Below are 54,430 nucleotides of genomic sequence, written 5' to 3'. Positions count from 1 at the left end.
GGCCGAGGTGGCACCGCGGTGCCACCTCGGCCGACCGGAGTGACGCTTCGACCTGCGTACCTGACGCCTCGGCCGACGCGGGTGACGCTTCGGCCGCCGGGGTCAGACGATCTTGCGCATCCAGCCGAAGGTGTCCTCGGCGCGACCGAACTGGATGTCGACGAGCTGCTTGCGGATGGTCTTCCAGACCTCGCCCTCGCCGGCGGAGGCGATGGAGCCGCCGCTGTGGACGAGCTCACCGACCGGGGTGACGACCGCGGCGGTGCCGCAGGCGAAGACCTCGGTGATCTCGCCGGACTCGACGCCGGCCTTCCACTCGTCGATGGCGAACTTGCGCTCCTCGACGGTGTAGCCGAGCTTGCCGGCGAGCTCGATGATGGAGGCGCGGGTGATCCCCTCGAGGATCGTGCCGGTCTCGGGGGTGACGATCCGGCCGTCGGCGTGGACGAAGTAGAGGTTCATGCCGCCGAGCTCCTCGACGTACTTGCCCTCCTGAGCGTCCAGGAACACCACCTGGTCGCAGCCCTTGGCCGAGGCCTCGGCCTGGGCGACCAGGGAGGAGGCGTAGTTGCCGCCGGTCTTGGCCGCGCCCATGCCCCCGCGGCCGGCGCGGGTGTAGTCCTCGGTGAGCCAGATCCGCACGGGCTTCACGCCGCCCTTGAAGTAGGAGCCGGCGGGCGAGGCGATGACCATGTACGTCACGTGCTGGGCCGGGCGCACGCCGAGGAACGACTCCGAGGCGAACATGAAGGGCCGCAGGTAGAGGCTCTTCTCATCGCTCTCGGATGCCTCCGGCACCCAGCGCTGATCGACCTTGACCAGGTCGAAGACGGTCTGCACGAAGTCCTCGATCTCGAGGACCGGCAGCGCGAGCCGCTCGCTGGAGCGGGCCATCCGGGCGGCGTTGGCCTCGGGCCGGAACGACCAGATCGAGCCGTCGGCGTGCCGGTAGGCCTTCATCCCCTCGAAGATCTCCTGGGCGTAGTGCAGCACGGCTGCCGACGGGTCCAGGCTGAGCGGTGCGTACGCCTCGATGCGACCGTTGTGCCAGCCCTGTTCGGGCGTCCACTCGACGGTGAGCATGTGATCGGTGAAATGGTTGCCGAAGCCTGGGTTCGCCAGGACCTCCGCGAGCTGCTTGTCGGTGGCCGGTTGGGTCGACAATGTGGTGCTGATCTCCATGACCATGAGATTAGTCCTGTTCTGCGAGTGCCGTACTAATGCGGGCGGGGTAAGTGATGAGGACAGACGAAGGGCCGGGCGCAGAATCTCTGCGCCCGGCCCCTTCGGGGTTGAGCGTCTAGCCGGCTACGCGGGCGGCGATCGCGTCGCCGACCTCGGAGGTCGTACGTGGCTGCGAACCGCGCTCGGAGAGGTCGGCGAGCACGGCGGCGTCGATGACGGCGGCAGCCTCGGGGTGGCCGAGGTGCTCGAGCAGAAGGGCCCCGGACAGGATGGCCGCGGTGGGGTCCGCCTTCTGCTGGCCGGCGATGTCGGGGGCGGAGCCGTGGACGGGCTCGAACATCGAGGGGAACTCGCGAGAGGAGTTGATGTTGCCGGAGGCGGCCAGGCCGATGCCGCCGGTGATGGCGGCGGCGAGGTCGGTGATGATGTCGCCGAAGATGTTGTCGGTGACGATCACGTCGAAACGCGACGGGTCGGTGGCGAGGAAGATCATCACCGCGTCGATGTGGAGGTAGTCCACGGTGACGTCGGGGAACTCCTCGGCGACCTGCTGGGTGATCCGCCACCACAGCGAGCCGGCGTTGACGAGCACGTTGGTCTTGTGGACCAGCGTCAGCTTCTTGCGCGGACGCGCCTGCGCACGGGCGAAGGCGTCGCGAACGACCCGCTCCACGCCGTAGGCGGTGTTGACCGAGGTCTCGGTGGCGACCTCGTGCGGGGTTCCGACCCGCATCGCGCCACCGTTGCCGGTGTAGAGGCCCTCGGTGCCCTCGCGCACGACCACGAAGTCGATCTCGCCCTTGCCCAGCACGTCGGCCGACAGCGGGGAGGTCGCCCCCGGGAAGAGCCGCGACGGGCGCAGGTTGACGTAGTGGTCGAGCTCGAAACGCAGCTTGAGCAGCAGCCCGCGCTCGAGGATGCCCGGAGGCAGGTTCGGGTCGTTGGGCTTGCCGCCGACCGCGCCGAGCAGGATCGCGTCCTGCTCCTTGATCTCGGCGAGAACGGACTCCGGAAGCACCTCACCGGTGGCGAGGTAGCGCTCGGCGCCGAGGTCGTATCGGGTCTGCTCGAACTTCACCGGAGAGACGATCTCGAGCACCTTGAGGGCCTCGGCGGTCACCTCCGGTCCGATGCCGTCGCCGGGGATCACTGCGAGGTTGGTCGTAGACATACGGCGAGACTAGTTGTCGTCGGGCAGCTGGCCGCCGTTGTCCCGCAGGTCGAGCGCCTGCTGGACCGCGGCGATGGTGTTCTCGACGCTGTGCGGGTTGTCGGGGTCGTGGCTCGCCGGGCCCCACTCACGGCCCCACTTGTTGAAATCGGCGGGGCTCTCGGGGTACATCGCGTACATGGCTTCTTCCTTCACACATCAGGGAAACAGAGGGTGTGGGAGAGAAGCCGGGGTCTTTAGAAGACGGAAGCCACCGCGACGAGGTGGCTTCTCCTGCGGTCGTTACCGCCGGGCCCCGTCGCGGCACTCGAGTACGAGAAAAATGCTCCGCATGGTGAACTGACGGTAACCCGAGATGTCCCTCACGTCATCGAATCTGGACCAAAGGTCCGACATCCGAGACACAGATGCGGGTATGTCGCCCGGACATCGGGAACACTGGTCCTGTGAGCGCACCTCCAGAGCTGCCAGACATCGTGACCCGCGCCTTCGACGTCTCCCGTCGCGCGGGCTATGTGTCGTTCTGCCGCAACGAGACCGGACGGCTGCTGGCGACCCTGGCTGCGACCCGAAGCGGCACCATGGCCGAGTTCGGCACCGGATGCGGGGTCGGCACCGCCTGGCTGCGCAGCGGCGTACGCGGCGACGCCGCCCACATCGTCTCCGCCGAGCTCGACGAGCATCTCGCCAAGGAGGCGGCCGAGATCTTCGCCGACGACGGGCAGGTCGAGGTGATCGCCGCCGACTGGGGCACCCTCCGCGACCGCGGCCCGTTCGCGCTGCTCTTCCTGGACGCCGAGACCCCCGGCGGGGTCTCCCCCGACCAGCTCTCCGACCTCGTCGAGGAGGGCGGCATCGTCGTCATCGACGACCTCATCCCCACCGACCTGTGGCCGCCGATCGTCTACGGCCGCGTCGACAGTCTGCGCGAGTCCTGGCTCACCGACGAGCGCTTCACCACCGTCGAGGTCATGGTCGCCCCCGACACCAGCGTCCTGCTCGCCACCAAGCGCTGAGCCTGCCGGGATGTTCGTCTAGGTATGCAGGTCAACCTGCACTTCCCGTGCGGAGCTCCACTAGGGAAGTGAGGGTTCGGCTGCATACCTAGACGAACATGCACCCGTACGTCAGCCGAAGAGCTCCTGCGCCAGGAAGTGCCCCGACTTCGGCGCGCGCGGGACGGCGAAGATCGCCGACCCGACGTGGGCGATGTACTCGTTGAGCAGATCGACGCGGCCGAGCTTGCGCTGCAGCTCGACGAAGGTCGCGGGGTCCTTCATGAAGGCGATGAAGAAGAGCCCTGCGTCGAGCTGACCGAGCGAGTTGAGCCCGTCGGTGAAGTTGTAGCCGCGGCGGAGGATCTTGGCTCCCCCGTTGTTCTCCGAGGCCGCCAGCGCAACGTGGGAGGTGGGGTCGATGACCGGCTTGCCGTCGCGTACGGCCTCGAAGTCCGGGGTGTCGAACTCCTTCGTGCCGCCCAGCGGCGCACCCTCGGCCTTGTCGCGGCCGATGGTGACGTGCTGGGTGTCGATGGTCGTGCCGTCCCACACCTCGATGTCCATGTTGATCTTGCGGGTGACCAGATAGCTGCCACCCCGCATCCACGCCGGCTCGTCCGCATCGGCGACCCAGACGAACTCGTCGAGCTCCTCCTCAGACTTGATGTTGCGGGTGCCGTCCTTGAGGCCCATCAGGTTGCGCGGCGTCTTCTGGCCCTTGCCCGCGGAGGCGCGACCGAAGCCGAGCACCGTCCAGCGGGTGGTGACCAGGCCGCGTCCGATCCGGATCAGGTCACGGATGGCGTGGTAGGCCACCTGCGGGTCGTCGGCGCAGGCCTGCAGGGCGAGATCGCCACCGCACAGCTCGGGATCGAGTTCGTCCGAGGGCAGCCGCGGGATCTCGGCGAGCAGCTTCGGGCCACGTCCGGCCAGCCCGAAGCGGTCGTCGAAGAGGCCGGGCCCGAGCCCGAGGGTGATGGTCAGCGAGGCCGGCGAGAGGTCGTACGCCTCCCCCGTGTCCTGCGGTACGCCGTTGCTGCGCGTCGGCTCGACGGAGCCGACCGGGTTGCCCTTCATCATCGTCGCCATGGCCGCCGACCAGCGCGCGAAGAGCACCTTCAGCTCCTCGGCGGTGGTGCCCTCGACGACGTCGAGGGACATGAAGACCAGGTGCCGCTGCGGCGGCGTGGCGATGCCGACCTGGTGGTCGCCGGTGTAGAAGTCGTACGCCTTGGAGAGGTCGAGCCCGTCGGAGGCCGAGGCCTCGGCGGGCGAGACGGCGCGGCCGCCGAGGAAGCCGACCGCCGCCCCGGCCGCGGCTCCTCCCCCGGCGCCGGCGAGGAGCCGGCGCCGAGAGAGGCCCTTGCCCTCGGTGGCCATCAGGCCGTCGCTGCCTTCTCCGCCAGCCGGCCGAGCACGTCCTGCAGGGACTGCACGGTCGCCGACAGCTTCTTGCCGTCGGAGGCCTTCAGCTCGGCGGTGTAGGCCCGGTAGCCGCCCAGGGCCTTCGGGTCCTGGTAGCCCGCGAGGTCGTCGGTCACCGCGGTGAAGCGGTCGTCGATCGTCTTGACCAGCTCGGCGTCGATCTTCTCCAGGCCCGGGCGCAGCGCGGCGTAGGCCTGCTGGGCGCCCTCGACGTTGTTGGCGAAGTCGACCAGGTCGATGTGGCTGTAGGCCTCCTCCTCGCCGGTGATCTTGCCCGACTGGACCTCCTCCAGCAGCGCGGCGGCACCGTTGGCGAGGTCCTCGGGCTTGAACTCCAGGGTCTTGCCGACCTCGGCGAGCTTGGTGACGTTGGTGACCAGGTCGGCGGCGTACTTCTTGGTCTGGTCGGTGATCTTCTTCGCCTCGAACAGGTCGCGCTCGACGGCGTGGAAGCCGCTCCAGCCGACCGCCTCGTCGAGGTTGGAGGCGCGCATGTCGATCAGGTAGTCGAGGTTGCCCTTGTTGTCGGTGGGGTCGAAGCCCTGCATCACGAAGCCCTCGACGTCGGACTCGATCTTCTCGTAAAAGGGACGGGCGTCGGCGTAGGCCTTCTGCGCGGCGGCGACGTCGCCGGAGTCGACGGCCTTCTGCAGCTCCTGGACACCGACGACCATCGCGTCGATCTGGGTGCGCACGTAGGTGGTGTAGTCCTCGGCCCCGGAGGCGAGCAGCTCGGCGGCGTCGCCCGTCGGCTCGGCCGCGGCCTCTCCGGTGACCTCGAAGGGAACCCGCTCCTCGGAGGCACCCGGGCAGTAGATCTCGTAGTCGCCACCACCGAGGGTGAGCGTGAAGGAGGCGCCGGGCAGGCCCGGGGCGAGGTTCTCCTTCTCGCCGAGGATCTTCTGGCCGTCCATCAGCTCGACCTCGGTGACCCCGGCGGCCGACTCGTTGGTGACCGTGAAGGTCACCGGCCCCGCTGCGGCGGTGTCGGTGTCGAGCTCGCAGACATCACCGTCGGAGCCACTGACCAGCTTCACCGCGACCTGGCTCGCGCCCTTCTTCGTCGGCACCGCCGAGTCGTCGGTTTCGCTGCCACAGGCAGCGAGGCCGGTCAGGGCCAGCGCGGTGAGTGCTGCAACGGAGATCGCCTTACGCGACATGGGTCGGACCTTTCACTGATGGCTCCTGGCGCCCTTCGCGGCCGGAGTCGTTGACGGCACGCGGCTCGGTGGCGCGGCCGGGTCTGCGCAGGGCCTGCCACAGCAGCAGCCCGGCGAGGACGATGAGGGCGACCGGCACCCAGTGCTTCCACAGCAGCCGGTCGTGGGCGGCGCGGTCCGCCTCGGCGATCTCCGCGGACAGGTTCTTCGCGTAGGTCTCCTCGACCTGCGGCGCGGCGCCGTCGACGGTGAACGTGCGCGGCGAGGTCAGCCCGCCGCCTTCGATCGTGAGCAGGAGCCTGCCGGTGGTGCGTACGTCGACCAGACCGCCGTCACGGCTCAGCACCGTGTGACGGGTGGTGTCGGTCCAGCGCGCCTGGTACGGGCCCGGAGCGGTGGCGAGGTTGAGGCCGACCGGGACCCGGTTGTCGGTGTGGGTCAGCAGCTCCTGCGCGGTGAGGGTGGCCGGCAGGTCGCCGGAGCCCTCCGCGTGCCAGGCGGTGTCGGCGTTGCCGGTGTGGCCGGTGGGGTTGCCGAGCTCGATCTTCTCGCTGTCCGCGGTCAAGGTCGCGCGGTCGCCGGAGACGGCCAGCGCCGCCGTACGTCCGTCCGCCAGCGGTGCCTCGCGAGGCACCTCGACGCTCGGCAGCGGGACGAGGACGAAGAGCGCGGCGGCGCCGGCCACGGCCGCGACGGCGCCGCCGATCCGCAGCCGACGCGCGAGCACGGTGCCCGGACGCAGGCGGGCGGGCAGGAGGAGCATCGCGAGCATCGGCACCAGGTAGGCGAGCCAGCCGAACACCTCGATCACCCTCGGGTCGGCGGGGACACCGAGGATCCCGGTGATCACCGCCGAGCGCACCGAGCCGTTGGGGATCAGCCAGGACAGGTCGACGGTGCGGCCCTGGCCGACCGTGACCCAGCCCGCCTCGTGTCCGGTGCGCAGCGCGAACATCACCAGACCGGCCGCGACGAAGACCAGGAACACACCCGTGACCTGGAAGAACATCTTCAGGTTGAGGCGTAGGCCACCGGCGTAGATCCCCCAGCCGAGCCCGATCGCGATGGCCAGCCCGAGCAGGGCGCCGAGGATCGCGGCGGGCGCACTGGTGGCGTTCTGGATCGTGGCGAGCAGGAACACCGAGGTCTCGAAGCCCTCACGCAGCACTGCCAGGAAGCCCATCAGCGCCATTGCGGTCATCGTGCCCGCGCCCAGCGCCGCGGCGGCCGCCTGCTCGAGCTCGCCCTTCAGCGTGCGGGCGTGAGAGTGCATCCAGCGGATCATCCCCGTCACGAAGACGATGGCGATCACGCCGATCACGCACTCGAGCATCTCCTGCTGCCGCTGCGGCAGCGCCTGCTCGAGGAGCCGCAGCGCGACCCCGACGGCGATGCTGAGCCCGATGCCGGCTCCGACACCGACCCACAGCCCGCGCAGCGGGGCGCCGTTGCGGCGCAGGAAGGTGGCGATGATCGACACGATCAGCGCGGCCTCGAGTCCCTCGCGCAGGCCGATGACGAACGTTGGCAGCATGATCGCAGCGTAACGTTAGGCAAGCCTCACCTTGTACCCCGGGACCGAGATTTGTCTCGGGTCAGATCGCGCAGCCGTCCGGACCGCAGGCGTCGCCGTTGCCGTCGCCGAGGAGCGTGAGCGCGGGCTTGGTCTCGGCGTGCACCTTCTCCAGGAGCTGGCTGAACAGGTCGGCCGGCTGGGCGCCGGAGACGCCGTACTTTCCTTCCACGACGTAGAACGGCACCCCGGTCGCGCCGTAGGCGCGGGCCTGGTCGATGTCGGCCTGTACGTCGCCGGCGAACTCGTCGCTCGCGAGCACCTCGTCCACCCGGCCGGCGTCGAGACCGACGTTCACCGCGGCCTGCTTCAGGACGGCGTGGTCGCCCATCGACTCACCACGGGTGAAGTACGCCGCGAGCAGCTCCTCCTTGAGCACCGCCTGCTTGCCCTCGGCCTTGGCCAGGTGGAGCAGCCGGTGGGCGTCGATGGTGCGCGCGTGCGGGGTGTCCTCGTGACGGAACTCGAGCCCGGCCGCGGCGGCAGGCACGTTGGCCTGCTTCATCAGCTCGCGGGCCTGGTCGACGGAGGCGCCGAACTTCTTCGCCAGAGCCTCGACCGTGGTCTCGACCGGCACCTGCGGCGCGCTCGGGTCGAGCTCGAAGGAGTGGTAGACGATCTCGACGTCGTCGCTGTGCTCGAAGCGCTCCAGGGCTTCCTCGAGATGGCGCTTGCCGATGTAGCACCAGGGGCAGACAACGTCGGACCAGACATCAATACGCATGCCATCGGAACGTTTGGTTCGGTACGAAACATTCCGCAACGGACCGATCTACCCCGAGATGGTCTCAGGGGAGATCAGGGGAAGCGCCAGGAACCCACCAGGGATCTTCCAGGGGTCTGCCGGACGCGCGCGGGGGCCGTCTCGGGCGAGGCTCGGAGCATGATCCAGATCGATGCCCTCTCCAAGAGGTACGGCAGGTTCACGGCCGTCGACAACGTGACCTTCACCGCCGAGCCCGGCCGGGTGACCGGCTTCCTCGGCCCCAACGGCGCCGGTAAATCCACGACCATGCGGATCCTGGTCGGACTCACCGATCCGTCCTCCGGCAGCGCGCACCTCCTCGGCCGCCACTTCTCCCAGCTGCCCAACCCCGGTCGCGAGGTCGGGGTGCTGCTGGACGCCTCCGCCCAGCACGGTGGGCGCACCGGCCGCGAGATCCTCACCCTGGCCGCCCGCACCATGGGGCTGCCGAAGGCCAGCGTCGCCGAGACCCTCGATCGGGTCAGCCTGACCGAGGAGGAGGCCGGGCGTCGCGTACGCAACTACTCCCTCGGGATGCGGCAGCGGCTCGGGATCGCGACGGCTCTGATCGGGGACCCCGAGGTGCTGATCCTCGACGAGCCGGCCAACGGCCTCGACCCGGCCGGCATCCGCTGGATGCGCGACCTGCTGCGCGGCTTCGCCGACGACGGCGGCACCGTGCTGCTCTCCTCGCACCTGCTGCACGAGATCGAGGTGATCGCCGACGACATCGTGGTCATCGGCAACGGCCGCATCGTGGCGCAGGGCACCAAGCAGGAGCTGCTCAACAGCGGCGAGACGTACGCCCGTTCCAGCGATCCCACCTCGCTCGGCCGGGCGCTCCAGCGGGCCGGCCACACCGCCGAGATCACCACCGAGGGCGCCGTCCGTAGCGATGCCGACCTCACCACCGTCGGCCAGATCGCCTTCGACGCCGGGCTGGTGCTGAGCGAGCTCCGCACCGCCGACGGCGCCGGCCTGGAGGAGATGTTCCTCCAGCTCACCGCCGAGACCCAGCGCGACCACCTCCAGACCCCGGAAAGAGAAGCAGCATGACCACCACGACCATCGCCCCGGAGCCGGTCAACCCGGCTGCCGTACGCCGCCGCGAACGGGCCGTGCCCGCTCCGATCCCCTTCGGCCGGATCGCCGGCATCGAGCTGCGCAAGATGTTCGACACCCGCTCGGGGTTCTGGCTGATGGCCAGCCTGGTCGTGCTCTCCCTGGCCGCGACCGCGGTGACGATCATCTTCGTCGACTCCGACAACCTCGACTACGAGGGCTTCGCCAGTGCCTGGGGTATGCCGATGTCGGTGGTCCTGCCGATGATCGCGGTGCTCGCGGTCACCAGCGAGTGGAGCGCCCGCAGCGCCCTGACCACCTTCACCCTGGTCCCCGGCCGCGGCCGCGTCATCGCCGCGAAGGCGCTGGTCACCGCCGTCGTGGGCGTGGTCGCCATCGCGGTCGCGGCGGCCGTCGGAGCGCTCGGCTACCTCGGCGTGGCAGCGGTCATGGATCTCGACCCGGTGTGGAACATCTCCTTCACCGAGCTCGCCCAGGTGACCCTGGCCAGCGAGATCGGCATGTTCATGGGCTTCATGCTCGGAACGGTCTTCCGCAGCTCGCCGGCCGCGATCGTGGCGTACTTCGTCTACGCCCTCGTCCTCCCCGGCGTCTCCTCGGCGCTCGCCTCGACGAACACCTGGTGGGCCGAGCACGCCACCTGGTTCGACCTCAACTGGGCGACCATGAACCTCTACTCCGAGATGACCGACAAGATGTGGGCCCAGCTGGCCGTCGCCGGCCTGATCTGGCTGGTCGTCCCGATGCTGATCGGCCTCCGCCTGGTCCTCAAGTCCGAGGTCAAGTAACCCGCCGAGTCGGCGCAAAAAACCAGAAATCCCGCCGAGTCGGCGCGTTATAACGCGCCGACTCGGCGGGATTTTCCGTCAGTTCGCGCCGACTCGGCACAAACCGAGGGGATCAGCGGGCGGCGCTGCCCGAGCGACCCTTCGGGCCGCTGGGTCGCTTGCTCGGCGAACGAGCCAACGCTCGCTGGCGCTCGCGAGCTCGTTACCTCGCTGCGCTCCCCTCGGTGTAGTCGTCGTCGGACTGGCTCCACGAGAAGTGGGCGCGCAGGGCCTTGCCGGTGGCCTCGATCGGGTGACCGGCCTCCTCCTCGCGCAGCTTCTGGAACTCGGCGGCACCGTTGTCCTGGTCGGCGATGAAGCGGGCGGCGAAGGAGCCGTCCTGGATCTCGGCGAGCACCTGCTGCATGGTCTCCTTGACCTGCGGGCCGATGACGCGCGGGCCGGAGACGTAGTCGCCGTACTCAGCGGTGTCGGAGATCGACCAGCGCTGCTTGGCGATGCCGCCCTCCCACATCAGGTCCACGATGAGCTTGAGCTCGTGGAGCACCTCGAAGTAGGCGATCTCGGGCTGGTAGCCGGCCTCGGTCAGCGTCTCGAACCCGGCCTGGACCAGGTGGGACACGCCGCCGCAGAGCACGGCCTGCTCGCCGAAGAGATCGGTCTCGGTCTCCTCGGTGAAGGTCGTCTTGATGACACCGGCGCGGGTGCCACCGATGCCCTTGGCGTACGACTTCGCGAGGTCCCACGCGGAGCCGGAGGCGTCCTGCTCGACGGCGATGATGTCCGGGATGCCGCGGCCGGCGACGTACTCACGACGCACCGTGTGGCCCGGGGCCTTCGGGGCGACCAGGATCACGTCGACGCCCTCGGGCGCCTTGATGTAGCCGAAGCGCACGTTGAAGCCGTGGCCGAAGACGAGGGTCTTGCCGGCGGTCACGTGGGGCGCGAGCTGGTCGTTGTAGAGACCGCGCTGGTGCTGGTCGGGGGCGAGGATGACGATCACGTCGGCCTCGGCGGCGGCGTCGGCCGGCGCGAGGACCTTGAAGCCCTCCTCCTCGGCCTTCGGGGTCGACTTCGAGCCGGGCTGCAGGCCGATGCGCACGTCCACACCGGAGTCACGCAGGTTGAGCGCGTGGGCGTGGCCCTGGCTGCCGTAGCCGATGACGGCAACCTTCTTCGCCTGGATCAGCGCGAGGTCGGCGTCGTCGTCGTAGAAAATCTCAGCCACGAGGGCTTCTCCTTTAGTTGTGTTTGATAGGGGTTCAGACCGCGGAAGGCGGAGCGGGCACAGCCACGGATCGCAGGCTGCGCTCGGAGATCGACCGGGAACCGCGACCCATGCCGACCATGCCGGACTGGGAGAGCTCACGGATGCCGAAGGGCTCGATGACCCGGAGGAAGTCGTTGAGCTTGCCGGTGTTGCCGGCGAGCTGGACGATGACGGTGTCGGTGGACACGTCGACGACCTTGGCACGGAAGAGCTGGATGGTGTCGAGCACCTGGCTGCGGGTCTCCGTGGTGGCGGCGATCTTGACCAGCATGAGGGCGCGCTGGACGCGCGACTCAGGCTCGAGCTCGACGATCTTGATCACCTCGACCAGCTTGTTGAGCTGCTTGGTGACCTGCTCGAGGGGGGTGTTCTCGAGATTGACCACGACCGTCATGCGGGAGACCTCGTCGTGCTCGGTCGGTCCCACCGCGAGGGATTCGATGTTGAAGCCACGGCGCGAGAAGAGCGCGGCCACGCGGGCCAGGACGCCGGGCTTGTTCTCGACCAGGACGCTCAGCGTGTGCTTGCCGCCGGTCTTCACGGGCTGGATGCTCATCAGAGGTCGTCCTCGTCGAACTCGGGCGCGAGGTCGCGCGCGTACTGGATGTCATCGTTGGAGGAGCCCGAGGGGACCATCGGCCACACCATGGCGTCCTTGTTGACCCGGAAGTCGACGACGACGGGCATGTCGTTGATCTCCATGGCCTTCTCGATGGTGGCATCGACGTCGTCGGCGGAGTCGCAGGCCAGGCCGACGCAGCCCATCGCCTCGGCCAGCTTCGGGAAGTCGGGGATCCGCTTGGGCTGGCCGTGGGACTGCAGATTGGTGTTGGAGTAGCGCTCGCCGTAGAAGAGCGTCTGCCACTGGCGCACCATGCCGAGGTTGTCGTTGTTGATGATCGCGACCTTGATCGGGATGCCCTCGATCGCGCAGGTGGCGAGCTCCTGGTTGGTCATCTGGAAGCAGCCGTCGCCGTCGATCGACCACACGGTGGAGTCCGGGCAGCCGACCTTCGCGCCCATCGCGGCCGGGACGGAGTACCCCATCGTGCCGAGGCCACCGGAGTTGATCCAGGTGTTGGGGTGCTCGTAGCCGATGAACTGCGCGGCCCACATCTGGTGCTGGCCGACGCCGGCGGTGAAGATCGTGTCCTCGCCGGAGATCTTGCCGAGCCGCTCGATGACGTATTGCGGCGAGAGGCCCTCGGCAGGAAGGTCGTACCCGAGCGGGTACTTCTTCTTGATCCCGGCCACGAAGGCGATCCAGCCTTCGTAGTCGCCCTCCTTGCCGGCCTCCTTCTCCGCGGTGAGCACCGCGATCAGGTCGGTGAGGACCTCACGCACGTCGCCCACGATCGGGACGTCGGCGTAGCGGTTCTTGCCGATTTCGGCCGGGTCGATGTCGGCGTGGATCACCTTCGCCCCCGGGGCGAAGGAGTCCAGGTTGCCGGTGACGCGGTCGTCGAAGCGGGCACCGAGGCTGATGAGCAGGTCGGACTTCTGCAGGCCGGCGTTCGCGGCGACGGTGCCGTGCATGCCCGGCATCCCCAGGTGCTGCGGGTGGGAGTCGGGGAAGGCGCCGCGCGCCATCAGGGTGGTCACGACCGGGATCCCGGTGAGCGTGGCCAGCTGCAGGAGCTCGCGGTGGGCACCGGAGCGGATCGTGCCGCCACCGACGTACAGGACAGGCTTCTTGGCCTCCAGCATCAGGCGCGCCGCCTCGCGGATCTGCTTGGCGTGCGGCCTGGTCACCGGGCGGTAGCCCGGCAGGTGGAGCTCGGTCGGCCACCGGTAGGTGGTGGTGGCCTGCAACGCCGACTTGGTGACGTCGACGAGGACCGGACCCGGCCTTCCGGAGGAGGCGAGGTGGAAGGCCTCAGCGACCCGCAGCGGGATCTCCGCCGGGTCGGTGATGAGGAAGCTGTGCTTGGTGACCGGCATCGTGATGCCGCGGATGTCCGCCTCCTGGAAGGCGTCGGTGCCGATCATCGCCGCGCCGACCTGGCCGGTGATGGCCACCATCGGCACGGAGTCCATGTTGGCGTCGGCGAGCGGGGTGACCAGGTTGGTCGCGCCCGGGCCGCTGGTCGCCATGCAGACCCCGACCTTGCCGGTCGCGGCGGCGTAGCCCTGGGCGGCGTGGCCGGCGCCCTGCTCGTGACGTACGAGGATGTGGCGGATCTTCGAGTCCATCAGCGGGTCGTACGCCGGGAGGATCGCTCCTCCCGGAATGCCGAAGATGTTCTCGGCCCCCGCTGCTTCCAGCGACTTGATCAGGCTCTGCGCGCCTGTCATCTGCTCGCTCATGTCCGCCGTCCTACTCATCAGAGCTGTCTACTCATGGGTGTCTCGTACATCTGGTTGTGCAACAAAAAACCCTCCGGCCCGGCGGGCAACGGAGGGAGACGCGTCGTCTGGGGCCAGTGGCTCCTAGGCGACGCGCCTGATAAGTACGAGAATGCTGTTCAGCATGCACACACGTTAACCCCAGGTGTCGCGCCGTGTCACCTCACCCTATCGCGCGTCCCATGATCTGAGATCACCGTCCCAGTATCTGTCAGTCGTTCGGCTGCGTCGGATCTCAGGGTTCTCACCGAGGCGACCGGACCTGGCGGATCGCTAGCCTGGACGTACCTGTGGATCTCGGGTCTCTCTGCCCTGTGGAGGCAACGATGTCGACCGACGAGAAGCACGGATCCGCGTGGCTGCCGCCGCGCTGGTTCATCCGCGCCGCGTGGTGGTTCCACCGCCGGCTGTACGCCGCGGGCGGAGCGCGCTTCCTGCGCCGCCCCCGCCCGGACCGCGCCGGCATGCTCCGGCTGACCACGGTCGGGCGCCGCACCGGACAGGAACGCTCGGTGATCCTGTCCTACGTCCCCGACGGGTCGGCCTACGTGACCCTGGCGATGAACGGCTGGGCCGACCCGCCGCCCGCCTGGTGGCTCAACCTGAAGGCCCGGCCCGAAGCCCTGGCCGAGACCGTCGACGGGCCACGCCAGGTGCGGGCCCGCGAGGCCACCGGGCCCGAGCGCGAGCGGCTGTGGGCGCTGCTCGCGGCCGCCGACGACGGCTGGGGCGAGCTCGACGACTTCGCCGCCCGGCGCTCGCACCAGACTCCCGTGGTGGTCCTGGAGGTCACCGAGCCGTCGTCGTGACCTCGGCGGGCTACCCCTGACCGAGGCCGAGGCGCTCGCGCAGGAAGGTCCAGGCGAACGCGGAGAGATGGGCCGACTGGGCGTTGTTGGCCGCACCGCCGTGGCCACCCTCGATGTTCTCGTAGTAGGTGACGTCCTTGCCGGTGGCTGCCAGGAGCGCGGCCATCTTGCGGGCGTGGCCGGGGTGGACGCGGTCGTCCTTGGTGGAGGTGGTCAGCAGGACCGGCGGGTAGGTCCTGGAGCCGTCGAGCAGGTGGTAGGGCGAGAAGGTCCGGATGAACTCCCACTCCTCCGGCACGTCCGGGTCGCCGTACTCGGCCATCCAGCTCGCACCGGCGAGGAGGTGGGAGTAGCGCTTCATGTCCAGCAGCGGCACCTGGATCACGACGGCACCGAACAGCTCGGGGTAGAGGGTGAGCATGTTGCCCGTCAGCAGCCCGCCGTTGGAGCCGCCCTGGATCCCGAGGTGGGCCGCGTCGGTCACGCCGGTCTCGACGAGGTGGCGGGCGACGGCGGCGAAGTCCTCGTAGGCCTTGTGCCGGTTCTCCTTCAGCGCCGCCTGGTGCCAGGCCGGGCCGTACTCCCCTCCCCCGCGGATGTTGGCGACGACGTAGACGCCGCCCTCGCTGAGCCAGGACCGGCCGACACCGGCGGAGTAGCCCGGCGTCATCGGGATCTCGAAACCGCCGTAGCCGTAGAGCAGGGTCGGTGCCGCGCTGCTGCCGTCGAGGGCGGCGTCGGAGCCGACGATGAAGTAGGGGATCCGGGTGCCGTCGGCGGAGGTGGCGAAGCGCTGCTCGGCGCGGAGCCCCGCGGTGTCGAACCAGGCCGGCGCCGACTTGAGCGGCTCGATCGTCTCGGCGCCGATGGTGGTCAGGCCGTACGTCGTCGGGGTGAGGTAACCACTGGTGACGACCCAGACCTCGTCCGACTCGACGGCGTCGACGGCACGGGTGCCGACCGCGGCCACCGGGTCGGTCGCCGGGAACTCGGATCGTGTCCACTCGCCCGAGGCGGACGGGGTGAGCACATGGAGCTGGTTCTTGACGTCCTCGAACACGTTCACGACGAGGTGGTTGCGGGTCCAGGTCGCCCCGGCGAGCGAGGTCTTCGCGGTGGGCTCGAAGAGCACGGTGAGGTCGCGCTCCCCGGCCAGGAACCGGTCGGCCTCGATCGCGAGCAGCGAGCCGGCGGCGTACGTCTTCTGCTTCGGGGTCCACTCCTCGCGGAGCTCGATGACCAGCCACTCGCGGTGGAAGCCGGCCTCGGCGGAGTCGGGGATGTCGAGCTTGGTGAGGGTCTGCTCGGGGGTGCCGGGGTCGGTGGCGACGTACGTCTCGGACCTGTAGAAGGCGATCGAGCGGCTGACCAGGTCGCGCTCGAAGCCGGGAGTGTGGATGTGCCGGGCGGAGATGTACATGTCCTCGTCGGTGCCCTCGTAGACCACCGCCGCGTCCTCGAACGGGGTGCCGCGGCGCCACAGCTTCACGATGCGCGGGTAGCCGCTCGGGGTCAACGATCCCTCGCCGAAGTCGGTGAAGACGTAGACCGCGTCGGGGCCGCACCACGACAGCGCGCCCTTGGCACCGCCCTGCTCGACGGCGCGGGTGAAGCCGCCCTCGGCCGGGCTCACGAAGTCCTTCGTGACCAGGTCGAACTCCCGGGTCACGTCGGCGTCCGAGCCGCCCGGGGAGAGGTCGACGAGCACCTTGCGCCAGGGCTCGCCGGGCTCGGGCCGGAGCACCGAGGCGCCGTGCCAGACCCAGCTCTCGCCCTCGTCGGCGGCGAGCGCGTCGAGGTCGAGCAGGATCTCCCACTCGGGGTCGTCGGTGCGGTAGGACTCCGGCGTGGTGCGCCGCCAGATGCCGCGCTCGTGGTCGGCGTCGCGCCAGAAGTTGTAGAGGTGCTCACCGAGGCGCGAGACCTCGGGCACCCGGTCGTCGGAGTCGAGCACCTCGAGGATCTGAGCCTCGATTCTCGCGAACACCGGATCGGCGCCGACGCTTGCGTGCGCCTCCTCGTTGCGCGCCCGCACCCAGGCCAGCGCCTCGGCCCCTTCGACCTCCTCCAGCCAACCGAACGGGTCCTCTCCAGCGGGGTCGAGGGGGGTCACGATCGTCAGCTCAGAGGTCATGCCGGAAGGCTACTTCGCGGTGTGCAAGTTGCAGCAGACCGGCACAATTGCGTCATGAACGAAGCGGAGGGGTCGTCAAAGGGTCTGCCGCGGCGAGCGGCGACGCGGACGGCGAAGCTGGCCGCACTGCCGATGGGGTACGCCGGGCGCAAGGCGCTCGGGCTCGGCAAGCGGATCGGGGGCAAGCCCGCCGAGGCGGTGCTGGCCGACGTACATCAGCGTACGGCCGACCAGCTGTTCCGCACCTTGGGCGAGCTCAAGGGCGGCGCGATGAAGTTCGGGCAGATGCTCTCGATCATGGAGGCGGCGCTTCCGGAGTCGCAGGCGGCCCACTACCGCGCCCAGCTCACCCGGCTCCAGGACTCCGCTCCTCCGATGCCGACCGGGATCGTACGCGGCCTGCTGGCCCGAGACCTCGGCCCGGACTGGGCCTCGCAGCTGGTCGAGCTGTCCGAGGAGCCAGCCGCCTCGGCCTCGATCGGGCAGGTCCACCGGGGCCGGTGGGCCGACGGCCGCGAGGTGGCGGTGAAGGTGCAGTATCCGGGCGCCGACGAGGCGCTGCGCGCCGACCTGCGCCAGATCGGCCGGGTCGCGGCGATCGGCAACGCGGTCGTGCCCGGGATGGACGTCAAGGCGCTGGTCGCCGAGATGCAGGAGCGGGTCGTCGAGGAGCTCGACTACCCGAAGGAGGCCGAGGCCCAGCACGTCTTCGCCGAGGCGTACGCGGACCATCCCCTGATCGAGGTCCCCGACGTCGTCGCCGTGGGCCCCTCGGTGCTGATCACCGAGTGGGTGGAGTCGGAGGGCTCGATCGCGAAGGTGATCGCCGAGGGGACCCCCGAGGAGCGCGACCACTACGGCGAGCTGCTCGTCCGGTTCTGGTTCTCCGCACCGGAGCTGACCGGGATGCTCCACGCCGACCCTCACCCGGGCAACTTCCGGGTCCTGCCCGACGGCCGCCTCGCCGTGCTCGACTTCGGTCTCGCCGCGCGGCTGCCCGAGCGGGGCTTCCCCGAGCCGATGGGGCGGCTGATCCGGATCGCCTCGACCGGCGACGCCGACGCACTGGTCGCGGGCCTGCGCCACGAGGGCTTCATCCGCGAGGGCATCAAGGTCGAGCCGCAGCATGTGCTCGACTATCTAGCGCCGTTCGTGACCCCGGCGCTGGAGGAGCGCTTCCGGTTCACCCGGGAGTGGATGCGGGAGGAGTTCAAACGGATCAACGATCCCAAGGACCCCGCCTACACGGTCGGCCTCAAGCTCAACCTGCCGCCGTCCTACCTGCTCATCCACCGGGTCTGGCTCGGTGGTCTCGGGGTGCTGGCGCAGCTCAACGCGGAGGCGCCGTTCCGGGAGATCCTCGAGGAGCACCTGCCCGGGTTCGCGGGCTGAGGCGTCAGGGCAGCACGGTCTGCCCGACCGGGCCGGGGTTGTAGGCGATCTCCCAGCGCACGCCGTCGGGGTCGGCGAAGTAGCCGGTGTAGCCGCCCCAGACCCGCTCCTCGGCGGGCGAGGCCTCGCGCCCCAGCGACCGGGCGAGCTCCAGGACGGCGTCGACCTCCTCGCGGGTGGCGACGTTGTGGGCGAGGGTGAACGGCGCCACACCGGCGGCGACGGCGATCCTGCCGACCTCCTCCTCGAACTCGCCCCGGTCCCACAGCGAGAGGATGACGTGTTCGCCGACGCGGATCATGAGCACCCCGTCGGCCTCCATCTCGGGGGTCCAGCCGAGGCCGTCGACGTAGAACGACCGGCTTGCCGCCACGTCGGCGACGGCCACGGTGATGAAGCTGATGCGCTGGTCCACAGCAGCCACCCTGCCATGGACCAGCAGGGGGTGTCAGGCCTCTGTCGCCCGGTTCGGCTTCTCGCGCAGCACCTCGCGACGCGCCCGATACTCGTCCTCCTCGATCTCGCCCGCGGCGTACCTCTCGGCCAGTCTCGCCTCGCCCGCGCGACGCGGCCCCTCGGCCACCCGCTTGCGGTTGAGGAGGACGATCGCGGTGACGATCGCCGCGATCACCAGGAACCACAGGATCGGGAAGATCGGCCAGAACGCCGGCGGCCCTCCCCCGTCGTGCCAGGGTCCGTTCTCGCGCCAGGGACCCCAGTGGTCGTCGGCCACCACGGTGGCCACTGTCTCGTTGATGCTCATTGCTCGTGTCCAATCTGTCGGGCTTGCCTATGCCCTCAGACTGCTGCCCACGAGCCGCCGGCACATCGGCTCAGGAGCGGGGGCTGCGTACGCAGCCCCTAGCCGATCCGGAGCCGGCTGAGCTGGCGCCCTTGCTCGTCGAAGTTGGCGGGGTCGAGCCAACGCTCGTGGCTCTCCCTCACCTTCGGCCACTCCTGCGCCGTCACCGAGAACCAGTCGGTGTCCCGGTTTCGGCCCTTGACGACCATGTGGTTGCGGAACCGGCCCTCATAGCTGAACCCCAGCCGCTCCGCCGCCCGCCGGGACGGTTCGTTGTGCGAGTCGAGCTTCCACTCGAAACGCCGGTAGCCCAGCGTGTCGAACGCGTGCCGCATGAGCAGGTGGATCGCCTCGGTCGCCGCCCTGGTGCGGGCGAGCGATGGGCCGAAGAGCACCCCACCGACCTCGATGCTTCCGTTCGCGGGGTTGATCGCGTGGAAGCCCGCGACCCCGCTCGCCCTGCCGTCCCGCTCTCCTTCCTTCGGGATGAAGGCGAACGGCACGACGTCGGCCGCGTCGACGAGCCCGGCCAGGTGCATCCACAGGTCCTGCAGCGAGGTCGGCATCGCGATCGGCCGGTAGGTCCACAGGTCGGCGTCGTCGGGTCCGCAGACCCCGGCGTAGAGGTCCGAGTACTGGGCCGACGAGAGCGGCGCGACCCGGACGTAGCGCCCCTCCAGGGTCACCGGCTCGGGCCACGGCCGCGGCTCCCAGCTCTCGACGACATCACCCACGGGATACAAGAAGTTCGTCACGGTCGTCATTCTCGCCGACCGTCGCGAGCGGGCGCCGGGCGGCGCCGAGGGCGAGCATCCCGACCAGGCAGCCCAGCAGCAGGACCCCGGCGAGGACCATCACCGACTCCACCGCGAACCTGTCCGCGAGCGGCCCGAAGACGATCATCGAGACCGGCATCGACACGGACATGACGATCCCGTAGAACCCGAACACCCGGCCGCGCATCGCGTCCTCGACCTGCTCCTGCAGGACGGTCGCGGCTGGCACCAGCAGCAGCAGGAGTACGCCGGCCACCGCCGTCACCACGTCGATGAAGAAGACCGCGACGATGCCGGTGCTCGCGTAGACCGCGGCGGCCACCGCGGGCGCGAACAGCATCATCCCCGACTGGATGGTCTGCTGGACGCCGTTGACCCGCATCAGGTGCTCGGCCGGGACGATCTGCGGGAGCATGGCGTTGACCGCCGGCCCCTGGATCCCGGCCAGCGCCGAGCGCACCGCCATCGCGACGAAGATCATCCACAGGTCGCCGACCCCGCTCAGCATCAGCAGCGCGAGAACCAAGGTCGCCACCGCGATCGTCGAGTCGGCGCCGATGATCAACAGCTTGCGCGAGTGCCGGTCGGCCCACACGCCGCCGAAGACCGACACCACCGCCTGCGGCAGCATCCCGGCCGCGACGCTCAGGGTCAGCACCGCGGCCGACCCGGTCTCGACCGTGAGGTGCCACATCACCGCGTACCCGACGATCATCGATCCCAACGACGACACCGTCTGGCCGCCGAGGAAGACCAGCAGGTTCCGCTTCCACCGATCCGACTTCTGCTCCGACTTCTGCTCCGACATCGCAACCGCTCCTGCATCCGGTGGGCCGCCGTGCCGGCCCCTCACCCATGCCACGAACGGTCGCCGCCGGTTTCGACAGCGGCGCAGACGCCTATTCGACTCCCGGGTCGAAGTCGAACGCCGGGAGACCGTCGAGACTGGTGAGGTTCTTCCGACGCCGATACTCGGCCGACCCCTCGACCCCCTTGCGCTCGAAGTACGCCGGGAGCAGGTCGCGCTCGCCGACGTACGACATCAGCGGGACGGCGAAGCCACAGGAGTCGGAGACCCGCTCGATGTCCACGACGACGACCGCGCGGGCACCGGGGAGGTCCGTGAAGCGGCCGGCGAGCTCGGCGTACTCCTTCTCGTAGCGGGTCACGACCCGCCCGCGTCCGTGGAAGCGGACGATGTTCGGTGCCCCGTCGAACGCGCAGAACATCACGGTGATCCGGCCGTTCTCACGCAGGTGCGCGATCGTCTCGCTACCGCTCCCGGTGCCGTCGACCCACGCGAAGGTGAGCTCGTCGAGCATCCCGAAGGTGCCGGGGATGCCGCGCGGCGACAGGTTGACGTGGCCCTCACCGGAGAGCGGTGCGGTGGCCACGAAGAAGACGACCTGGCGGTCGACGAACTCCCTCAGACGACCCTCGACGCGCGCGTGGACCTTTCCCATGCCTGGGTTACTCGGGCACGTTGCGGTAGGCGCCGTCGGAGGCCGAGGTGGCCATCGAGGCGTACGCCCGCAGGGCCGCGGAGACCTTCCGGTCGCGGTTGGCCGGGGTGTAGGGCTTCTCGCGCTTCTCCTGGGCCACGCGACGCTCGCCGAGGACGATGTCGTCGACGTCGAGGGAGATCGAGCGGTTCGGGATGTCGATGGAGATCTGGTCGCCGTCCTCGATCAGGGCGATCAGACCGCCGCCGGCCGCCTCCGGGGAGACGTGGCCGATGGAGAGTCCAGACGTGCCGCCGGAGAAGCGGCCGTCGGTGATCAGCGCGCACTTCTGGCCCAGACCGCGGCCCTTGAGGAAGGAGGTCGGGTAGAGCATCTCCTGCATGCCCGGCCCACCCTTCGGGCCCTCGTAGCGGATCACCACGACGTGGCCGGCCTCGACCTTCTTGGCGAGGATGCCGTCGACCGCGTCGTCCTGGGACTCGAAGACGATCGCGGTGCCGGTGAAGGTCAGGCACTCGTCAGGAACGCCGGCGGTCTTCACGACACAGCCGTCGGGGGCGATGTTGCCCGACAGGATCGCCAGCCCGCCGTCGGCGGAGTAGGCGTGCTCGAAGTCGCGGATACAGCCTTCGGCGGCGTCGGTGTCCAGGCTCGCCCAGAGGTTGTCGGTGGAGAACGCCTCGGTCGTACGCACCCCGCCCGGCGCGGCGAGGAAGAGGTCGAGCGCCTCCTGACTGGGGTTCTCGGCGCGGATGTCCCAGTTGCCCAGCCACTCTTCGACCGAGTCGGAGTGGATGGTGTGGACGTCCGTGTTGAGCGCGCCCCCGCGGAGCAGCTCGCCGAGCAGGGCGGGGATGCCGCCGGCTCGGTGGACGTCCTCCATGTGGTACTTCGGGCTGTTGGGGGCGACCTTGCTCAGGCACGGGACGCGACGCGAGATCGCGTCGATGTCGTGCACGTTGAAGTCGAGCTCGGCCTCACGCGCGGCGGCGAGCAGGTGCAGCACCGTGTTGGTCGAGCCGCCCATGGCGACGTCGAGCGCGACCGCGTTCTCGAACGCACTGCGGCTGGCGATGGAGCGCGGCAGGACCGACTCGTCGCCCTCCTCGTAGTAGCGGCGGCACAGCTCGACGACCGTACGTCCCGCCTCCTCGAAGAGCGCGCGGCGCTTGGCGTGGGTGGCCAGGGTCGACCCGTTGCCGGGCAGGCTGAGACCGATCGCCTCAGTGAGGCAGTTCATCGAGTTGGCGGTGAACATGCCGGAACAGGAGCCGCAGGTCGGACAGGCGGCGCGCTCGATGACGTCGAGCTGCTCGTCGCTGACCGCCTCGTTGACCGAGAGCACCATCGCGTCGACCAGGTCGAGCTTGTCGTGCACGATCCCCTCGATCGCGGTCGTCTTGCCAGCCTCCATCGGGCCGCCGGAGACGAAGACGACCGGGATGTTGAGCCGCAGGCTGGCCAGCAGCATGCCGGGGGTGATCTTGTCGCAGTTGGAGATGCACACGATCGCGTCGGCGCGGTGCGCCTCGACCATGTATTCCACCGCGTCCGCGATCAGCTCGCGGCTGGGCAGCGAGTAGAGCATCCCGGCGTGGCCCATCGCGATGCCGTCGTCGACGGCGATCGTGTTGAACTCCTTGGCTACTCCCCCGGCCTCCTGGATCTTCTCGGCGACGATCTTGCCGAGGTCACGGAGGTGGACATGGCCGGGCACGAACTCGGTGAACGAGTTGGCGATCGCGATGATCGGCTTGCCGAAGTCGTCATCGGTCATCCCGGTCGCGCGCCAGAGTGCGCGCGCACCCGCCATGTTGCGGCCCGAGGTCGAGGTTGCGGAGCGAAGAGTGGGCATAGGCAAAGGCTAGACCCGTCGCCCCGGGTCCCTTGACACAGCGCCACGCGATGGACGGTGATCAGGCTTCCGCGACCTGACTGCGGCGTCCACACGGGAGATCGACCATTTCTCCGGCCTCAGACCTTCGCGGCTCGGACCACCATCACGTCGGGGATGTCGCGGAGGATCTCGCGCCAGGTCTCGCCGGCGTCGGCGGAGGCCCAGACCGAGCCGTTGCGGGCGCCGAAGTAGACGCCGGCCACCTCGTGGTCGTCGGCGCACATCGCGTCGCGCATGACACCGACGTAGAAGTGGTCGGGCAGACCCTTGTCGAGGGCCTCCCAGTGGTCGCCGGCGTCGCGCGAGCGCCACACGATCGGCTTGGCCTCCGGTGGGTAGCGGGACTCGCCGGCGCCGATCGGGAAGGTGAAGATCGTGTCGGGCTCCTGCGGGTGGACGACCACCGCGAAGCCGAAGTCGGTGGGCAGCCCGTCGGCGATGGACTTCCACGACCGGCCCTCGTCGTCGGAGCGGTAGACGCCACCGTGATTCTGCAGGTAGAGGCGCTCGGGGCGGGAGGAGTGGCGGGCGACCTTGTGGACGCACTGGCCGAACTCGGGGTACTGCTGCCCCTCGGGCAGGAAGACCGCGATGATGCCGTTGTTGCGCGCCTCCCACGTCTCCCCACCGTCCGAGGTGTGGTAGACGCCGCCGGTCGAGATCGCCGCGGTCACCGAGTCCTGTTCTGTCGGGTGCGGCAGGATCGTGTGGAACGCCTGACCGCCGAACCCCTCGTTCCACTCGGTGCGGTGCGGGTGGTCCCACAGCCCGCGCACCAGCGAGAAAGAAGCGCCACCGTCACGCGACCTGAAGATCGCGCCGGGCTCGACGCCGGCCCAGATCGTGCCCTCCGGCAGCCCGGGCTGGAGCTGCCAGACCCGGGCCAGGCTCGCGTCGACGTCCTCAGGAAACGACATCGAGGTCTCGGTCCAGGTCTCACCGCCGTCGGCGGAGGCGCGCACCAGCGCACCCAGCCACAGCGAGGAGCATCCGGCAAGGACTCGCCCGGTCCCGGGCTCGATCATGGCGGAGTAGATCTCCTCCATGTCATGGTGCGGACCGGTGAAGTCCCAGTCCTGGCGTGCGTCGTCAGAGCGCCCTATCCACAGACCCTTACGGGTCCCGACCAGCAGCTGCGTACCCATGCCTTCCAGCATCCACCCGGTCGCCGTTCGTGGCCAGGAGATTTCGGCGATAGAACGCGGAGGGAAAACATCCCGATCCGGCGACACCGGAAAGGCCGGGTTCTTCGGCCTGGGCGGCCCAGCCCCTAGCCTGAAGTCATGACCAGACCTGTTGCCTGGGAGACGTTCACCGCGATCCTCTTCGACCTCGACGGCGTGATCACGCCGACCGCGGTCGTGCACATGCGAGCGTGGGAGGAGATGTTCAACGCCTACCTGCAGGAGAAGACCCCGGGCGCGCCGGCCTACACCGACCAGGACTACTTCGCGTACGTCGACGGCAAGCCGCGCTACGACGGCGTCCGTGACTTCCTCGCCTCCCGTGGCATCCGGCTTCCCGAGGGCACCCCGGAGGACGCACCCGAGCTCGAGACCGTCTGCGGTCTCGGCAACCGCAAGAACATCGCCTTCAACATGGTGCTCGAGCGCGACGGCGTGGAGGCCTACCCAGGCTCGGTGCTGTTCCTGGACTATCTCGCCACCCTCGACGTCCGGCTCGGCGTGGTGTCGTCATCGGTCAACGCACCGACCGTGCTGAAGGCGGCGGGTCTGCTGGACCGTTTCGAGACGGTCGTCTCGGGAGCTGTCGCAGAAGAGCTGGGCCTGCCCGGCAAGCCTGCACCGGACACGTTTGTCTACGCCGGTAAGGTCCTCGGAGCCACCCCGAGCGAGGCCGTCGTGCTCGAGGACGCCGTCTCCGGGGTGCGCGCCGGCAAGGCAGGAGATTTCGCGCTCGTCGTCGGGGTGGACCGTGGCGCCGGCCACGACACCCTCACGGCCGCCGGCGCCAGTCTCGTCGTATCCGACCTTGCTGAACTTGTCCCTGATCGACACAGCCCTGGTTCACAGAGCCCAGACCCTGCTCGAGGAGCACAGCAGTGAAGACCAACGTCGGCCCGAACCCCCTGGACCGGGCCCGTTACCCCATCGACCCGTGGCGACTGGTGGAGACCAGCTACTCCCCCGACGACCTCGGCCTGACCGAGACGCTCTTCAGCGTCGCCAACGGCTATCTCGGCATGCGCGGCACTCCTGAGGAGGGTCGCCCGACCTACGCGCACGGCACCTTCATCAACGGGTTCCACGAGACCTGGCCGATCCGCCATGCCGAGAACGCCTACGGCTTCGCCAAGACCGGCCAGACCATCGTCAACGCCCCCGACGCCAAGATCATGAAGATCTACGTCGACGACGAGCCGCTGACCTTCGGCACCTCGGACCTGGAGGAGTACGAGCGGGTGCTCGACTTCCGCGAGGGCGTGCTGCGACGGCATCTGGTGTGGCGTACGCCCTCGGGCAAGCGGGTCGCGATCAAGTCGACCCGGATGGTGTCGATGACCCAGCGCCACCTCTCGATCCAGACCCTGGAGATCACGATGCTGAGCGGCGCCGCGCCGATCGTGATCTCCTCCCAGCTGCTCAACCGGCAAGACGGCAAGGACGAGTACCACGTGCCGTCGGCGGCGCTGGGCGAGGGCATGGACCCGCGCAAGGCCTCGGCCTTCGACACCCGCGTTCTGCTCCCGCAGCTGTCGGTGGCCGACGAGGAGCAGATGATGCTCGGCTACCGGTGCGCCAACTCGGGGATGACGATCGCGGTCAGTGCCGCCCACCAGCTCGACACACCGGACCCGGTCGAGACCGTCGTCCGTGCCGAGGACGACCTGGCCAAGACGGTCTTCCGGGTCGACGCGACCGAGGGCAGCACCCTGCGGATGCAGAAGACGGTGGCGTACCACACCTCGCGAGGGGTGCCGGTGCGCGAGCTGGCCGACCGCTGCGGACGTACGCTCGACCGGGCGATCCGCCTCGGCGTCGGCCACTTCGAGCGCGACCAGCGCAACTGGTACGACGAGTTCTGGTCCGCCGCCGACGTCGAGATCTCCGCGGCCGACGAGGGCGACACCGAGGACATCGCGGCAGCGCAGCAGGCGATCCGATTCAACCTGTTCTCGCTGGCCCAGGCGACCGCCCGCACCGACGGGCTCGGCGTCCCGGCGAAGGGGGTCACCGGCTCCGGCTACGAGGGCCACTACTTCTGGGACACGGAGTGCTACGTCGTCCCCTTCCTCTGCTACACCCAGCCCGAGGTCGCCCGCAACGTGATGCACGCCCGCTCGGTGATGCTTCCCGCGGCCCGGCAGCGGGCGCTGGAGATGGCCGCGAAGGGCGCGCTGTTCGCCTGGCGCACCATCAACGGGCAGGAGGCCTCGGCCTACTACGCGGCCGGCACGGCGCAGGTGCACATCGATGCCGACATCGCCTTCGCGCTGATGAAGTACGTCTACGCGACCGGTGACATCGGCTATCTCATCCGCGAGGGCGTCGACATCCTGGTGGAGACCTCGCGGATGTGGGCCGACCTCGGCTTCTGGCGCCACAACGGCGAGCCGTCCTTCCACATCCACGGGGTGACCGGGCCGGACGAGTACACCACGGTGGTCAACAACAACCTGTTCACCAACGTGATGGCCCGCTACAACCTGGAGAAGGCTGTCGAGACCATCGAGATGCTCCGGAGGGACTATCCGCGCGAGTACGCGCAGGTCATGGGCCGCCTCGACATCTCCCCCGACGAGGTCGAGGAATGGGGTCGCTGCGCCGCCGCGATGCACATCCCCTACGAGGAGGGGCTCGGCATCCACCCGCAGGACGACAACTTCCTCGACCGCGAGGTGTGGGACCTGCCCAACACCCCCGACGACGTACGTCCCCTGCTCCTGCACTACCACCCGCTGGTGATCTACCGGTTCCAGGTGCTCAAGCAGACCGACGTGGTGCTCGCCCTCTTCCAGCAGGGCAACAGGTTCACCCCCGAGGAGAAGCGGGCCGACTTCGAGTACTACGACCCGATCACCACCGGCGACTCGACGCTCTCGGCGGTCGTGCAGTCGATCGTGGCCGCCGAGGTGGGCTACCACGACGACGCGCTGCGCTACTTCTACGACGCGCTCTACGTCGACCTCCACAACATGCACGGCAACACCGTCGACGGGATGCACATCGCCTCCACCGGCGGCGTGTGGGGCGGCCTCGCGTTCGGCTTCGGCGGGATGCGCGACTACGACGGCAAGCTCTCCTTCGACCCGCGCCTGCCCCTCCAGTGGGACTCGCTGATCTTCCGGGTCCAGTGGCACTCGACCCGGATGCAGGTCGCGCTGACCAGGGACCAGATCGTCTTCACCGTCGTGGACACCCCGGGCGAGGAGTTCGACATCCCGATCAGCGTCCGCGGGGAGGAGTTCGTGGTCTCGAAGGGATCGCCGGTCATCGTGCCGCTCGCCGACCAGGGGCCGCGGATCGGCACCCACCTCGACGAGGAGCCGCACGGCGGCATCCGCCCCGACGGATCGCGGATCACGGCCACCGTGCCGCCCCCGATCCCGCCGGAGATCTACGAGCAGGACCACGTCGAGCATGCGATGGTCCCGCACGACTCGCGGCGTGGGTCCGAGCGGCTGGCGGAGGAGGCCAACAAGGCCCCCAACCTCTCCAACGTCTCGCAGACGGACTCGGCGCAGTAGCGGGTCTTTACGCAGCCCTAGACTGACCGGGTGGTCGCACGCTTCTCAACCGGTAGAGCCTCTCTCCGGGCGAGGCTGGCCCACCCGGTCGTCCTGGTTCTGATCGGGATCGCGTCGGTGCAGGTCGGCGCGACCTTCGCGAAGTCGCTCTTCGACGAGGTCACCCCGACGGCCATGGTGTGGCTGCGGCTGTCGCTGTCCGCGCTGATCCTGCTGGCGATCACCCGGCCCCGGGTCCGCGGCCTCTCCCGCCGCGACTGGCTGGTCGTGGTCGCCTTCGGGGCCTCGCTCGGGATGATGAACTGGGCCATCTACCAGGCTTTCGCCCGGCTCCCGATCGGGATCGCGGTGACCATCGAGTTCATCGGCCCGCTCACGATCGCGCTGGCCACCTCGCGGCGGGCCCGCGACCTGGTCTGGGTCGCGCTGGCCGCTGCGGGGGTCGTGCTGCTCGGCCTCGAACCCGGCCGGATCTCGATCGTGGGCGTGCTCTTCGCGCTGCTCGCGGGGGTCTGCTGGGCTGCGTACATCCTGCTGTCGAAGGCGACCGGAGCGCGGTGGGAGGGGCTCGACGGGCTCGCCCTGGCCTCCACGGTCGCGGCGGTGGCGCTGACGCCTGCGGCGATGGCGTACGCCGACGGGCTCGGGTCTCCGCACGTGTGGCTGGTCGGGCTGATGGTGGGGCTGATGTCCTCGGTGATCCCCTACTCCCTCGATCTCGTCGCCCTGCGTTCGATCAAGTCGGGGCTCTACGCGATCCTGATGTCGCTCGAGCCGGCCGCCGGCGCCCTGGCCGCGATCCTGATCCTCCACGAGGGACTCTCGGTCCTGCAGTGGCTGGCCATCGCCTGTGTCGTGGTCGCCTCCGCGGGCGCGACCACCACCGGGAAGCCTGCGCACCACGTCCCGGCGGAGTCGACCCCGGCGTAGTGGGGTGTTTCACACAAGCGACATCGGAACGTCACTGACTCCGAACGTTGAGGTCACTACAGTTCGGTGACAACTCCCCCTCCGCCGCCCGGTCCGCCGCCTGTCCTTGGAGTTGCTCCGTTGTCGACCATCACCGCCCCCGTACACACCGCTGCCGTCGCCCAAGTCGCCGCCCTCTTCGCCGCCCGCACCGCGGGGCGAATGGTCGGCCCGTTCCTCCGACCGATCCAGCTGCTGCTCGCCTGGCCGGTGGCCTCCCAGCTCGTCGCCCGGCACAACGCCAGGGCCGCCGAGGAGGCGCTCCTGCTCCGGCGTGCCGAGCGTGAGGACGTCCAGCACTATCTCCAACTGCTCGCTTCGGAGAGAATGTCCGCATGAACCTACCGCGGGCGATGGCCGAGTCGACGGTCGCGTTCCGTGACGTGCTCTCCGACGACGGCACCTTGATCCGTGCCTGGACCAACGACCCCGAGGGCGTGATCGAGGGACCGACGGTGCTGCTGTGCAACGGCCTCGGCACCAGCCCGTGGAACTGGCCGGCGCTGCTGCACACCTCGTGCGGCGTACGCGTGGTCTCCTGGCAGCACCGTGGCACCTCCGGCTCGGCGCGCCCGAAGGACCCGGAGCAGACCACCTCGAGGCACTTCGCCGAGGACGCGCTCTCGGTGATGGACGCCTTCGCGCTCTCCCGGCCGGTGGTGATGGGCTGGTCGATCGGGGTCAACACCGCCTTCGAGCTGGCCGCGGACCATCCCGAGCGGGTCTCCGGCCTCTTCGGCGTCGCCGGGGTTCCTGGCGACACGTTCAAGTCGATGCTGGGGCCGCTGCGCCTGCCCGCGCCGGCGGCCGCGATCGTGACCCGCACCGCCTCGCGGGTGCTGTGTCGCACCGGCTCCCTGATCACTCCCCTGGCGGCGCGTCTCGACCTCGGCCCGCGAGCGATCGAGGTGTTCTCCAAGGCGGGCCTGATCGGCAAGGTCCCCGATCCCGAGCTCGCCGCGGCGGCGCTGGCCGAGTTCCTGACCACCCCGGTCGAGTGGTACTTCCACCTCGCGCTGCGCACCTCCCAGCGCCGCTCGGTCTCGCTGCGCCGGATCAAGGTGCCGGTCGTGCTGGTCGCGGGCACGCGCGACCTCATCGCCGGTGCGCGCCACATGTCGCGGGTGGCCGCCGGGGTCAAGAACGGCACCTTCGTCGAGCTCGACGGCACCCACTTCGTGCAGATGGAGCAGCCCGACCGGGTTCACCAGCTGCTGCTGGCCTTCCTCGCCCGGGTCGCCGAGCAGCAGCGCGTCTGACCTACCCGGCGGTCGAGCCGGTCGAGCCTGTCGAGGCCACGACGCCGGTGACCGTGGCCCGACGAGCGACGCGGTGCAGGGTGGCGAGCACGGCCGGGCCGAGCAGGGCGATGGCGACGGCCGTGGTGATCGCCCGCACGGTGTCCCAGCTGCTGGTCGAGGTGACCAGCGTGTAGCGCAGGAAGGTCGCCAGGTTCTCGCTGAACTCGGCACCCGGTTCGTAGGAGAGGTTGCCGCTCGCGCCGGGCACCGTGACGCCGGTGAGCAGCGGCCAGCCCTGCAGGTTGAGGAGGAGACCATAGGCGTAGGAGGCGAAGATCCCGTACGCCGCCAGCAGCCCGATCTCCCGGCGGCCGCTCGCACGTGGCAGCAGCCCGGCTCCCATCGCCACCCAGGCGGCGCCGAGCATCTGGTAGGGCAGCCACGGTCCGACCCCGGCAGTCACGAGCGCGGCGACGAACAGGCTGGTGCAGCCGAGGACGAACCCGAAGGCCGGACCGAAGACCCGGCCGCCGAGGATCAGCATGAAGAAGACCAGCTCCACCCCTCCGGTGCCGGCGGAGACGGCGCGCAGGACCGCCTCGATCGCGCTGAGCACGCCGAGGACCGCGATCATCCGGGTGTCGATCCCGCCCGTGGAGAGCTCGCTCAGCAGCACCACCAGCATCAGCGGCAGCAGCGCCAGGAAGATGAACGGCGGCTGCACCCGCTCGTAGCCGTGGAGCAGCAGCGGCCAGCAGAACATCATCAGCCCGGCCACGGAGATGATCGCGAGCAGGACCGCCGTGCGGGGCGAGAACCGGATCATCCCTCGCCCACCGCCTCGACAACCTCGCGCACGTTCAGCCAGCCCGGGCCGAACACCTTGCTCACCTGGGGCGCGAACGCGGGTGACTCGGCCGTGACGCTGCGTACGTCACCGGCCGAGACCACCTCGCCGTCGGCGAGCACCACCACGTCGTCGGCGGCCTCGGCGACGAACTCGACGTCGTGGGTCGCCACCAGGACCGCCTTGCCCGCCGCGCTGAGCTCGCGAAGGATCTCGGACAGTGCCTGCTTGGCGGCGTAGTCGAGGCCGCGGGTGGGCTCGTCGAGGAGCACGACCGGCGGGTCGGCGCTCAGGATCAGCGACAGCGCCAGAGCGAGGCGCTGGCCCTCGGAGAGGTCGCGCGGGTGCTGGCCATCGGGGATGCCGGGGACGAGGCTGTCCAGGATCTCCCGGGTCCGCGGGCCGCCGGCGTCGCACTCCTCGGCCACCGTCTCCAGGTAGAGCAGGTCGGCCGCGGTCTGCGGCAGCAGCCCGACGAGCGCACGGCGCCGGTCGGGATCGAGGCTCGCCGGGTCCGTGCCGGCCACGTCCACCGATCCGGCCAGCCGCTTCTGGGTCCCCTGCAGCGTCCACAGCAGCGTCGACTTGCCCGAGCCGTTGCGTCCCATCAGCGCCGTCACCCGCCCCGCGGGCAGCTCGATCGAGACGTCGTGCAGGACCGGCGTACGTCCTCGGGTGACCGTGAGAGAGCGAGCGCTCAGGGCGACTGTGTTGGTCTCGACACGCCTCCGCCTAGCGGCTCCGGCGGCTCGACCAGCGGTTTCGTCGGTCGAGCCGCGAGCGTTAGCGAGCGTGTCGAGACCAACACGATCAGCAAGCGCCACCCCTCTCGCCTTCCGCTTCGCATCCCGCACCGTCAGCGGCAGCGGTGACCACCCGAGCTCGCGGCCGAGCTCGACCAGCGGCGGCACGATGGGTGAGGACTCGAGGATCTCGACGGGCTCGCCGACGGCGACGGAGCCGTCGCCGACGAGCAGCGCGATCCGGTCGGCGAAGGGGACGACCCGCTCGAGGCGGTGCTCGGCGAGCACGACGGAGGTGTCGAGGTCGTGGACCAGCCGGGTGATGGTGGCGAGCACGTCCTCGGCGGCGGTGGGGTCGAGGGCAGAGGTCGGCTCGTCGAGGACGACGACCCGGGGGTGGGTGGTGAGCACCGAGCCGATCGCGACGCGCTGCTGCTGCCCGCCGGAGAGCTCCCGCAGCGACCGCTGCCGCAGCTCGGCGATGCCGAGCAGGTCGAGGGTCTCCTCCACCCGGCGCCGCATGGTCGCCGGCGGGAGGCCGAGCTGCTCCATCCCGTAGGCGAGCTCCTCCTCGACCGTGTCGGTGACGAATCCGGCCACCGGGTCCTGCCCGACGTAGCCGATGATCCCGGCGCGCTCGCGCGGCGGCGTACGAATGATCGAGGCGCCGTCCAACAGCACGTCACCGTCGAGAACGCCGCCGGAGAAGCGCGGCACCAGGCCCGCGAGCACACCGAGCAGCGTCGACTTCCCCGAGCCGGTCGGACCGGAGACGAGGAGCAGCTCGCCCTCCTCGATGGTGAGGTCGACGTCCTTGAGCACGTGCTCGGAGGAGTCGGGCGGGGTGAACGTGATGCCTCGCAGCTCGATCATGCGACTGCCTCCTCGTGGACGAGCGATGATGCCGGTGCCGGGGCGGCGACGGCCGGAACCAGCCCGACGAGCACACCCAGCATGGCGGTCAGCGTGACCTCCGGAACGGTGCTCACCCCCGGGAAGGCGACCGGGACCTGATCCCGGGCTATCCACCAGCCCACGGTGGCGACCACGATCCCGCTCAGCGCCACCACGACCTCCGGCCAGCGCCACCGGTCGGGGCGGTAGACGGTCCGCGTCACCCGGCGGCCGGCGAGGGAGAGCCCTCCGGCCGCGGTGCCGACGCCGAGGCTCAGCATGGTGACGGCCAGCCAGCCGGGCGTGGTGCCGTCCAGCACCGCATAGACGCCGGCACAGAGCCCGACGAGCGAGACCAGCATGAGCACCGAGGTGATCCGCCTGGTGGCCACGGCGACACCGGCCGCACGGCCGTAGCCGCGCGTGTCCATCCCCGCCGCCAGCGCCATCGACCGCTCCAGGGCGTCCTCGAGCACCGGCACCAGGAAGCGGCGCAGCCGCTTGACGTTTCCGGTCGCACCGGCACGCAGCCGTTGCGCGGCGCGCACCCGCTGCACCGACTCGGCCAGCTGCGGCAGCACCGTCACGGCGACCACGGCGGCGGTGCCGATCTCGTAGAGCGCCGGGGGCAGCGAGCGCAGCAGCCGCTTCGGGTTCGCCAGCGCGTTGGCCGCGCCGACGCAGATCACGATGACCCCCAGCCGCATCCCGTCGTAGAGGCCGGCCAGCAGCGCCTCCCGGGTGAGCGGCCCGAGCAGCCGGATCCCCAGCACCCACTCCGGAAGCGGGATCTCGGGAAGATCGATGAGCACGTGACCCGGCACCGCGCCCAGAAGGACCCGGAAGAGCACCCGGGTCACGACGATGAACACCGCGAGGCCGACGTAGAGCCGGAACGCCTTCGCCCACGGTTGCTCGCCGCGGCGCGCGGCGACCACGACCGACACCACCCCCACGACGAGCAGGAGCAGCAACGGGTTGGTGGTGAAGGAGGCGTACGCAGCCAGGCCGATCGCCCAGACCCACCAGGCGACCGGGTGCAGATCGCGGGGCAGGTGCGCGACCGCGGCCTTACGAAACAGCTCGCTCATCGCCGACGCCACCACACAGCACCGGCGACGGTGAAGAGGGCGAGGATCCCCGCGGGCGCGACCCAGGCGGGCAGATGCTCGGCCGCTGGGGTCGAGCCGGAAGGCGCGTCGTCCGGAGATAACTCCGGCGACGGGCTTGAGGGCGCCCCCACAGCATCCCCAAGCTCCGTCGCCGGAGCGGTAACGACATCGTCGTCTATCCACGTGAACGCAACACCCTGCCCGGAGGTCACGCTGATTTCGGTAACATTTCTGGAGGCGTAGCTCCAGGCCCCCGAATCGTCGGTGATCCACAGCGACCAGTACGCATCGGCAGGCGGCATCTGGGCGCAACCGGCGGCCTTCGGGCGCTCGTCGACACGGCACACGACGCTGGGCATCGAGGTCACGTAGGTGAGCGGATGTCCGGCCTTCTCGAACAGATCGGCACCGGTGTCGCCCTCCCCGGGCTGGACACAGGCGACCTCGGGGTCGCCACCCAACGCGTTGGGCTCGACGACGACGGTGACCCCGTCGCACGCCTCGGGCGCGGATGATGCGGCTGCCGAGGAGACGGGTGCGGTGGCCCCGGCGAGGATCGCCAGGGCCACCAGGAGATCGCGCAGGATCAGCACGAGCTCTTCGCGGTCGCGTCCTTGGGCAGGAAGACCAGCGACGGCAGGGCCTGCGCGGCCGCGAGGCGATACATCCCCTCGGACTCCTTGGTCAGGCCCTTGGTGTTGGCCTCGGTCAGCGCGGCGTCGTCATAGGCCACCGCGCCGGCGTCCTCGCCACAGGTCACGACGTGGTCGGCGACCCAGGTCGCGGCCTTCTCCGCGGCAGCGGTCTCACCGGCGCGCCCGAACGCCCACCCGGCCAGACCGGTGGTGTTGGAGTTGGCGATGTTGCCGGTCGCCGCCTTGAACGAACCGTCCTCGGCCTGGGTCTCCTTCAGCCACTCCACGCCCGCCTTGACGGCCTTCTCCGCCTCCGGAGAGGCCACCGAGGAGAGGGCGATCAGCGCGAACGCGGTGGCGTCGGCGTCCGGGGCGGCCTTCGGGTCGGCGTCGCAGGTCTGATCTGCCGCGGCCGGGTCGGCCGTGAAGGTGACCCGGAACCAGCCCTCCTCGCACTGCTGCCCGGCCAGGAACTCCGTCGCGGCCGCGGCCTCCTTGCTCTCGGCGTTGTTCAGGGCCCATACGGCGTACGACTGTCCGATCGTGTTGGAGTAGTCGGCCGCCTCCTTGTTCTTGGGGTCGAGCACGTCGGCGATGCGGCCGTTCTCGGCAACGGTGCCCTCGAGCTGCTTCAACAGCCCGGGGTCGGAGGCGTCGACGTTCTGCTGGAGGACCAGCGCCTTCGCGGTGGCCCCGGCCGAGGTGACGGTGCCGAACCCGGGCGAGGTGTAAGCCTTCTTGTTCTCCATCACGGCCGCGGCGATCGTGGCGATCTCCTCGTCGTAGCCACCGACCTCGGCCAGCGCGATCCCGATGTCGGCGCTGAGCCCGAAGTCGTCCGTGCCGTACTGGGCGTTGCGGGCCACGCCCTCGGGCGCCTGGGCGACGAGCCAGTCGGCCACCGAGGTGGACACCTTCGCGTCGTAGGTGGGCTTCTCGCCCTCCTCGACGGTCTTCTCGCCACAGCCGGCGAGCGAAGTGAGGGCGAGGGCGGCGGCGATGCCGCCGAGGACGGTCTTCTTCATGGTTCCTTCCACGCTGTTCGTCGGGAAGGCCCTGGGCCGACCCGCTGCTTTCCACGACAGCGTCAGGTCAGTACGCGTCCGTCGGCAGGTGCTCCGGCTCGCTCAGGACACTCGGTGCCTGGGCCTACGGTTGCGGGTCAGCGCCGGGATTCGACCGGCTTCCCCCACCACGGCGTGTGTTGATTGAGGGGGCTATCTTATGCCGGGCCCGCGCCGCTTGCGCGATCGCCACCGAGCAGTCACTCTGTCCCCATGCGCCACAGGATTCTCGGCCTTGTCGCAGCGTCGATCTCGGCCACCCTTCTCGCTCTCTGCCCGGCCACGACGGCTGTCGCGGAGCCGGCTCGGACATCGGTCACGTACGCCGATCTGGTCGCCATGTTCGGCGACAAGGTCGGCAACCGGCAGACCGTCGAGACCGGGCTGCCGAGCCTCAACCGCGCCATGTCCGATGCCAGGATCACGACCCCCTACCGACAGGCGGCCTACCTGGCCACGCTCGCCAACGAGAGCTCCTTCCACCACGACGCCAAGGGCCGCGACAAGCGGAAGTACGCCGGCCGCGGCTACATCCAGCTGACCGGCGAGGCCAACTACACCGACGCCGGCGCCTACTTCGACATCGACCTGCGCCGCCGGCCCGAGCTGGCCCGGTCGCTGGACCACAGCGCGCCGATCTCACGGTGGTACTGGACCGTCGCCCGCGACATCAACCCGCTCGCGGACGCCCTCGACATGGGCAAGGTCAACGCGGCGATCGGCTATCCCTACAACAAGAAGGAGGACGCCGAGCGCTGCCGCGACTTCAAGGCCGCGCTGAAGCACCTCCAGGGGTCGGTGCCCCAGGGGATCACGTGCGCCCGCCCGAAGACGGCGAGCGACCAGGACCGCACCGCGGACGCGTCCTAGCAGGCGTACGTCACTTCTTGGTGCGCTTGTCGCTGACCGCGATCGCCGAGGTGCCCTCGTCCTTGAGCTCGAAGAGGTCGATCGCCTTGATGAGCTTGGTCCAGGTGGCGTAGCCGTAGTTGCGGGGGTCCTCGGAGGACTGGTTGCGGATGCGGGAGACGACCGTGCCGACCAGGGCCCAGCCGTCGTCGTCGGCGGCTGCGGCGATGGAGTTGCGCAGCAGCTGGATCAGCCGGGCGTTGCGCTTGAGCAGCTGCCCCGTGGTCGCCGAGGAGGACGGCTTGCGGGCGGGCGTGGTCCCGGTCTCGGTGTCGGTCTCCTCCTCGGAGTCGCCGAGCTTCTCCACCACGGTGAACCGGGTGCAGGCACTCTTGAACGGCGCCGGGGTCTTCTCCCGGCCGTAGCCGTAGACCGCGCGCCCCTTCTCCCGCAGATAGTGCACCAGCGGCGTGAAGTCGGAGTCGGAGGAGACCAGCGCGAACGCGTCCGGGATCGCCGCGTGCAGCAGCTCGACGGCGTCGATGGCGAGCGCCATGTCGGAGGCGTTCTTGTGGGCGGTCAGGTCGAACTGCTGCATCGGCCGGATCGCGGCATCGTGCAGCTCCTCGATCCACCCCTTGAGCTCGGGCTTGGTCCAGTTGCCGTAGGCCCGCCGGATCGTCACCTCGCCGTACTCGGCCAGGTCATTGAGGATCGCGTCGATCTTGGCCGCCGGAGCATTGTCGGCGTCGATGAGCAGGGCGATACGGAAGGGCTCGGTCACCAGATCAGTGTGGCAGGAACAGGACTGTGTTGGTCTCGACACGCCTTCGCCTAGCGGCTCCGGCGGCTCGACCGACGGCAGGCCCCGTCGGTCGAGCCGGAAGGCCGCCTGCGGCCGAGCGTGTCGAGACCAACACAGTCGCTACGTCAGGCGAGCTTCTCCAGGATCAGCTCGCGGACACGCTTGGCGTCGGCCTTGCCGCCGGTCGCCTTCATGACCGCACCGATGAGCGCACCGGCCGCGGCCTGGTTGCCGCCGCGGATCTTCTCCGCGACCGCGGGCTGGGCGGCGATGGCGTCGTCGACGGCGGCGCCGAGGGCACCGTCGTCGGAGACCACGGCGAGGCCGCGGGCGTCGACGATCTCGGCGACCGAGCCTTCACCAGCCAGGAGCCCCTCGAAGACCTGGCGGGCGAGCTTGTCGGTCAGCGAACCGCCGTCGACCAGCTTCTGCACCTCGGCGACCTGGACGGGGGTGACACCGACCTCGGCGAGCTCGACGCCACGGTCGTTGGCACTGCGGGACAGCTCGGCCATCCACCACTTACGGGCGGCCTGTGCGGAGGCTCCTTCGGCGACAGTCGCCTCAATCAGCGACAAGGCGCCGGCGGCCCAGACGTCGCGCATCTCCAGGTCGGAGTAGCCCCACTCGACCTGCAGGCGGGCCCGCTTGTCAGCGGTGCGCTCCGGCAGGCTCGCCCGCAGCTCCTCGACCCACTCGCGCGACGGCGCGACCGGGACGAGATCCGGCTCGGGGAAGTAGCGGTAGTCGTCGGCGTCCGACTTCGGACGGCCGGCCGAGGTGGTGCCGGTGTCCTCGTGGAAGTGGCGGGTCTCCTGGAAGATCGCCTCCCCCGCGTCGAGGATCCCGGCATGGCGCGACATCTCGAAGCGCATCGCCCGCTCGACCGAGCGCAGCGAGTTGACGTTCTTCGTCTCCGTGCGGGTGCCGAGCTTGTCCGACCCCTTCGGGGACAGCGACAGGTTGACGTCGCAGCGCATCGAGCCCTGGTCCATGCGTACGTCGGAGACACCCAGACCCAGCAGGATCTCGCGCAGCGCGGCGACGTAGGCCTTCGCCACCAGCGGCGCCTTGGCGCCGGTGCCGAGGATCGGGCGGGTGACGATCTCGATCAGGGGGATGCCCGCACGGTTGTAGTCGACCAGCGAGTAGTCGGCGCCGTGGATGCGGCCGGTCGCGCCACCGATGTGGGTGGTCTTTCCGGTGTCCTCCTCCATGTGGGCGCGCTCGATGTCGACCCGGAAGGTCTCCCCCTCGACCTCGACGTCGAGGTAGCCGTCGTAGACGATCGGCTCGTCGTACTGCGAGGTCTGGAAGTTCTTCGGCATGTCCGGGTAGAAGTAGTTCTTCCGGGCGAACCGGCACCACTCCGCGATCGACCCGTTGAGCGCGAGGCCGATCCGGATCGCCGACTCCACGGCCTTGGCGTTCACGACCGGCATCGAGCCGGGCAGGCCGAGGCAGGTCGGGCAGACCTGGGAGTTGGGCTCACCGCCGAAGGTCGCCGGGCAGCCGCAGAACATCTTGGTGTTGGTGTTGAGCTCGACGTGCACCTCGAGCCCGAAGGCCGGGTCGTAGCGCTCCAGCACCTCGTCGAACGGGACGAGAGTCTCTGTCATCGGGCCACCTCCAGCTTGTCGATCGAGAGCACCGGACCGATGGCGCCCTCGAGCGCGGCACCGACGCGGTAGAGACGGGCGTCCTCCAGGACCGGAGCCAGGAGCTGTACGCCGACGGGCAGCCCGTCCACGTCGGAGACACCGGCGGGGATGGAGATGCCGGGTGTGCCGGCCAGGTTGGCCGGGATGGTGGCCAGGTCCTGCATGTACATCGCCAGCGGGTCGTCGAGCTTCGCGCCCAGCGGGAACGCCGTCGACGGCGAGGTCGGCGAGACCAGCACGTCGACCTGCTCGAAGGCCTTCTTGAAGTCCTCGATGATCAGGGTTCGGATCTTCTGCGCCTGGCCGTAGTAGGCGTCGTAGTAGCCGCTGCTGAGCGCGTAGGTGCCGAGGATGATGCGGCGCTTGACCTCGTCGCCGAAGCCGGCGTCGCGAGACGCCTTCATCACGTCCTCGGCGGACGGGTCGCCGTCGGGGGTGACCCGCAGGCCGTAGCGCATCGCGTCGAACTTGGCCAGGTTGGAGGAGCACTCCGCCGGCAGGATCAGGTAGTAGGCCGCCATCGCGTGCTCGAAGCTCGGCGTGGAGACCTCGACGACGTCGGCACCGAGCTTGGTGAGGATGTCGACCGACTCGTTGAACTTGCGCATCACGTCGGGCGCCCAGCCCTCGCCCGCGAGCTCCTTGATGACGCCGACCTTGACGCCCTTCAGGTCGCCGGTGGCGCCCGCGCGCGCGGCGTCGACGAGCCCGGTCACCGGGGTCGTGGTGGAGGTCGAGTCGAGGGGGTCGTGACCGCCGATGAGCTCGTGCAGCAGAGCGCTGTCGAGGACGGTGCGGGTCACCGGACCGACCTGGTCCAGCGAGTTGGCCAGCGCGACCAGGCCGTAGCGGGAGACCGACCCGTAGGTCGGCTTCACGCCGACGGTGCCGGTGACCGCACCCGGCTGCCGGATCGAGCCACCGGTGTCGGTGCCGAGCGCCAGCGGCGCCTCGAAGGCGGCGACCGCCGCGGCCGAGCCACCACCGGAGCCGCCGGGGATCCGGTCGAGCTTCCACGGGTTCTTCGTCGGGCCGTACGCCGAGTGCTCGGTCGAGGAGCCCATCGCGAACTCGTCCATGTTGGTCTTGCCCAGGATCGGCAGACCGGCGGCCTTGATCTTCTTGACGACCGTCGCGTCGTACGGCGGCACCCAGCCCTCGAGGATCTTCGAGCCGCAGGTCGTCGGCAGGCCGGTGGTGGTCAGCACGTCCTTGACCGCGATCGGTACGCCATCGAGAGCATGCAGCGCGTCACCGTTGGCGCGGCGCGCGTCGGACGCGGCGGCCTGGGACAGCGCGCCCTCGGCGTCGATGTGCAGGAATGCGTGGACGTCGCCGTCGACCGCGGCGATGCGGTCGAGGTGGGCCTGGGTCAGCTCGACCGAGGTGGTCTCGCCCGCGGCGAGCGCGTCGATCAGCTCCGCGGCGGTCTTCTCGATGAGAGTCACTGCTCGTCCCCCAGGATCCGCGGCACCGAGAATCGCTGGTCCTCGACGGCGGGCGCACCGGAGAGCGCCTGCTCCGGCGTCAGTCCGGGCACGACGACGTCCTCGCGGAACACGTTGGTCATCGGAAGCGGGTGGGAGGTGGCAGGCACGTCGTCGCCGGCAAGCCCCTGGATCGAGGCGACGGACTCGAGGATCACCTGCAGCTGCGGGGCAAGGTGATCGAGCTCGGCGTCGCTGAGGTCGATGCGGGCGAGGTCGGCCAGGTGCGCGACCTCGTCGCGGGTGATTTCTGGCATGCGCACATCCTAGGCGGCGGGCCCCGCACTTCTCACCTCGGAGCACCCCACTCCCCCGAGAAGTCAGTTACTGAGCGCGAGAGGTCGAAAACTGACGCCGACAGGTCAGGTGTAGACGTCGAGAGGTCGGCTTCTCGTAACCTGGCGGTCCGTACCGCAGTAGGTTGACGCCTCGTGCTCGATTTTCGACCTCTCGGCGCCAGAAATCGACTACTCGGCGTCAGATTCTGACTTCTCGGGGCCTGCCTCCAGCAGGCGCTTGAAACCCGCCTCGTCGAGGATCGTGAGGCCGAGCTCCTCGGCCTTGGCGGCCTTGGAACCGGCGCTCTCCCCGACCACGACGTAGTCGGTCTTCTTGGAGACCGAGCCCGCAGCCTTGCCGCCACGGCTGATGATCGCCTCCTTGGCACCGTCACGGGAGAAGTCCTCCAGCGACCCGGTGACCACGATGGTCAGGCCCTCGAGCGTGCGGGCGACCGACTCGTCACGCTCGTCGGCGAGGGAGACCCCGGCCGCGCGCCACTTGTCGACGATCTCCTGGTGCCAGTCGACCTGGCGCCACTCGACGATGGCCTCGGCGATGATCCCGCCGACGCCCTCGGTGCCAGCGAGCTCCTCCTGGGACGCGGCCCAGATGGCGTCGAGGGAGCCGAACTCGGTGGCCAGCGCCCGGGCCGCGGACGGGCCGACGTGGCGGATGGAGAGCGCGACCAGCACCCGCCACAGCGGGACCTGTTTGCGCTCCTCCAGGTTGCGCAGCAGGCCGAGGGCGTTGGCGTTGAGGACACGGTCGCCGGCCCCGGCCTCCTTCTCGGCCTTCTTCGCGGCCCGGGTGAAGAAGGCCGTGGTGGCGAGCTTGGCCTCGTCGAGCGAGAAGATGTCGCCCTCGTTGGTGATCACCTCGGCGGCCAGCAGCGCGTCCGCCGCCTCGTAGCCCATCCCCTCGATGTCGAAGGCACCTCGCCCGGAGGCGAAGAAGACCCGCTCCCGCACCTGCGCCGGACAGCCGCGGTGGTTGGGACAGCGCAGATCCTTGTCGCCCTCCTTCTGCTCGGCGAGCGTGGTGCCGCACGCGGGGCACTCGGTGGGCATGACCCACTCCGGCAGCCCCTCGGGTCGCAGCGGCAGCACCGGGCCGAGGATCTCCGGGATGACGTCGCCGGCCTTGCGGAGAATGACGGTGTCGCCGGGACGTACGTCCTTCCGCTTCACCTCGTGGGCGTTGTGCAGCGTCGCCCGCTCGACGGTCGAGCCGGCGACCTTGGTCGGCTCCATGACGCCGAAGGGCGTGACCCGGCCGGTGCGGCCCACGCCGACGTCGATCGCGAGCAGCTTGGCGTTGACCTCCTCCGGCGGGTACTTGTAGGCGATCGCCCATCGCGGCGCGCGGCTGGTCGAGCCGAGGCGGCGCTGCAGCGAGATGTCGTCGACCTTGATCACCACGCCGTCGATCTCGTGCTCGGTGACGTCGTGGCGGTGCTCGCCGAAGTAGCTGATGAACTCCTCGACCTCGGCGAGGCTCTTGAGCACCTTGACCCGCTTGGAGGTGGGCAGGCCCCACGCCTTCAGGGCGTCGTACGCATGCGACTGGGCGACCGGCTGGAAGCCCTCCCGGGCGCCGATGCCGTGGCAGACCATGCCGAGCTCACGGGTCGCGGTCACCCGCGGGTCCTTCTGGCGCAGCGAGCCGGCAGCGGAGTTGCGCGGGTTGGCGAACATCGGCTTGCCCGCGTCGACGAGGGAGGCGTTGAGCTTGTCGAAGGCCTCGATGGACAAGAAGACCTCGCCACGCACCTCGACCAGATCGGGGACCGGGAACTCGTCGGTGCCGGTGAGCCGGTGCGGGATGGACTTGATGGTGCGTACGTTCGGGGTGACGTCCTCACCCGTGCGGCCATCGCCACGGGTCAGCGCCCGGACCAGGCGGCCCTTCTCGTAGAGCAGGTTGATCGCCAGGCCGTCGACCTTCAGCTCGCACAGCAGCTCGGCCTGGCCGGCGCCGTCCTTGGCGATCCGGGCGTGCCAGCCGGCCAGCTCCTCGAACGAGAAGACGTTGTCGAGCGACTCCATCCGCTGGAGGTGGTCGACCGCGGTGAACTCCGTCGAGAACGTGCCACCGACCTTCTGGGTCGGCGAGTCGGGAGTGCGCAGCTCGGGGAACTGCTCCTCGAGCTCGTTGATCCGGCGCCACTTCTGGTCGAAGTCGGCATCGGAGAGCGTCGGGTCGTCCAGAACGTAGTAGCGGTAGCGAGCGTCCTCGATCTGCTCGGCCAGCTCCTGGTGCTCGGTCTTCTGCTCAGGGCCCGCGTCGGCGGTCAGGTCATCGTTCACGGGCACCATCTTGCCTGCTCCCGCCGACAATGTCCGACCCTGTGGCGCGGCGAGGAACGAGCTGCGACGCAACGGGAGGAGATCGAGCGAGCGCAGCCGGGTGAGCTCGCGAACCCGCGAAGCGGGTCGACATTTGAACGGCATACCCGCCCGGGCGTTTTCGGCGTTTCCTCGACTCAAACGACACTCGACTCCCTCAATATCGACGCAACCGATCAACACCTGGGTGACGGGGGTCACCAGAAGAGGGTAAATCGGGCTACCTTCCTCCCGCGTCGGGCAAGGCGGGGCCGACACCAATCCCCAGATGACCGCCTTGTGAGGTCTGCAGTGGTTTCTCGGCTCGTGGTGACGCTGTTGGCGGCGCTCCCCCTCCTGCTCGCCCCGGTCGGCGCGACCCACGCGCTCGGGCTGGGCAGCATCTTCTCCGACGCCGAGGTCGAGGTCTCGATCGTCGAGCAGTCCAAGGACGGCGTGGTCCTCAGCGTCCACGGCACCGACTACAGCGGCAAGGATCCGGGCATCGAGATCGCGCTCAACCCGGTCGGCTACCGCGGATCAGGCACCAGGAGCACCTTCGTCAAGTCGGTCGTGATCAACCCCGGCGACCCCGACGACTGGACCTACGCGTTCACTCTCGACGCCGCACAGGTCGCCGAACTCGACGCCGGCACCGACTACCAGATCATGACGATGCGTGGCGGTGGGCGCGACCTCTACGACTCTGCCGATTCGCGGGCGGTGGGCGTCCCCTTCGACTTCGACGAGCTCGCCCAGCCCAGCAGCTCACCGACCCCGGCGGAGCCCTCGGACGACACCGGGTCCTCGGACGGCACCGGCTCAGGCTCAGGCTCGGGCACGGGCTCCGGCGGCGGTACGTCCTCGGGCCGGCCCGCAGGAGGAGACTCCGGAGCCGAGGCCGGTGCCGGGTCCGGCTCCGGCGAGAAGCCGAAGGAGAAGGCGTCCAAGAAGCCCTGGACCGCACCCGAGGAGCCGCCGACGGCCAAGGGGCTGAGCCTGACCGGGATCGACGACGCCTCGGTGGACGCCGAGGACGTGATCCACGCCCAGGCCTCCGGCTTCAAGCCTCACGAGAAGGGCATCAGGGTCGTCGTCTACTCGACCCCGCTGGTCCTCTCGACCAGCGTCAAGGCCAACGGGCACGGCGTCGCGAAGTGGTCCGGCCGGCTTCCCAAGGACATCGGCCTCGGCAAGCACACCCTCACCTTCCAGGGCTCGGTGAACCGCGGGATCTCCTTCGTCGTCACCGGCACCCCGAGCGACGGCGAGTGTGTCCAGAGCGGCTGCACCCCGCCGACAGCGGCCGTCAAGCGGACGGCGTCGGCCGACGAGGGCGGCGTCGGCCCGCTCACCTGGATCATCATCGCCTCGATGATCATCCTCGCCCTGGTGGCAGGTGCCGTCGCCCTGCTCTCCGGACGCCGCAAGCACGACCAGGAGTGGGACGAGCCCGGCTACGCCCAGGCGCCGCGGTATCCCGCGGACCCGCGACAGGCATCGGGGCCCTACCCGGCCCACCCTCGTCAGCAGCCCCAGTCCAGGCCCGAGCCGCCGCTCCCCCGCCGGCTGCCTGCGGACCAGGACCCGCTCCGGCGTCAGCCGGGTCCACGTCAGCCGGGTCCACGTCAGCCGGGTCCGCGTCAGCCCGGTCCCCGTCAGCCCGGTCCGCACCAGCCCGTTCCGCACCAGTCCGGGCCGCGTCAGCCGAGCCACCGTCAGCCGGGTCCCCAGCACCTGGAACCGCAGCACGCCGCTCCCCCGCAGCCCACCCACCGCCAACCGCGTCCGCCCGAGTCGTTCGCACCGCCGAGCCAGCGGGGCCACGGCTACGAGGGACAGCGGATCGCCGGACGCTGAGCGCGCTCAGCCGACCAGCGACTCACCTCGTCGGGCGGTCTCGGCCGCGACCGTCGGCCACAGCGTCTCCAGCGCCACCTCGAGCCCGGACAGGACCGGGTCGAGGTCGTCGCCGGGGAACGGCGCGGGCGCCTGCTGGCGTACGACCGCACAGAAGGCGGGGAGTTCTCCCTCCGCCTCGTGGCAGCGAACGGTCTCGGCGGACCCCTCGGTCCAGCCGTCGTAGCCGTCGGTGTCGCCCTTGGAGCAGGTGAGCGTCGTGGGGCACTTCTGCTTCCCGGCGGGCAGGTTCGGGGCGTGGACAGCGGTGACGGTGCCGCCGCCGGGGGTCGTGCCGACGACGCCGAAGGCGCCCTTGCCGTAGCCCGAGACGTCGGCCATCTCGAAGGAGTCGATGTCGGCGTACGCCTTGGTCTCGAGCAGCCCGGCCGCGATCGCGCCGGCGGTCAGCGCGACCTCGCCGGCGCCGTTGGCACCCTCCGTAGGGAAGCCGCTGACCTGCGCCTTCGTCATCTTCGTGGTCGTCTTGGTGCCGAGGCGCGGATCGGTGACCAGGGCGACGAGGTCGTCCACGCTCACCTGGAGATCGAGCTTGCGCGGGTCCTCGGTGATCTTCTCGCCGACATAGGCGGCCCGGCGCTCCTCTCCCCCGGCCTTGTGGGAGACCATCAGCTGGCCAGGAGTGCCGTCGTCGGTGGCCAGATCCCAGGCGACGGTGGCGGTGCCGGTCTCGGACTTCACCTCGACACAGCCCGACATCCCGTCCTGGCACCAGGTCGAGAGCAGGTCGTCGTCGACCGCTCCGGCCTTGACCTCGAGTGAGTGGTCGGCTCCCCACCGGAGCACGGTGCCGACCTCGTCCTGCTCGAAGTAGAGGTCGCCGCCCTCGAACGCCTCCGGCACGACACGTACGTGCTGGAGCGTGATCGCCGCCAGCGCCTCCGGGGTCGCGGGCCGGTTCCCCGGCTTCAGGTCTGCCGGGTCGATGCTCACCGACGGTGCGACCGTGGGCTCCTCGCCGGTCCCGTCGTCCGCCTCGCTCGCGCTGCTGCCGCAGCCGGCCAGCGTCCCGGCGAGCAGCAGAGTCGCCGCCAGCAGTGCCATCCCCCGATGTTCCATGAGGGGAATCTACGCCAGGTGCCGGGCGCTTTCGGTGAGGATTCGCAGCACGGTGCGCGCCCATCGCCAGTCGGCCCCGGCCAGGCCGCACGCGGGCGTCAGCACGATGTCGTACGCAGCATCCAGCCCGAGCATGTCGAGCCAGCGCTCCACGGTCTCGGTGACCGTCTTGTCGGTGGGCGTGGCGCCCGCCGGTGCGACGGACGGGACCACGCCGAGCGCTACCATGTCGCCGGCCTCCAGGGCGGTAGCCAGCTCGTCCTGATCGGCGGCGGTCAGCTGGGTCAGGTCGACGCTGATCCCCTTCGCCCCGGCCTTGCGCAGCAGGCCCAGCGGCGTCCCGGGCGCACATGAGTGCACCCACGGGGTCGCGCCCTCCTCGGCGATCCCGCCGAGCACCCACTCCAGCGACTGGGAGGCCTCGAGGAGGTCGATGCTGCGGTGCTTGCCGAACCCCGAGGCGGTCGGCACCTGGGCGTTGAGCACGGCGCTCAGCGCGGGCTCGTCGACCTGGACGACCAGGGTGTCCGCGCCGGGGAGGCGGCGACGTACGTCACGGATGTGGGTGCGTACGCCCTCGGCCAGCGCCTGCGCCAGATCCCGGCGGGCGCCGTGGTCGGCGAGCAGCTTGTCGCCGCGCGGCCGCTCGACGGTGGCGGCGAGGGTCCAGGGCCCGGCCACCTGGATCTTGAAGGCACCGCCGCCGGAGGTGAGCGCAGAGTCCTGGACCAGCTCCTCGACGGTGTCGAGGTCATGGGCGAGCAGGCTGCGGGCACGCCGGTGGTCGACCCCGGCGGAGCCGGAGGTGCCGGTCAGCCGCCAGCCCGCGGGCTGCAGGTCGGCGTCGAGACCGTCGAGGATCGCAAGCGCGCGGCCGGTCATGTTCGCGATCGCGCCACGCGCGGGCAGCTCGGGTAGGTGCGGCAAATCGGTGAGCTCGCCGAGCACGATGCGGCAGGCCTCGGCGTAGTCCTCACCAGGAAGCGACCCGACCCCGGTGGCCCTCACGCGAGAGCCACCCGGCGGGTCGCGGCGATGGTGACCGAGCCGACGACACGGGTGCCGTCGTAGATGACCGCGGCCTGGCCCGGCGCGATCCCGTAGGCCGGGTCGAGCAGCTCGATCTCGGATCCCTCGGGCGTCACGGTCACCCGAGCCCGGTGCTCCTCGCCGTGCGCGCGCAGCTGGACGGTGCCCTCGAGGACGCCCTCGGGCGCACGTCCGGCCCAGCGCGGCCGGATCCCGGAGAGCCCCTCGACGGCCAGGTGCTCGCGGGGCCCGACCGTGACGGTGCCGGAGACGGGCTCGATGTCGAGCACGAACCGAGGCTTCCCGTCGGGCGCGGGCTTGCCGAGACGGAGACCCTTGCGCTGCCCGATCGTGTAGGCGTACGTCCCCTGGTGCTCGCCCAGGACCTCACCGGTCTCGTCGACGATCGGTCCGGACTCGTTGGGGGCCCGGTCACCCAGCTTCTCGCGCAGCCAACCGGCGTTGTCGCCGTCGGCGACGAAGCAGATGTCGTGGGAGTCGGGCTTGTCGGCGACGAGCAGGCCGCGGCGGGCGGCCTCCTCGCGCACCAGCGGCTTGGGGGTGTCGCCGAGCGGGAACAGCGAGTGGCGCAGCTGGTCCTGGTCGAGCACCCCGAGCACGTAGGACTGGTCCTTGCCGCCATCGACGGCACGGTGCAGCTCGACCAGCCCGTCGGCGTCCTCACGGAGCGTCGCGTAGTGGCCGGTCGCGACGGCGTCGAAGCCGAGCGCGAGGGCTCGGTCCAGCACGGCGGCGAACTTGATCTTCTCGTTGCAGCGCAGGCAGGGGTTGGGGGTGCGCCCCTCGGCGTACTCCGACATGAAGTCCTCGACCACGTCCTCGTGGAAGCGGTCGGAGAGATCCCAGACGTAGAACGGGATCCCGATCACGTCGGCAGCGCGGCGGGCGTCGTTGGAGTCCTCGATGGTGCAGCAGCCGCGGGCGCCGGTGCGGTAGGAGGCCGGGTTGCGTGAGAGGGCGAGGTGGACGCCGGTGACGTCGTGGCCCGCCTCCTTCGCGCGAGCGGCGGCGACGGCGGAGTCCACTCCCCCGGACATGGCAGCGACGACTCTCATCAGCGCTGCAACCCTGCCGCGCGGCCGCGCTCGACGGCCGGACCGATCGCCGCGACGAGCCGGTCCACGTCCTCGGCGGTCGTGGTGTGCCCGAGCGAGAAGCGCAGCGAGGAGCGCGCCTGCTCGTCGGTCTGTCCCATGGCCAGGAGCACGTGAGAGGCCTGAGGTACGCCGGCCGAGCAGGCCGCACCGGTCGAGCACTCGACCCCGGCGGCGTCGAGCAGCATCAGCAGCGAGTCGCCCTCGCACCCGGGGAAGGCGATCTGGGCGTTGTTGGGAAGCCGGTGGCGGCCCAACGGCTCGAGAGCAGGTCCGTTGAGGTGAGAGTCCGGCACGGCGGCCAGCACCCGCTCGACCAGCCGGTCGCGCAGGGCGCCGACCTTGATCGCGTACGCCTCCTGCTCCTTGACCGCGAGCTCGACGGCCGCCGCGAAGCCGGCGATGGCGGCGGTCGCGTGGGTGCCGCTGCGTACGTCCCGCTCCTGGCCGCCGCCGTGGACGAGCGCGGTCAGCTCGAGCTCGCGGCGCACGACGAGCGCCCCGGCGCCCACCGGGCCGCCGAGCTTGTGGCCGGTCAGGGAGAGCGCGTCGACACCGCTGGTCGCGAAATCGACCGGCACCGCGCCGACCGCCTGGACGGCGTCGGTGTGGACCGGGATCCCGTGCTCGGCGGCGATCTCGGCGATCTCGGGGACCGGCTGCAGCGTGCCGACCTCGTTGTTGGCCCACATCACCGAGATCAGCGCGACCGAGGCGGGGTCGCGCTCGATGGCCTCCTTCATCGCGGCGAGGTCGATGCGACCGGTCGCGTCGCACGGGATCAGCTCGACCTGGGCGCCCTCGGTCGACTCCAGCCAGTGCAGCGGGTCGAGCACGGCGTGGTGCTCGACGGTGGAGGCCAGGATCCGGGTGCGCGCCGGGTCCTGGCCGCGGCGGGCCCAGAAGGCACCCTTGAGCGCGAGGTTGTCGGCCTCGGTGCCACCGGAGGTGAAGACGACCTCACCAGGCCGGGACCCGAGCGCCCCCGCGATCCGTTCGCGGGACTCCTCCAGCACTCGGCGGGCACGGCGACCCGATGCGTGCAGCGAGCTCGCGTTGCCGACCAGCGCCAGCTCCGCGGTCATCGCCTCGATCGCCGCCGAGGCCATGGGTGTGGTGGCGGCGTGGTCCAGATAGACGGTCCGGGGATTCATCGTCTACCAAGGGTACGGCGCACCCGGCCCACCCCACGAACCGCGGCCACTGCTCAGGCGGCGGCGATCGCGCATCCGATCAGCACCGTCCGGATGAGCTGCTCGGCGGCGCCCTCCACGAGCTCGTAGCCCTGCGCCACCGCGGCCGACAGCGGCATCGGGACGTTGAGGATCGAGGTGTACGAGCCGATCCCGACCTCGTGAACCTCGTCGGCGCCCTTGCCCACGCTGCCGGCCAGTGCGAGCACCGGCTTGCCCCGCAGCTTGGCCCGACGGGCGACCTCGGCCGGGATCTTGCCGCGCGGGGTCTGGAAGTCGATCGCGCCCTCGGCGGTGATCACCAGGTCCGCCTCGGCGATCAGCTCGTCGAGGTCGACGTGGTCGAACATCACCTCGAACCGCGGCAGCAGCGTGGCGCCGAGACCTCCGGCCAGCCCGGCGCCGAGCCCGCCGGAAGCACCGGTCCCGGCCCCGGTACGCAGGTCCTCGGGGCGACCTCGGTGACCAGCACGCTCGAGCACGCCGGCCCAGATGCCCAGCGCCCGGTCGAGCCGCTCGACCTGCGCCGGCGTCGCGCCCTTCTGCGGCCCGAACACCCGGGCCACGCCCTCGGCGCCGGTCAGGACGTTGTGCGGATTGCAGGCGACCAGGATCTCGATCCCGGCCAGCCGCGGATCGAGACCGTCGAGGTCGAGGACCGCCGCCCGCTCGAGCGCTGCTCCTCCTCGCCCCACCTCCAGCCCGGCGGCATCGAGGATCCGAGCGCCCAGCGCCTGGAGGGCACCGGCACCGCCGTCGCAGGTGCCCGAGTCGCCACAGCCGACCAGGATCCGCTCGGCACCCTCGTCCAGCGCGGCCAGGATCAGCTCGCCCACGCCGTACGTCGTCGTCACGGCCGGGTCGCGATGGCCGTACGGCACCAGTGAGAGCCCGGCGACGGCGGCCATCTCGACCACCGCGGTGCGGCGGCCGTCGCCGCCGAGGAGACCGACGTGGCTGGGCACAGGGTCACCGATCGGGCCGGTGGCGGCGACCGGCACGAGACGGCCGCCGGTGGCCGCCACGAGGGCCGCCGCGGAGCCCTCACCGCCGTCGACCAGCGGAGCCAGGTCGATCCGGGCGCCGGGGAGGGCGCGACGTACGCCTGCTCCGATCGCCTGGGCGACCTCGTCGGCCGAGAGACTCTCCTTGAAGCCGCTCGGTGCGATCAGGATGCGTTGCGGGACGGGGATGGTCATGACGTACTCCTCGGGGGTCGGGCGAACGGGTTGGGGTCAGGTGAGCGGGAGCCCGAGGTGCGGCCAGACCCACATGGCGAAGGCGAGCACCAGCACGGCATGCAGTGGCATCAGCACACGGGAGAGGCGGAGCAGGTCGCAGCGGTCGTAGGTGTCGGTGCCGTCGACCCGGGCGAAGACCGCCACCGGCTTGGCCGATGCCGGGAGGGTGTGGCAGAAACCGGCAGCGGCGGTCGAGGCGAAGGCGGCGGCAGCGGGCGCGAGTCCGGCCGCCGGGGCGAACGCCACCACGATCGGCACGAGCACCGAGGAGCGCGCCGAGCGGGACTGCACGACCAGGTGCATCAGCGTGGAGAGCACGACCACGACGGCGAGGAAGACGACCGGCGGAGCGGCGCTCAACGGCTCCAGCACCAAGCCCGCCAGCCAGGCAGCGGCGCCGGAGTCGACCAGCGCGGTGCCGAGCGCCAGCGTGGTGGCGAGGAAGACCAGCAGGCTCCAGGGCACCTCCCGGAGCGCCGGTCCGATCGCGATCAGGCCGTGCCGTGGAGCCGTGGCGGCGAGGGCACCGAGGAGCGCCACCACGGCCGGTGAGATGCCGTGCAGCGGCTCGCTGATCCACAGCGCGACGGTTGCGGCGACCACGACCAGCGCACGGATCTGGAGGGTCGTGAGCGGCCCGGTGAGCCCGTCGCCGGCGAAGTCCTCCGGCGCGATCCGGACCGCGGTCGACCGGTCCTCGGGCCGGGTGAACATCCACAGCACCAGCTCGGCGGCCAGATGGGAGGAGACCACGGCCAGTGGGAGCCCGAGCAGCATCCAGCCGACGTACCCGATGCCTGTGCCGGTCGCCGCCGCCAGCACCTGGCTGGTCAGCAGATGGGCACCGGCGCCGAGCAACGAACCGACCGCCGAGAGCAGGATGACGGTGGGGAAGAGCAGCGCCAGCGTCTTGACCAGCCGCTCCCTGGGCCCCAGGACGGCGGCGAGGGCGATGAAGACCGGCACGGCGAGCGCCGCCCTCGCGGAGGTGGACGGCACCACGTACGCCGTCAGGACCAGCCCCACGGTGAGCAGGTGCACCAGCTGGCGGGGGTTCCGGGCTCGTACGACCAGGGCCACCGCCGTCCGGGTGGCCAGCCCGGTGCCGGCGATGCCGGCGGCCATCACGAACGCGCCGAGCATCAGCCACACCAGCTCGCTGCCGAGGGCGGCGAAGAGACCTTCCGCCGGCAGCACCCCGGCCAGCACGAGCGCGAGGACTGCTGCCAGCGAGACATACGTGTCATCGAGCCCGCTCGCCATCCACGCCCACACCGCCGCACCGAAGACCACCAGGGTCAGCAGGGCCGGCACGCTGGGCGGGTCGGCGCTGCGGAAGCCCGCCTGCCAGGCGTACGTCCCCACCACCGCGACCACCACAGCGGCTCCGACGACCTGTGCGATGGCGCTCATCCGGACGACCCCTGACGTGCTTCTGCCCGGGACGTTCCCGAGGACACCGAGGACGATGGCGGGCGGTCGTGAGACCGTGATGATGAGCAGATGAGAGGACTCTCATCCGGTGGATCCCGGCGCTACCTGACGTTCACCTCAGATGTCTAGGTTCGTGCCATGTCCCAGGGATTCCGCGAATACATCGACAACCTGATCACCGAGGGTCACACGATCGGCGAGGATCACGACGACGATCCCGTGCTCCTGGACCCGGCCGGCAAGGCCGTCGACACCTGGCGCGAGAACTATCCCTACCCCGAGCGGATCGCCCGCGAGGTCTACGACGAGCAGAAGTACCTCCTCCAGGTCGAGCTGCTGAAGTTCCAGCGCTGGAACGACCGCGTCGGCGGCAAGCACGTGCTGATCTTCGAAGGCCGGGACGCGGCCGGCAAGGGCGGCACGATCAAGCGGTTCATGGAGCACCTCAACCCCCGCTACGCCCGCACCGTCGCGCTGTCCAAGCCGTCCGACCGCGAGTCGCAGCAGTGGTTCTTCCAGCGGTACGTCCAGCACCTCCCCACCGCCGGCGAGATGGTCCTCTTCGACCGGTCCTGGTACAACCGCGCCGGCGTCGAGCGCGTCATGGGCTTCGCCTCCGACGACCAGTACGAGCAGTTCATGCACCAGGTACCGCTCTTCGAGCAGATGCTCGTCGACTCCGGCATCACCCTCACGAAGTTCTGGTTCTCGGTGGGACGCTCGGAGCAGCGGACCCGCTTCATCATCCGCCAGATCGACCCGGTGCGGCAGTGGAAGCTCTCCCCGATCGACGTACAGTCGCTGGACAAGTGGGACTCCTACACCGCCGCCAAGGAGGAGATGTTCCGCCGCACCGACACCGACTGGGCACCCTGGACCACCATCCGCTCCAACGACAAGAAGCGCGCCCGCCTCAACGCGATGCGCTACTTCCTCGCCAACCACGACTACGACGAGAAGGACCCCGAAGTAGTCGGCACCCCCGACCCCCTCATCGTCCAGCGCGGCATCGAAGCCGTCGGCGACTGACTCCCGGCGGCGTCAGCCCGGCCACGGAATGCGCCTCAGATGCGCCTCGATGCTGGCGCCGAGCGCCCCGGTGTCGCCCTCCTCCAGCGGCAGAACCGACACGTACGCCGCGACGAACGCCTCGCGTACCTCGGCTGGCGTCGGACGCCAGTGGTGATAGCGCGTCCCGAGGAGGACCGCCGCCTTTGCGAGGTCGTCCACCCGGCGACGGTACGTGGCCTCCTCCAGGTCCAGGACCGCCGCGACCCTCCCCGCCGCCCAGAGGATGTTGGCCGACCTGAAGTCGTTGCCGACCAACTGGGTATCGGATGCCGGCGGCGGCGGTATGTCAGTGGGGATCGTCCCCGGGTAGTCGGCCATCGCGGCGTGCATCCGCGCCAGCATCTCGCCCGCCGCCCGGACCTGGACAGGGTCGGAGATGTCCAGTAGCTCACCGCCGATCACCTGCTGAAGCCCGACCGAGAACCCGTCCACCTCGACCTGCACCCTCGCGTCCCGCGCCGCCTGCGGCACCGAGACAGGAATCCCCCGCTCCCCCAGCCACACCGTGAGCTCCGCGATCGCCGCCAGGCGCGGGAACATTCGTGGCCACATCGACCACTTCGCGATCATCCGGCGCTCGCCAACCGTGATCCACGCCAGACAGTTGGCGTCGCTGATCACCAACTGTTCGAATGCGTCAACTCCCAGCCCCCAGTGCTCGGTCAGAACGCCGCTCAACCAGCCCGTCGCCTCGTCCGCGGAAGCGAATCCGAATCGCTCGGTCAGCGCAGCGTCTGGATCGGCCGACTCCCAGAGCATGCTGATCGGCGTCCTCACCTCTTGGGCCTCGGTCATGGGCCGCAGTCAAGCAGGTGGGGTGCTGGTCATTCGGGTGTCACGTGCTGATCGTTGCTTCTTGAGGCTGGTGGCCGACGACCCTGTCCTGGAGTGTGTTCTCGACGGTTCCCGGAGTCAAGGCGATGTATCGAGCTTGTCGAGATGACGGCCTGCGGCCGCCGGCTTCGCCGGCCGCCTTCGGCGATCCTGGACACCGGGCTCCGCCGAGAATCTTGGCTGGATATCGGGTCGGCGGCGGGGTTTGGCGCGAAATTCCTTGGGTTGGGTACGGGCTTGGGATCCGGGGCCGAGGCTCCCTGGAGGCTGCGGTGTTTGCGGTGCTTTTACAAGCCGATGACACCTTGTGAACGATTCACAAGCGCAGCAGTCAGCCCGGGCACCGAGGACCACCTCGGCAGGTTGGAAGGTGTTGCCTCAACCGGAGGCTGGCCTTGCTGGTCTCAGGCGTCCACCCGGGCGCGCCGACGGGCCGGGGCGACGGTTGGTGGGATACGCCGTTCCCCAGTGGCACCGCTAGATCCAGCACAAGCTCGATCAGCCCATCGCATCACTGGCCACGTCGGCGACTGGGCGGGAGTGGGCACAGCCACGACGGTGTCCGAGGAACCGATCAGCGAGCGACTCCGGTGGGCTCGCAGGAACACCGACACGGCGACGCGGGTCAGCCGGTCCGAACGGGCCTGGTTATCCGGTCAGCCGGATCGGGCACCCCGAGTGAACCGGATCCGCCCATCGGGGAGCCGCTCATAGGTGTAGTCGGCATCGTGGATGCGGCGATGATCACTGGGACACAGCAACACCATGTTCGCGAGGTTGGTGCGACCACCTTCGGACCAGGGTTTGAGGTGGTGGGCTTCGGTCCAGGCGGCGGGGGCGTCGCAGTCTTCGGCTTGGCAGCACTTGTCCCGGAGTCGCAGGGCTCGGTGTTGGAC

The 54,430-nt window shown here is 70.0% G+C and carries 49 protein-coding genes and 1 riboswitch; of the genes, 13 read left to right on the top strand and 36 right to left on the bottom strand.

What is annotated here, in order from left to right; genetic code table 11:
* Positions 1-102 precede the first annotated feature (102 nt).
* The 3 genes from ABZ796_RS23185 to ABZ796_RS23175 all read right to left on the bottom strand — a co-directional run bounded on the left by ABZ796_RS23185 (position 103) and on the right by ABZ796_RS23175 (position 2,536).
* Positions 103-1,188 (bottom strand): branched-chain amino acid aminotransferase, encoded by a 1,086-nt coding sequence (locus tag ABZ796_RS23185; protein WP_357340122.1) that lies wholly within the window; start codon positions 1,186-1,188, stop codon positions 103-105.
* A gap of 112 nt (positions 1,189-1,300) precedes the next feature.
* Positions 1,301-2,356 (bottom strand): 3-isopropylmalate dehydrogenase, encoded by a 1,056-nt coding sequence (locus ABZ796_RS23180; RefSeq protein ID WP_357340121.1) that lies wholly within the window; start codon positions 2,354-2,356, stop codon positions 1,301-1,303.
* Between the two features lie 9 nt (positions 2,357-2,365).
* Entirely contained in the window at positions 2,366-2,536 is a 171-nt protein-coding gene (locus tag ABZ796_RS23175) for a hypothetical protein (protein WP_357340119.1), read from the bottom strand.
* Positions 2,537-2,802: 266 nt separating this feature from the next.
* On the opposite strand from ABZ796_RS23175, the gene ABZ796_RS23170 reads away from it, so the two are divergent.
* On the top strand, positions 2,803-3,372 hold the full coding sequence (locus ABZ796_RS23170) for a class I SAM-dependent methyltransferase (RefSeq protein ID WP_357340118.1): 570 nt from the start codon (positions 2,803-2,805) through the stop codon (positions 3,370-3,372).
* Positions 3,373-3,483: 111 nt separating this feature from the next.
* Here ABZ796_RS23170 and efeB read toward each other — a convergent pair whose 3' ends face one another.
* From efeB to ABZ796_RS23150, 4 genes are all read right to left on the bottom strand, one after another.
* Entirely contained in the window at positions 3,484-4,734 is a 1,251-nt protein-coding gene (efeB, locus tag ABZ796_RS23165) for an iron uptake transporter deferrochelatase/peroxidase subunit (RefSeq protein ID WP_357340117.1), read from the bottom strand.
* Complete coding sequence (gene efeO, locus ABZ796_RS23160; RefSeq protein WP_357340115.1) at positions 4,734-5,939, bottom strand: iron uptake system protein EfeO; 1,206 nt, start codon at positions 5,937-5,939, stop codon at positions 4,734-4,736. The genes efeB and efeO overlap by 1 nt, the downstream gene beginning before the upstream one ends.
* Entirely contained in the window at positions 5,929-7,473 is a 1,545-nt protein-coding gene (gene efeU / locus ABZ796_RS23155; RefSeq protein ID WP_357340113.1) for an iron uptake transporter permease EfeU, read from the bottom strand. Before efeU ends, efeO begins: the two co-directional genes overlap by 11 nt.
* Before the next feature lie 61 nt (positions 7,474-7,534).
* Entirely contained in the window at positions 7,535-8,236 is a 702-nt protein-coding gene (locus ABZ796_RS23150; RefSeq protein ID WP_357340111.1) for a DsbA family oxidoreductase, read from the bottom strand.
* Between the two features lie 159 nt (positions 8,237-8,395).
* Between ABZ796_RS23150 and ABZ796_RS23145 the strand changes: the two genes are divergently transcribed.
* Together ABZ796_RS23145 and ABZ796_RS23140 are read left to right on the top strand one after the other, a co-directional pair.
* Positions 8,396-9,313 carry an ATP-binding cassette domain-containing protein gene (locus ABZ796_RS23145; RefSeq protein WP_357340109.1) on the top strand — a complete coding sequence of 306 codons (918 nt, stop codon included), beginning with the start codon at positions 8,396-8,398 and terminating at the stop codon, positions 9,311-9,313.
* Positions 9,310-10,128, top strand: a complete 819-nt coding sequence (locus ABZ796_RS23140) for an ABC transporter permease (protein ID WP_357340107.1) — start codon at positions 9,310-9,312, stop codon at positions 10,126-10,128. The genes ABZ796_RS23145 and ABZ796_RS23140 overlap by 4 nt, the downstream gene beginning before the upstream one ends.
* 202 nt (positions 10,129-10,330) lie before the next feature.
* On the opposite strand, the gene ilvC is transcribed toward ABZ796_RS23140, so the two are convergent.
* Genes ilvC through ABZ796_RS23125 form a run of 3 tightly spaced genes read right to left on the bottom strand, consistent with a single transcriptional unit; the run spans position 10,331 to position 13,705 of the window.
* Positions 10,331-11,356, bottom strand: a complete 1,026-nt coding sequence (gene ilvC, locus ABZ796_RS23135) for a ketol-acid reductoisomerase (protein ID WP_160024591.1) — start codon at positions 11,354-11,356, stop codon at positions 10,331-10,333.
* A gap of 34 nt (positions 11,357-11,390) precedes the next feature.
* Positions 11,391-11,954, bottom strand: a complete 564-nt coding sequence (gene ilvN, locus ABZ796_RS23130; RefSeq protein ID WP_357340105.1) for an acetolactate synthase small subunit — start codon at positions 11,952-11,954, stop codon at positions 11,391-11,393.
* On the bottom strand, positions 11,954-13,705 hold the full coding sequence (locus ABZ796_RS23125; protein ID WP_357340103.1) for an acetolactate synthase large subunit: 1,752 nt from the start codon (positions 13,703-13,705) through the stop codon (positions 11,954-11,956). The genes ilvN and ABZ796_RS23125 overlap by 1 nt, the downstream gene beginning before the upstream one ends.
* A 365-nt stretch (positions 13,706-14,070) precedes the next feature.
* On the opposite strand from ABZ796_RS23125, the gene ABZ796_RS23120 reads away from it, so the two are divergent.
* Positions 14,071-14,553, top strand: coding sequence for a nitroreductase/quinone reductase family protein (locus ABZ796_RS23120; RefSeq protein WP_357340101.1), 483 nt, complete (start codon positions 14,071-14,073; stop codon positions 14,551-14,553).
* A gap of 10 nt (positions 14,554-14,563) precedes the next feature.
* Here the strand turns inward: ABZ796_RS23120 and ABZ796_RS23115 are convergent, their stop codons facing one another.
* Positions 14,564-16,687, bottom strand: coding sequence for a prolyl oligopeptidase family serine peptidase (locus ABZ796_RS23115; RefSeq protein ID WP_357340100.1), 2,124 nt, complete (start codon positions 16,685-16,687; stop codon positions 14,564-14,566).
* Positions 16,688-16,741: 54 nt separating this feature from the next.
* Here ABZ796_RS23115 and ABZ796_RS23110 point away from each other — a divergent pair, with 54 nt between their 5' ends.
* Entirely contained in the window at positions 16,742-18,079 is a 1,338-nt protein-coding gene (locus ABZ796_RS23110) for an AarF/ABC1/UbiB kinase family protein (protein ID WP_357340099.1), read from the top strand.
* A gap of 4 nt (positions 18,080-18,083) precedes the next feature.
* Here ABZ796_RS23110 and ABZ796_RS23105 read toward each other — a convergent pair whose 3' ends face one another.
* The 7 genes from ABZ796_RS23105 to ABZ796_RS23075 all read right to left on the bottom strand — a co-directional run bounded on the left by ABZ796_RS23105 (position 18,084) and on the right by ABZ796_RS23075 (position 24,162).
* Positions 18,084-18,494 carry a VOC family protein gene (locus tag ABZ796_RS23105; protein WP_357340098.1) on the bottom strand — a complete coding sequence of 137 codons (411 nt, stop codon included), beginning with the start codon at positions 18,492-18,494 and terminating at the stop codon, positions 18,084-18,086.
* Between the two features lie 33 nt (positions 18,495-18,527).
* Complete coding sequence (locus ABZ796_RS23100) at positions 18,528-18,842, bottom strand: hypothetical protein (RefSeq protein WP_357340097.1); 315 nt, start codon at positions 18,840-18,842, stop codon at positions 18,528-18,530.
* Positions 18,843-18,940: 98 nt separating this feature from the next.
* Positions 18,941-19,636 (bottom strand): GNAT family protein, encoded by a 696-nt coding sequence (locus tag ABZ796_RS23095; RefSeq protein ID WP_357340096.1) that lies wholly within the window; start codon positions 19,634-19,636, stop codon positions 18,941-18,943.
* Positions 19,608-20,465 carry an MFS transporter gene (locus ABZ796_RS23090; RefSeq protein WP_357340095.1) on the bottom strand — a complete coding sequence of 286 codons (858 nt, stop codon included), beginning with the start codon at positions 20,463-20,465 and terminating at the stop codon, positions 19,608-19,610. Before ABZ796_RS23090 ends, ABZ796_RS23095 begins: the two co-directional genes overlap by 29 nt.
* A 91-nt stretch (positions 20,466-20,556) precedes the next feature.
* Positions 20,557-21,120, bottom strand: a complete 564-nt coding sequence (locus ABZ796_RS23085) for a pyridoxamine 5'-phosphate oxidase family protein (protein ID WP_357340094.1) — start codon at positions 21,118-21,120, stop codon at positions 20,557-20,559.
* 7 nt (positions 21,121-21,127) lie between these two features.
* Positions 21,128-22,975, bottom strand: coding sequence for a dihydroxy-acid dehydratase (gene ilvD, locus ABZ796_RS23080; RefSeq protein WP_357340092.1), 1,848 nt, complete (start codon positions 22,973-22,975; stop codon positions 21,128-21,130).
* A 119-nt stretch (positions 22,976-23,094) separates the two neighbouring features.
* Complete coding sequence (locus tag ABZ796_RS23075; protein ID WP_357340090.1) at positions 23,095-24,162, bottom strand: exo-alpha-sialidase; 1,068 nt, start codon at positions 24,160-24,162, stop codon at positions 23,095-23,097.
* A 138-nt stretch (positions 24,163-24,300) separates the two neighbouring features.
* On the opposite strand from ABZ796_RS23075, the gene ABZ796_RS23070 reads away from it, so the two are divergent.
* The 5 genes from ABZ796_RS23070 to ABZ796_RS23050 all read left to right on the top strand — a co-directional run bounded on the left by ABZ796_RS23070 (position 24,301) and on the right by ABZ796_RS23050 (position 29,953).
* Complete coding sequence (locus tag ABZ796_RS23070) at positions 24,301-25,083, top strand: beta-phosphoglucomutase family hydrolase (RefSeq protein WP_357340088.1); 783 nt, start codon at positions 24,301-24,303, stop codon at positions 25,081-25,083.
* The gene (locus ABZ796_RS23065) at positions 25,080-27,725 is read left to right on the top strand and encodes a glycosyl hydrolase family 65 protein (protein ID WP_357340086.1); all 2,646 of its coding nucleotides are present in this window, start codon (positions 25,080-25,082) and stop codon (positions 27,723-27,725) included. Before ABZ796_RS23070 ends, ABZ796_RS23065 begins: the two co-directional genes overlap by 4 nt.
* A 30-nt stretch (positions 27,726-27,755) precedes the next feature.
* Positions 27,756-28,655, top strand: coding sequence for an EamA family transporter (locus ABZ796_RS23060; protein ID WP_357340084.1), 900 nt, complete (start codon positions 27,756-27,758; stop codon positions 28,653-28,655).
* 120 nt (positions 28,656-28,775) lie between these two features.
* Positions 28,776-29,033 carry a hypothetical protein gene (locus ABZ796_RS23055; protein WP_357340083.1) on the top strand — a complete coding sequence of 86 codons (258 nt, stop codon included), beginning with the start codon at positions 28,776-28,778 and terminating at the stop codon, positions 29,031-29,033.
* Positions 29,030-29,953 carry an alpha/beta hydrolase gene (locus ABZ796_RS23050; RefSeq protein WP_357340082.1) on the top strand — a complete coding sequence of 308 codons (924 nt, stop codon included), beginning with the start codon at positions 29,030-29,032 and terminating at the stop codon, positions 29,951-29,953. Before ABZ796_RS23055 ends, ABZ796_RS23050 begins: the two co-directional genes overlap by 4 nt.
* A 1-nt stretch (position 29,954) precedes the next feature.
* Here the strand turns inward: ABZ796_RS23050 and ABZ796_RS23045 are convergent, their stop codons facing one another.
* Genes ABZ796_RS23045 through ABZ796_RS23025 form a run of 5 tightly spaced genes read right to left on the bottom strand, consistent with a single transcriptional unit; the run spans position 29,955 to position 35,191 of the window.
* Complete coding sequence (locus ABZ796_RS23045; RefSeq protein ID WP_357340081.1) at positions 29,955-30,761, bottom strand: ECF transporter S component; 807 nt, start codon at positions 30,759-30,761, stop codon at positions 29,955-29,957.
* Positions 30,758-32,398, bottom strand: coding sequence for an ATP-binding cassette domain-containing protein (locus ABZ796_RS23040; protein WP_357340080.1), 1,641 nt, complete (start codon positions 32,396-32,398; stop codon positions 30,758-30,760). Before ABZ796_RS23040 ends, ABZ796_RS23045 begins: the two co-directional genes overlap by 4 nt.
* On the bottom strand, positions 32,395-33,510 hold the full coding sequence (locus tag ABZ796_RS23035) for an energy-coupling factor transporter transmembrane component T (protein WP_357340079.1): 1,116 nt from the start codon (positions 33,508-33,510) through the stop codon (positions 32,395-32,397). Before ABZ796_RS23035 ends, ABZ796_RS23040 begins: the two co-directional genes overlap by 4 nt.
* Positions 33,507-34,124 (bottom strand): hypothetical protein, encoded by a 618-nt coding sequence (locus tag ABZ796_RS23030; protein ID WP_357340078.1) that lies wholly within the window; start codon positions 34,122-34,124, stop codon positions 33,507-33,509. The genes ABZ796_RS23035 and ABZ796_RS23030 overlap by 4 nt, the downstream gene beginning before the upstream one ends.
* Complete coding sequence (locus tag ABZ796_RS23025; protein WP_357340076.1) at positions 34,118-35,191, bottom strand: prenyltransferase/squalene oxidase repeat-containing protein; 1,074 nt, start codon at positions 35,189-35,191, stop codon at positions 34,118-34,120. Before ABZ796_RS23025 ends, ABZ796_RS23030 begins: the two co-directional genes overlap by 7 nt.
* A 65-nt stretch (positions 35,192-35,256) precedes the next feature.
* A riboswitch (cobalamin riboswitch) is annotated at positions 35,257-35,394 on the bottom strand.
* A 49-nt stretch (positions 35,395-35,443) separates the two neighbouring features.
* Between ABZ796_RS23025 and ABZ796_RS23020 the strand changes: the two genes are divergently transcribed.
* Positions 35,444-36,100, top strand: a complete 657-nt coding sequence (locus ABZ796_RS23020) for a hypothetical protein (RefSeq protein WP_357340074.1) — start codon at positions 35,444-35,446, stop codon at positions 36,098-36,100.
* 10 nt (positions 36,101-36,110) lie between these two features.
* On the opposite strand, the gene ABZ796_RS23015 is transcribed toward ABZ796_RS23020, so the two are convergent.
* From ABZ796_RS23015 to ligA, 5 genes are all read right to left on the bottom strand, one after another.
* On the bottom strand, positions 36,111-36,863 hold the full coding sequence (locus tag ABZ796_RS23015; protein WP_357340072.1) for an NYN domain-containing protein: 753 nt from the start codon (positions 36,861-36,863) through the stop codon (positions 36,111-36,113).
* A gap of 146 nt (positions 36,864-37,009) precedes the next feature.
* On the bottom strand, positions 37,010-38,503 hold the full coding sequence (gene gatB / locus ABZ796_RS23010) for an Asp-tRNA(Asn)/Glu-tRNA(Gln) amidotransferase subunit GatB (RefSeq protein WP_357340070.1): 1,494 nt from the start codon (positions 38,501-38,503) through the stop codon (positions 37,010-37,012).
* Positions 38,500-39,993 (bottom strand): Asp-tRNA(Asn)/Glu-tRNA(Gln) amidotransferase subunit GatA, encoded by a 1,494-nt coding sequence (gatA, locus tag ABZ796_RS23005; RefSeq protein WP_357340068.1) that lies wholly within the window; start codon positions 39,991-39,993, stop codon positions 38,500-38,502. The genes gatB and gatA overlap by 4 nt, the downstream gene beginning before the upstream one ends.
* On the bottom strand, positions 39,990-40,289 hold the full coding sequence (gatC, locus tag ABZ796_RS23000) for an Asp-tRNA(Asn)/Glu-tRNA(Gln) amidotransferase subunit GatC (protein ID WP_350834229.1): 300 nt from the start codon (positions 40,287-40,289) through the stop codon (positions 39,990-39,992). The genes gatA and gatC overlap by 4 nt, the downstream gene beginning before the upstream one ends.
* A gap of 210 nt (positions 40,290-40,499) precedes the next feature.
* A complete protein-coding gene (gene ligA / locus ABZ796_RS22995) occupies positions 40,500-42,620 on the bottom strand; it encodes an NAD-dependent DNA ligase LigA (protein WP_357340067.1) in 2,121 nt (706 codons plus the stop codon).
* A 357-nt stretch (positions 42,621-42,977) separates the two neighbouring features.
* Here ligA and ABZ796_RS22990 point away from each other — a divergent pair, with 357 nt between their 5' ends.
* Entirely contained in the window at positions 42,978-44,498 is a 1,521-nt protein-coding gene (locus ABZ796_RS22990; protein ID WP_357340065.1) for a hypothetical protein, read from the top strand.
* A gap of 6 nt (positions 44,499-44,504) precedes the next feature.
* Here ABZ796_RS22990 and ABZ796_RS22985 read toward each other — a convergent pair whose 3' ends face one another.
* The 6 genes from ABZ796_RS22985 to ABZ796_RS22960 are packed head-to-tail and all read right to left on the bottom strand — an operon-like array spanning position 44,505 to position 51,608.
* Entirely contained in the window at positions 44,505-45,617 is a 1,113-nt protein-coding gene (locus ABZ796_RS22985) for a hypothetical protein (protein ID WP_357340063.1), read from the bottom strand.
* A 9-nt stretch (positions 45,618-45,626) separates the two neighbouring features.
* Positions 45,627-46,625, bottom strand: a complete 999-nt coding sequence (locus ABZ796_RS22980; protein ID WP_357340062.1) for a methionine synthase — start codon at positions 46,623-46,625, stop codon at positions 45,627-45,629.
* Positions 46,622-47,722 (bottom strand): tRNA 2-thiouridine(34) synthase MnmA, encoded by a 1,101-nt coding sequence (gene mnmA, locus ABZ796_RS22975; protein WP_357340061.1) that lies wholly within the window; start codon positions 47,720-47,722, stop codon positions 46,622-46,624. Before mnmA ends, ABZ796_RS22980 begins: the two co-directional genes overlap by 4 nt.
* On the bottom strand, positions 47,722-48,915 hold the full coding sequence (locus tag ABZ796_RS22970; protein WP_357340060.1) for a cysteine desulfurase family protein: 1,194 nt from the start codon (positions 48,913-48,915) through the stop codon (positions 47,722-47,724). Before ABZ796_RS22970 ends, mnmA begins: the two co-directional genes overlap by 1 nt.
* Before the next feature lie 53 nt (positions 48,916-48,968).
* Positions 48,969-50,153 (bottom strand): glycerate kinase, encoded by a 1,185-nt coding sequence (locus ABZ796_RS22965; RefSeq protein ID WP_357340059.1) that lies wholly within the window; start codon positions 50,151-50,153, stop codon positions 48,969-48,971.
* Positions 50,154-50,189: 36 nt separating this feature from the next.
* Positions 50,190-51,608 carry an SLC13 family permease gene (locus ABZ796_RS22960; protein WP_357340058.1) on the bottom strand — a complete coding sequence of 473 codons (1,419 nt, stop codon included), beginning with the start codon at positions 51,606-51,608 and terminating at the stop codon, positions 50,190-50,192.
* Between the two features lie 159 nt (positions 51,609-51,767).
* Between ABZ796_RS22960 and ppk2 the strand changes: the two genes are divergently transcribed.
* Positions 51,768-52,658, top strand: a complete 891-nt coding sequence (gene ppk2, locus ABZ796_RS22955; protein ID WP_357340056.1) for a polyphosphate kinase 2 — start codon at positions 51,768-51,770, stop codon at positions 52,656-52,658.
* A 12-nt stretch (positions 52,659-52,670) separates the two neighbouring features.
* On the opposite strand, the gene ABZ796_RS22950 is transcribed toward ppk2, so the two are convergent.
* Both ABZ796_RS22950 and ABZ796_RS22945 read right to left on the bottom strand, forming a co-directional pair.
* On the bottom strand, positions 52,671-53,495 hold the full coding sequence (locus ABZ796_RS22950; RefSeq protein WP_357340054.1) for a phosphotransferase: 825 nt from the start codon (positions 53,493-53,495) through the stop codon (positions 52,671-52,673).
* 695 nt (positions 53,496-54,190) lie between these two features.
* The coding region (locus tag ABZ796_RS22945) for an HNH endonuclease signature motif containing protein (RefSeq protein ID WP_357340053.1) at positions 54,191-54,430 on the bottom strand (240 nt) is incomplete at its 5' end.

This window comes from Nocardioides sp. NPDC047086, from assembly GCF_040643685.1.
Classification (GTDB): Bacteria; Actinomycetota; Actinomycetes; order Propionibacteriales; family Nocardioidaceae; genus Nocardioides.
The sequence above is the reverse complement of the archived record's forward strand: the minus strand, read 5'-3'. Positions and strand labels throughout refer to the sequence as shown.

Excerpts from the sequence above, each read along its gene's own strand:
- ABZ796_RS23040 (WP_357340080.1), bottom strand. The coding sequence starts at position 32,398 with ATGATCGAGCTGCGAGGCATCACGTTCACCCCGCCCGACTCCTCCGAG.
- ABZ796_RS23090 (WP_357340095.1), bottom strand. The coding sequence starts at position 20,465 with ATGTCGGAGCAGAAGTCGGAGCAGAAGTCGGATCGGTGGAAGCGGAAC.
- gatC (WP_350834229.1), bottom strand. The coding sequence starts at position 40,289 with ATGCCAGAAATCACCCGCGACGAGGTCGCGCACCTGGCCGACCTCGCC.
- ABZ796_RS23115 (WP_357340100.1), bottom strand. The coding sequence starts at position 16,687 with ATGACCTCTGAGCTGACGATCGTGACCCCCCTCGACCCCGCTGGAGAG.
- ABZ796_RS23145 (WP_357340109.1), top strand. The coding sequence starts at position 8,396 with ATGATCCAGATCGATGCCCTCTCCAAGAGGTACGGCAGGTTCACGGCC.
- ABZ796_RS23175 (WP_357340119.1), bottom strand. The coding sequence starts at position 2,536 with ATGTACGCGATGTACCCCGAGAGCCCCGCCGATTTCAACAAGTGGGGC.
- ABZ796_RS22965 (WP_357340059.1), bottom strand. The coding sequence starts at position 50,153 with ATGACCATCCCCGTCCCGCAACGCATCCTGATCGCACCGAGCGGCTTC.
- ABZ796_RS23185 (WP_357340122.1), bottom strand. The coding sequence starts at position 1,188 with ATGGTCATGGAGATCAGCACCACATTGTCGACCCAACCGGCCACCGAC.
- ABZ796_RS23035 (WP_357340079.1), bottom strand. The coding sequence starts at position 33,510 with ATGAGCGAGCTGTTTCGTAAGGCCGCGGTCGCGCACCTGCCCCGCGAT.
- ABZ796_RS23140 (WP_357340107.1), top strand. The coding sequence starts at position 9,310 with ATGACCACCACGACCATCGCCCCGGAGCCGGTCAACCCGGCTGCCGTA.
- ABZ796_RS22970 (WP_357340060.1), bottom strand. The coding sequence starts at position 48,915 with ATGAATCCCCGGACCGTCTATCTGGACCACGCCGCCACCACACCCATG.
- ABZ796_RS23020 (WP_357340074.1), top strand. The coding sequence starts at position 35,444 with ATGCGCCACAGGATTCTCGGCCTTGTCGCAGCGTCGATCTCGGCCACC.
- ABZ796_RS23085 (WP_357340094.1), bottom strand. The coding sequence starts at position 21,120 with ATGGGAAAGGTCCACGCGCGCGTCGAGGGTCGTCTGAGGGAGTTCGTC.
- ABZ796_RS23045 (WP_357340081.1), bottom strand. The coding sequence starts at position 30,761 with ATGATCCGGTTCTCGCCCCGCACGGCGGTCCTGCTCGCGATCATCTCC.
- ABZ796_RS23125 (WP_357340103.1), bottom strand. The coding sequence starts at position 13,705 with ATGAGCGAGCAGATGACAGGCGCGCAGAGCCTGATCAAGTCGCTGGAA.
- ABZ796_RS22960 (WP_357340058.1), bottom strand. The coding sequence starts at position 51,608 with ATGAGCGCCATCGCACAGGTCGTCGGAGCCGCTGTGGTGGTCGCGGTG.
- ABZ796_RS23075 (WP_357340090.1), bottom strand. The coding sequence starts at position 24,162 with ATGGGTACGCAGCTGCTGGTCGGGACCCGTAAGGGTCTGTGGATAGGG.
- gatB (WP_357340070.1), bottom strand. The coding sequence starts at position 38,503 with ATGACAGAGACTCTCGTCCCGTTCGACGAGGTGCTGGAGCGCTACGAC.
- ABZ796_RS23100 (WP_357340097.1), bottom strand. The coding sequence starts at position 18,842 with ATGAGCATCAACGAGACAGTGGCCACCGTGGTGGCCGACGACCACTGG.
- ABZ796_RS23110 (WP_357340099.1), top strand. The coding sequence starts at position 16,742 with ATGAACGAAGCGGAGGGGTCGTCAAAGGGTCTGCCGCGGCGAGCGGCG.
- efeU (WP_357340113.1), bottom strand. The coding sequence starts at position 7,473 with ATGCTGCCAACGTTCGTCATCGGCCTGCGCGAGGGACTCGAGGCCGCG.
- ABZ796_RS23150 (WP_357340111.1), bottom strand. The coding sequence starts at position 8,236 with ATGCGTATTGATGTCTGGTCCGACGTTGTCTGCCCCTGGTGCTACATC.
- ABZ796_RS22985 (WP_357340063.1), bottom strand. The coding sequence starts at position 45,617 with ATGGAACATCGGGGGATGGCACTGCTGGCGGCGACTCTGCTGCTCGCC.
- ABZ796_RS23120 (WP_357340101.1), top strand. The coding sequence starts at position 14,071 with ATGTCGACCGACGAGAAGCACGGATCCGCGTGGCTGCCGCCGCGCTGG.
- efeO (WP_357340115.1), bottom strand. The coding sequence starts at position 5,939 with ATGTCGCGTAAGGCGATCTCCGTTGCAGCACTCACCGCGCTGGCCCTG.
- ABZ796_RS22950 (WP_357340054.1), bottom strand. The coding sequence starts at position 53,495 with ATGACCGAGGCCCAAGAGGTGAGGACGCCGATCAGCATGCTCTGGGAG.
- ilvD (WP_357340092.1), bottom strand. The coding sequence starts at position 22,975 with ATGCCCACTCTTCGCTCCGCAACCTCGACCTCGGGCCGCAACATGGCG.
- ppk2 (WP_357340056.1), top strand. The coding sequence starts at position 51,768 with ATGTCCCAGGGATTCCGCGAATACATCGACAACCTGATCACCGAGGGT.
- ABZ796_RS23180 (WP_357340121.1), bottom strand. The coding sequence starts at position 2,356 with ATGTCTACGACCAACCTCGCAGTGATCCCCGGCGACGGCATCGGACCG.
- ilvN (WP_357340105.1), bottom strand. The coding sequence starts at position 11,954 with ATGAGCATCCAGCCCGTGAAGACCGGCGGCAAGCACACGCTGAGCGTC.
- ABZ796_RS23025 (WP_357340076.1), bottom strand. The coding sequence starts at position 35,191 with ATGAAGAAGACCGTCCTCGGCGGCATCGCCGCCGCCCTCGCCCTCACT.
- ABZ796_RS23070 (WP_357340088.1), top strand. The coding sequence starts at position 24,301 with ATGACCAGACCTGTTGCCTGGGAGACGTTCACCGCGATCCTCTTCGAC.
- efeB (WP_357340117.1), bottom strand. The coding sequence starts at position 4,734 with ATGGCCACCGAGGGCAAGGGCCTCTCTCGGCGCCGGCTCCTCGCCGGC.
- ABZ796_RS23050 (WP_357340082.1), top strand. The coding sequence starts at position 29,030 with ATGAACCTACCGCGGGCGATGGCCGAGTCGACGGTCGCGTTCCGTGAC.
- mnmA (WP_357340061.1), bottom strand. The coding sequence starts at position 47,722 with ATGAGAGTCGTCGCTGCCATGTCCGGGGGAGTGGACTCCGCCGTCGCC.